At 75.1% G+C, this 56,150-nt stretch carries 49 protein-coding genes, 3 tRNA genes, 1 pseudogene and 1 riboswitch (1 of these 54 only partly in view); of the genes and pseudogenes, 33 read left to right on the top strand and 20 right to left on the bottom strand.

The features are described from left to right. Positions 1-321 precede the first annotated feature (321 nt). The 3 genes from K1Y72_RS29010 to K1Y72_RS29000 form a co-directional block, all read right to left on the bottom strand. Positions 322-720, bottom strand: coding sequence for a hypothetical protein (locus tag K1Y72_RS29010; RefSeq protein ID WP_220169675.1), 399 nt, complete (start codon positions 718-720; stop codon positions 322-324). Between the two features lie 122 nt (positions 721-842). Beyond that, on the bottom strand, positions 843-1,385 hold the full coding sequence (locus K1Y72_RS29005; protein WP_220169674.1) for a hypothetical protein: 543 nt from the start codon (positions 1,383-1,385) through the stop codon (positions 843-845). Continuing rightward, entirely contained in the window at positions 1,382-1,873 is a 492-nt protein-coding gene (locus K1Y72_RS29000; protein ID WP_220169673.1) for an RNA polymerase sigma factor, read from the bottom strand. Before K1Y72_RS29000 ends, K1Y72_RS29005 begins: the two co-directional genes overlap by 4 nt. Positions 1,874-2,089: 216 nt before the next feature. Between K1Y72_RS29000 and K1Y72_RS28995 the strand changes: the two genes are divergently transcribed. From K1Y72_RS28995 to K1Y72_RS28985, 3 genes are all read left to right on the top strand, one after another. Further along, positions 2,090-2,491, top strand: a complete 402-nt coding sequence (locus K1Y72_RS28995; protein ID WP_220169672.1) for a four-helix bundle copper-binding protein — start codon at positions 2,090-2,092, stop codon at positions 2,489-2,491. 232 nt (positions 2,492-2,723) lie between these two features. Next, positions 2,724-3,857, top strand: a complete 1,134-nt coding sequence (locus K1Y72_RS28990) for an FKBP-type peptidyl-prolyl cis-trans isomerase (RefSeq protein WP_220169671.1) — start codon at positions 2,724-2,726, stop codon at positions 3,855-3,857. A 200-nt stretch (positions 3,858-4,057) separates the two neighbouring features. Continuing rightward, the gene (locus tag K1Y72_RS28985; RefSeq protein ID WP_220169670.1) at positions 4,058-7,219 is read left to right on the top strand and encodes a transglycosylase domain-containing protein; all 3,162 of its coding nucleotides are present in this window, start codon (positions 4,058-4,060) and stop codon (positions 7,217-7,219) included. A 100-nt stretch (positions 7,220-7,319) separates the two neighbouring features. Here the strand turns inward: K1Y72_RS28985 and K1Y72_RS28980 are convergent, their stop codons facing one another. After that, positions 7,320-7,733, bottom strand: coding sequence for a hypothetical protein (locus K1Y72_RS28980; RefSeq protein ID WP_220169669.1), 414 nt, complete (start codon positions 7,731-7,733; stop codon positions 7,320-7,322). A gap of 22 nt (positions 7,734-7,755) precedes the next feature. Further along, positions 7,756-7,872, top strand: a riboswitch (SAM riboswitch). A gap of 48 nt (positions 7,873-7,920) precedes the next feature. On the opposite strand from K1Y72_RS28980, the gene K1Y72_RS28975 reads away from it, so the two are divergent. From K1Y72_RS28975 to K1Y72_RS28965, 4 genes and pseudogenes are all read left to right on the top strand, one after another. Next, entirely contained in the window at positions 7,921-9,219 is a 1,299-nt protein-coding gene (locus tag K1Y72_RS28975; protein ID WP_220169668.1) for an aminotransferase class V-fold PLP-dependent enzyme, read from the top strand. A gap of 126 nt (positions 9,220-9,345) precedes the next feature. Then, a pseudogene (locus K1Y72_RS37745) lies at positions 9,346-9,681 on the top strand (SseB family protein); the annotation flags it as partial. Positions 9,682-11,364: 1,683 nt separating this feature from the next. After that, positions 11,365-13,779, top strand: a complete 2,415-nt coding sequence (locus K1Y72_RS28970; protein WP_220169667.1) for an SseB family protein — start codon at positions 11,365-11,367, stop codon at positions 13,777-13,779. Continuing rightward, the gene (locus K1Y72_RS28965; RefSeq protein WP_220169666.1) at positions 13,776-14,144 is read left to right on the top strand and encodes a UCP033725 family protein; all 369 of its coding nucleotides are present in this window, start codon (positions 13,776-13,778) and stop codon (positions 14,142-14,144) included. Before K1Y72_RS28970 ends, K1Y72_RS28965 begins: the two co-directional genes overlap by 4 nt. Positions 14,145-14,269: 125 nt before the next feature. On the opposite strand, the gene K1Y72_RS28960 is transcribed toward K1Y72_RS28965, so the two are convergent. Beyond that, the gene (locus K1Y72_RS28960; protein WP_220169665.1) at positions 14,270-14,608 is read right to left on the bottom strand and encodes a hypothetical protein; all 339 of its coding nucleotides are present in this window, start codon (positions 14,606-14,608) and stop codon (positions 14,270-14,272) included. Between K1Y72_RS28960 and K1Y72_RS28955 the strand changes: the two genes are divergently transcribed. Next, a complete protein-coding gene (locus K1Y72_RS28955; RefSeq protein ID WP_220169664.1) occupies positions 14,574-15,329 on the top strand; it encodes a hypothetical protein in 756 nt (251 codons plus the stop codon). The two genes, K1Y72_RS28960 and K1Y72_RS28955, sit on opposite strands and share 35 nt — an antisense overlap. Positions 15,330-15,428: 99 nt before the next feature. Here K1Y72_RS28955 and K1Y72_RS28950 read toward each other — a convergent pair whose 3' ends face one another. Beyond that, positions 15,429-16,244, bottom strand: coding sequence for a TrmH family RNA methyltransferase (locus tag K1Y72_RS28950; protein WP_220169663.1), 816 nt, complete (start codon positions 16,242-16,244; stop codon positions 15,429-15,431). Between the two features lie 55 nt (positions 16,245-16,299). Then, positions 16,300-17,301, bottom strand: a complete 1,002-nt coding sequence (locus K1Y72_RS28945; RefSeq protein ID WP_220169662.1) for an endonuclease/exonuclease/phosphatase family protein — start codon at positions 17,299-17,301, stop codon at positions 16,300-16,302. A gap of 322 nt (positions 17,302-17,623) precedes the next feature. Here K1Y72_RS28945 and K1Y72_RS28940 point away from each other — a divergent pair, with 322 nt between their 5' ends. The 3 genes from K1Y72_RS28940 to K1Y72_RS28930 all read left to right on the top strand — a co-directional run bounded on the left by K1Y72_RS28940 (position 17,624) and on the right by K1Y72_RS28930 (position 23,539). Then, a complete protein-coding gene (locus tag K1Y72_RS28940) occupies positions 17,624-20,170 on the top strand; it encodes a VWA domain-containing protein (RefSeq protein WP_220169661.1) in 2,547 nt (848 codons plus the stop codon). A gap of 277 nt (positions 20,171-20,447) precedes the next feature. Beyond that, positions 20,448-21,971, top strand: a complete 1,524-nt coding sequence (locus K1Y72_RS28935) for an RNA polymerase sigma factor (protein ID WP_220169660.1) — start codon at positions 20,448-20,450, stop codon at positions 21,969-21,971. A gap of 92 nt (positions 21,972-22,063) precedes the next feature. Then, a complete protein-coding gene (locus tag K1Y72_RS28930; protein ID WP_220169659.1) occupies positions 22,064-23,539 on the top strand; it encodes an RNA polymerase sigma factor in 1,476 nt (491 codons plus the stop codon). 15 nt (positions 23,540-23,554) lie between these two features. On the opposite strand, the gene K1Y72_RS28925 is transcribed toward K1Y72_RS28930, so the two are convergent. Beyond that, complete coding sequence (locus K1Y72_RS28925) at positions 23,555-24,646, bottom strand: phosphotransferase family protein (protein WP_220169658.1); 1,092 nt, start codon at positions 24,644-24,646, stop codon at positions 23,555-23,557. A 419-nt stretch (positions 24,647-25,065) separates the two neighbouring features. Here K1Y72_RS28925 and K1Y72_RS28920 point away from each other — a divergent pair, with 419 nt between their 5' ends. Continuing rightward, positions 25,066-25,776, top strand: a complete 711-nt coding sequence (locus K1Y72_RS28920) for a hypothetical protein (RefSeq protein WP_220169657.1) — start codon at positions 25,066-25,068, stop codon at positions 25,774-25,776. Here the strand turns inward: K1Y72_RS28920 and pdxR are convergent. Beyond that, complete coding sequence (pdxR, locus tag K1Y72_RS28915; protein WP_220169656.1) at positions 25,679-27,100, bottom strand: MocR-like pyridoxine biosynthesis transcription factor PdxR; 1,422 nt, start codon at positions 27,098-27,100, stop codon at positions 25,679-25,681. The genes K1Y72_RS28920 and pdxR overlap by 98 nt on opposite strands. Positions 27,101-27,201: 101 nt before the next feature. On the opposite strand from pdxR, the gene K1Y72_RS28910 reads away from it, so the two are divergent. The 10 genes from K1Y72_RS28910 (at position 27,202) to K1Y72_RS28865 (ending at position 33,250) form a co-directional block, all read left to right on the top strand. After that, positions 27,202-27,849, top strand: coding sequence for a pyridoxamine 5'-phosphate oxidase family protein (locus tag K1Y72_RS28910; protein WP_220169655.1), 648 nt, complete (start codon positions 27,202-27,204; stop codon positions 27,847-27,849). A 145-nt stretch (positions 27,850-27,994) separates the two neighbouring features. Then, the gene (gene orn / locus K1Y72_RS28905; protein ID WP_220169654.1) at positions 27,995-28,594 is read left to right on the top strand and encodes an oligoribonuclease; all 600 of its coding nucleotides are present in this window, start codon (positions 27,995-27,997) and stop codon (positions 28,592-28,594) included. Positions 28,595-28,664: 70 nt separating this feature from the next. Then, positions 28,665-28,740: transfer RNA gene (locus K1Y72_RS28900), tRNA-His, on the top strand. Positions 28,741-28,892: 152 nt separating this feature from the next. Further along, the gene (locus K1Y72_RS28895) at positions 28,893-29,417 is read left to right on the top strand and encodes a hypothetical protein (RefSeq protein WP_220169653.1); all 525 of its coding nucleotides are present in this window, start codon (positions 28,893-28,895) and stop codon (positions 29,415-29,417) included. Between the two features lie 42 nt (positions 29,418-29,459). Further along, the gene (locus K1Y72_RS28890) at positions 29,460-30,422 is read left to right on the top strand and encodes a TIGR03557 family F420-dependent LLM class oxidoreductase (protein WP_220169652.1); all 963 of its coding nucleotides are present in this window, start codon (positions 29,460-29,462) and stop codon (positions 30,420-30,422) included. An 85-nt stretch (positions 30,423-30,507) separates the two neighbouring features. Continuing rightward, complete coding sequence (locus K1Y72_RS28885; protein WP_220169651.1) at positions 30,508-31,110, top strand: response regulator transcription factor; 603 nt, start codon at positions 30,508-30,510, stop codon at positions 31,108-31,110. A 52-nt stretch (positions 31,111-31,162) separates the two neighbouring features. After that, a tRNA-Lys gene (locus K1Y72_RS28880) sits at positions 31,163-31,235 on the top strand. A 137-nt stretch (positions 31,236-31,372) separates the two neighbouring features. Further along, entirely contained in the window at positions 31,373-31,510 is a 138-nt protein-coding gene (locus K1Y72_RS28875; RefSeq protein WP_220169650.1) for a hypothetical protein, read from the top strand. Between the two features lie 189 nt (positions 31,511-31,699). Next, positions 31,700-32,305, top strand: coding sequence for a TetR/AcrR family transcriptional regulator (locus tag K1Y72_RS28870; protein ID WP_220169649.1), 606 nt, complete (start codon positions 31,700-31,702; stop codon positions 32,303-32,305). Between the two features lie 9 nt (positions 32,306-32,314). Then, entirely contained in the window at positions 32,315-33,250 is a 936-nt protein-coding gene (locus tag K1Y72_RS28865; RefSeq protein WP_220169648.1) for an NADP-dependent oxidoreductase, read from the top strand. Between the two features lie 10 nt (positions 33,251-33,260). Here the strand turns inward: K1Y72_RS28865 and K1Y72_RS28860 are convergent, their stop codons facing one another. Both K1Y72_RS28860 and K1Y72_RS28855 read right to left on the bottom strand, forming a co-directional pair. Next, positions 33,261-34,658: a tetratricopeptide repeat protein gene (locus K1Y72_RS28860; protein WP_220169647.1), complete on the bottom strand. Its 1,398-nt coding sequence runs from the start codon at positions 34,656-34,658 to the stop codon at positions 33,261-33,263. A 53-nt stretch (positions 34,659-34,711) separates the two neighbouring features. Further along, positions 34,712-36,226, bottom strand: coding sequence for an MFS transporter (locus tag K1Y72_RS28855; protein ID WP_220169646.1), 1,515 nt, complete (start codon positions 36,224-36,226; stop codon positions 34,712-34,714). 74 nt (positions 36,227-36,300) lie between these two features. Here K1Y72_RS28855 and K1Y72_RS28850 point away from each other — a divergent pair, with 74 nt between their 5' ends. Beyond that, a complete protein-coding gene (locus K1Y72_RS28850) occupies positions 36,301-36,954 on the top strand; it encodes a TetR/AcrR family transcriptional regulator (RefSeq protein ID WP_258574068.1) in 654 nt (217 codons plus the stop codon). Here K1Y72_RS28850 and K1Y72_RS28845 read toward each other — a convergent pair. The 4 genes from K1Y72_RS28845 to K1Y72_RS28830 all read right to left on the bottom strand — a co-directional run bounded on the left by K1Y72_RS28845 (position 36,920) and on the right by K1Y72_RS28830 (position 40,184). Then, positions 36,920-38,080, bottom strand: a complete 1,161-nt coding sequence (locus K1Y72_RS28845) for a cytochrome P450 (protein WP_220169645.1) — start codon at positions 38,078-38,080, stop codon at positions 36,920-36,922. The genes K1Y72_RS28850 and K1Y72_RS28845 overlap by 35 nt on opposite strands. Further along, positions 38,077-38,367, bottom strand: a complete 291-nt coding sequence (locus tag K1Y72_RS28840) for an SAM-dependent methyltransferase (RefSeq protein ID WP_220169693.1) — start codon at positions 38,365-38,367, stop codon at positions 38,077-38,079. The genes K1Y72_RS28845 and K1Y72_RS28840 overlap by 4 nt, the downstream gene beginning before the upstream one ends. Before the next feature lie 157 nt (positions 38,368-38,524). Next, positions 38,525-39,679: a hypothetical protein gene (locus K1Y72_RS28835; protein ID WP_220169644.1), complete on the bottom strand. Its 1,155-nt coding sequence runs from the start codon at positions 39,677-39,679 to the stop codon at positions 38,525-38,527. Between the two features lie 91 nt (positions 39,680-39,770). After that, on the bottom strand, positions 39,771-40,184 hold the full coding sequence (locus K1Y72_RS28830) for a roadblock/LC7 domain-containing protein (protein WP_220169643.1): 414 nt from the start codon (positions 40,182-40,184) through the stop codon (positions 39,771-39,773). A 238-nt stretch (positions 40,185-40,422) separates the two neighbouring features. Between K1Y72_RS28830 and K1Y72_RS28825 the strand changes: the two genes are divergently transcribed. From K1Y72_RS28825 to K1Y72_RS28805, 5 genes are all read left to right on the top strand, one after another. After that, positions 40,423-42,927: a sensor histidine kinase gene (locus tag K1Y72_RS28825; protein WP_220169642.1), complete on the top strand. Its 2,505-nt coding sequence runs from the start codon at positions 40,423-40,425 to the stop codon at positions 42,925-42,927. After that, positions 42,920-43,336: a roadblock/LC7 domain-containing protein gene (locus K1Y72_RS28820; protein WP_220169641.1), complete on the top strand. Its 417-nt coding sequence runs from the start codon at positions 42,920-42,922 to the stop codon at positions 43,334-43,336. Before K1Y72_RS28825 ends, K1Y72_RS28820 begins: the two co-directional genes overlap by 8 nt. 7 nt (positions 43,337-43,343) lie before the next feature. Further along, positions 43,344-43,715, top strand: coding sequence for a DUF742 domain-containing protein (locus K1Y72_RS28815; RefSeq protein WP_220169640.1), 372 nt, complete (start codon positions 43,344-43,346; stop codon positions 43,713-43,715). Continuing rightward, positions 43,696-44,301, top strand: a complete 606-nt coding sequence (locus K1Y72_RS28810) for a GTP-binding protein (protein ID WP_220169639.1) — start codon at positions 43,696-43,698, stop codon at positions 44,299-44,301. The genes K1Y72_RS28815 and K1Y72_RS28810 overlap by 20 nt, the downstream gene beginning before the upstream one ends. 127 nt (positions 44,302-44,428) lie before the next feature. Beyond that, positions 44,429-45,721 (top strand): alkaline phosphatase family protein, encoded by a 1,293-nt coding sequence (locus tag K1Y72_RS28805; RefSeq protein WP_220169638.1) that lies wholly within the window; start codon positions 44,429-44,431, stop codon positions 45,719-45,721. A 129-nt stretch (positions 45,722-45,850) separates the two neighbouring features. Here K1Y72_RS28805 and K1Y72_RS28800 read toward each other — a convergent pair whose 3' ends face one another. Both K1Y72_RS28800 and K1Y72_RS28795 read right to left on the bottom strand, forming a co-directional pair. Then, positions 45,851-46,885 (bottom strand): polysaccharide deacetylase family protein, encoded by a 1,035-nt coding sequence (locus K1Y72_RS28800; protein ID WP_308287271.1) that lies wholly within the window; start codon positions 46,883-46,885, stop codon positions 45,851-45,853. A 2-nt stretch (positions 46,886-46,887) separates the two neighbouring features. After that, the gene (locus K1Y72_RS28795) at positions 46,888-48,483 is read right to left on the bottom strand and encodes a putative glycoside hydrolase (protein ID WP_220169637.1); all 1,596 of its coding nucleotides are present in this window, start codon (positions 48,481-48,483) and stop codon (positions 46,888-46,890) included. Between the two features lie 584 nt (positions 48,484-49,067). Between K1Y72_RS28795 and K1Y72_RS28790 the strand changes: the two genes are divergently transcribed. Beyond that, complete coding sequence (locus tag K1Y72_RS28790) at positions 49,068-50,030, top strand: alpha/beta hydrolase (protein ID WP_220169636.1); 963 nt, start codon at positions 49,068-49,070, stop codon at positions 50,028-50,030. Between the two features lie 31 nt (positions 50,031-50,061). Here K1Y72_RS28790 and K1Y72_RS28785 read toward each other — a convergent pair whose 3' ends face one another. After that, entirely contained in the window at positions 50,062-50,844 is a 783-nt protein-coding gene (locus tag K1Y72_RS28785) for a DUF427 domain-containing protein (RefSeq protein ID WP_220169635.1), read from the bottom strand. A 10-nt stretch (positions 50,845-50,854) separates the two neighbouring features. Then, positions 50,855-52,204, bottom strand: a complete 1,350-nt coding sequence (locus tag K1Y72_RS28780) for an MFS transporter (protein WP_220169634.1) — start codon at positions 52,202-52,204, stop codon at positions 50,855-50,857. Positions 52,205-52,342: 138 nt separating this feature from the next. Here K1Y72_RS28780 and K1Y72_RS28775 point away from each other — a divergent pair. Beyond that, positions 52,343-52,415 (top strand) — tRNA-Lys (locus K1Y72_RS28775). Positions 52,416-52,543: 128 nt separating this feature from the next. Here K1Y72_RS28775 and K1Y72_RS28770 read toward each other — a convergent pair. Continuing rightward, entirely contained in the window at positions 52,544-53,158 is a 615-nt protein-coding gene (locus tag K1Y72_RS28770) for a TetR/AcrR family transcriptional regulator (protein WP_258574067.1), read from the bottom strand. Between the two features lie 374 nt (positions 53,159-53,532). Between K1Y72_RS28770 and K1Y72_RS28765 the strand changes: the two genes are divergently transcribed. The 3 genes in view from K1Y72_RS28765 to K1Y72_RS28755 are tightly spaced (at most 58 nt apart) and all read left to right on the top strand, a layout consistent with a single transcriptional unit that may run on beyond the window. Beyond that, positions 53,533-54,522 carry a phosphotriesterase family protein gene (locus K1Y72_RS28765; RefSeq protein WP_220169633.1) on the top strand — a complete coding sequence of 330 codons (990 nt, stop codon included), beginning with the start codon at positions 53,533-53,535 and terminating at the stop codon, positions 54,520-54,522. Between the two features lie 49 nt (positions 54,523-54,571). Continuing rightward, positions 54,572-55,516, top strand: coding sequence for a phosphotriesterase family protein (locus tag K1Y72_RS28760; protein ID WP_220169632.1), 945 nt, complete (start codon positions 54,572-54,574; stop codon positions 55,514-55,516). A 58-nt stretch (positions 55,517-55,574) separates the two neighbouring features. Next, a protein-coding gene (locus K1Y72_RS28755) for an FAD-dependent oxidoreductase (RefSeq protein WP_220169631.1) crosses the window boundary here: on the top strand, positions 55,575-56,150 show its 5' portion. Its footprint extends 552 nt past the window's final position; only the first 576 of its 1,128 coding nucleotides appear in the window; its start codon is at positions 55,575-55,577; its stop codon lies off the right edge, out of view.

Below are 56,150 nucleotides of genomic sequence, written 5' to 3'. Positions count from 1 at the left end.
GTGGGGGCGTGCGTCCCGGCGGTCGTGGAGCCGGCGTTCGCGCGGGCCGAGGTCTCGACCTCCGTGGGAAGCGGCTTCCGTGGGAGACAGCGGGGGTGAGCGGTCCGGTGGCTCGGAGGAGCGCGGGGTTTGCGCGGTGGGAGAGGTCGGGGGCGGGGGTGCACCCGCCGGCCGGTGGTGTGGGAGGTGGGGGCCGGCGGGTGCGGTGGGGGGTGAGGCTCAAGGGGGTCGGGGCGCGCCTAATGGACAGGGTGGGCGCCGTTGGTGGGGTGCGCGTTACGCATGGCTCGCGTGACGGGCGTGGTGCGCGCGCGGGCGGGGTCAGTCGCCGTAGATGCCGAAGTCGGTGAGGGTGCCGTAGCCGTAGCAGTTGCCCCCGAACTTCCAGTACCCCGGGCCGACGCGCGGGCCGTAGTGGACGCTGCCGTCCGAGCACTCCGTCCACGCGCCGTTCGAGCCCGAGTCGATGCGGACGTTCGCCGTCCACTCGTAGGCGTTGTGCCAGACGCTGTCGACGCCCGAGACGTGCTTGGAGCTGACGCCGCCGGACTTCAGCGACTGCCTGCCCGGCAGGTCGGCGCCGTTCTTCGCGACCTTGACGTCGCCCGGCGCCGGCTTCGGCGGCTTCGGTGCGGCCGCGGCTTCGGCGGCGGACGCGGCCCCCGCCGCGATCCCGCCGAGGGCGACGAGCAGAGCCGTCGTCGCGATGGTCTTCCTCATCCTTGCTCCCCGTTCGGTCGGTGTTTCCTGCTGTCCGCGCGTTGGGCGGACGTGAGGCATACGACCGGGACGGGGCGTCCGTATGACACGTCGCAATGTGACCTGCGTCACACCACTTCGGATCAGGGCAGCGGGCAGGCGGGCAGGTCGGCGACGGTGCGGGTGCGGGCGGCGGGCAGCCAGCCCGTGACGCCCCGGGCCGTGACGCGGTACCAGCGGGTGGAGGCGACGCCGGACTCGTCGGCGGCGAGGTCGCCGAGCGCCGCGCACACGCCCTGCACGTCGTCGCCGTGCCAGACGCGCGCGAGCACGGCGCCGTCGCGGGTGTGCGGCACGTCCTTGATCGAGACGGCGCAGCCGGCGGGGCGGGCCTTCCAGCAGGCCGGGTCGGCGTTGTAGACGGTCAGCACGTGCGGCGCGGGAGCGGCGGGGGCGAGGGCGGGCGGCCGCTCGGCGGCGCGGTGCCCGGCGAGGTAGCCGGCGAGGAAGATCCCGCCCGCGACCGTCGCCGCGGCCATGCCCGCGACCAGCGTCCGCCAGGCCGCCCGCCGGCGCCGCTCGGCGGCGTCCACCGCGCGGACCCGGTCGGCGAGCCCCGGCGGGACCCGCACGGACGCGTCCGCGGCGCGCAGCAGCGCCCGCAGCTCGGCCTCCCCGTCGCTCATGCCCGTCCTCCCCGCAGCGTCCGGCGCAGCGCGGCGAGCGCCCGCTCGCGCGAGCGCGACACCGTTCCCCGGTGCACGCCGAGCAGGTCCGCCGCCTCGTCGATGGTGTACCCGTCGAGGTCGACCAGCAGCACCGCGGCGCGCTGGCGGACCGTCAGCCCCGACAGCAGCCGCGCCACCTCCAGCTCGGCGTCGCGGTCGGCGATGCCGCCGTCCCACCCGGTGGTGGGCGCCTCGATCAGCACCTGCCGCCGTCCGCGCTTCCAGGTGTCGCGGACGACGCTGGTGAGCGCGCTGAAGGCGTAGGCGTACGGTTCGGGGTGGCCGACGAGGGCGTGCGGGCGGCGGCGCAGTTTCAGGTACGCCTCGTGCACCGCGTCCTCCGCCTGGGCCTGGCCGGTGAGCAGCACGGCGCGCCGGTAGAGGCGGGGCAGCAGCGCGCAGAACACGTGGTCGAAATCGTCCTCGGCGTGCCCCTCGCTACCCATCCGCCCCATTGGACAACGGGACGGGGCCGGTCGCCGGGGCGGTCAGCCCGATGTCACCTCGCCTCCACAGGGAGCTATACGGTCCGCGCACGTCGCTTTGGCACTCCGTTCGCCCTATGCGGGGTAGGGGCCGTTTCGGGACCGGCCGCCGCGGCCGGACCCGCCGCGCACCGGAGCGCCGGACACGGGCCGCGAGGGAAGCGACAGGAGGCGACCATGCCGATCCGCCAGATGATCGAGTCCCATCCGGGCACCCCGTCCCTGGACCGCGACGCGCTGCCCGACGTCGTCCTCGCCCTGCTGGAGTGCGCGCAGGCGTGCACCGCCTGCGCCGACGCCTGCCTCGCCGAGGACGCCGTCCAGCACATGGCGAAGTGCATCCGGCTGGACCTGGACTGCGCCGACATCTGCACGGTGACCGGGCGGTCGCTGTCCCGCCAGACCGCGTTCGACCCCGAGGTCGCCAAGGCGCTCCTGCACGCCTGCGTCACGGCGTGCACGGCCTGCGCCGAAGAGTGCGACCGGCACGCCGGCGAGCACGTGCACTGCCGCATCTGCGCGGCGGCCTGCCACCGGTGCGCGGAGATCTGCCGCCGCCTCCTCGACACCATCGGCTGATCCGCGCCGGGCGGTCGGCAACGCGGGCGATCCATCGGCGCGAATCCGCCCGGACGGGTGCGGCGGCATGACAGGGTTGTGTCGGGTCCAGCAGCGGGCTTGTCGACGCCGTCCAGAAGACCGGTAGATTCATGTCCGGTCTTCTTTGCCCTGTTTTTCACAGCCTTCTTAGGCCCCAGGTGGCAGGGTGTGACCTTCGTGGAGTCGTCGAACCCGGAGCGAGTGAGGAAACATGTCCGAGGATGACAAGCCCCGGAGCGAGCCGGCGGTCAAGGCGAAGCTTCCGAGCGCCAAGAACATCCGCAGCCCGGAGTTCAAGCCCCACGGAATCAGCGGCGGCGGCCGCAGCAGCGGCGTCGTCGGCGGCGGGGGCTCGCGCCCGTCCGGCCTGACCGCCGCGCAGGCCAGGAAGCGGCGGCGGATCGGCATCGCCGCCGCGGTCGTCGTGGTGCTGGCGGTCGCCGGCGGGACCACCTGGTACTTCACCCGCCCCGGCCCCGAGGTCACGGTGTCCGGCGCGTTCGGCAAGGACGCCAAGGCCAAGATCCCCAAGGAGCTGAAGCCGGCCGCCAAGCTGAAGGTGAGCACGCCCATCAAGGGCACCGGCAACAAGATCGCCAGCGGTGACACCGTGTTCGCCAAGTACACCTTCTACCAGTGGGCCAAGAAGGGCGACCACGAGAGCACCAACAAGATGATCACCTCCTCGTACAAGGAGGCGGTCCGCCCGCTGGTGATCGGCAAGAGCGGCGTCAAGGGCGTCGACACCGGCCTGGTCGGCCAGACCGCGGGCAGCCGGGTCGTGCTGGAGATCCCGCCCGCCCAGGGCTTCGGCGAGCAGGCCGAGCAGGTCGGGCTGGGCGCCAAGGACTCGGTCGTGTTCATCCTGGACGTGCTGTCGTCCATCCCGAAGAACGCCGGGCCGACCGGCACCGAGCAGAAGCTCACCGACAAGAACCTGCCGTCGGTCGTCGCCGGCAAGCAGGGCGAGGCCCCGAAGATCACCATCCCCAAGGCCGACGCGCCGGACAAGCTGGTCGCCAAGACGCTCGTCGCCGGCACCGGCCAGGCGCTCGCCAAGGGCGACAGCGCGATCGTCCAGTACCAGGGCCAGATCTGGAAGACCGGCAAGGTCTTCGACTCCAGCTGGGCGAGCGGCAACGGCCCGACCCAGTTCCCGATCGGCACCGGCGAGACCGTCCCCGGCTTCGACAAGGGGCTGACCGGCCAGAAGGTCGGCAGCCGCGTGCTGCTCGTGCTGCCGCCCAAGGAGGGCTACGGCACCAAGGGCAACGAGCAGGCCGGCATCAAGGGCACCGACACCCTGGTCTTCGTCGTGGACATCCTGGGGATCACCCCGAAGTGATCCGGGCATGACGGCACACGCCGAACGGCGGGCACCTGGCAGCGGGTACCCGCCGTTCGGCGTTCCGGCGCGTACCGGGACAACCGCCGCGCCGCACTGATCGTCTCTGTAGTGGGAAGCCGTGGGAGTGCGCATGCGATCCGCCGAGAGCACCGAACCCCTCGGGTATCGTCTGGTAACGAAAACATCACGGGGGGCTTGTGAGCAGCACTGACAGGAGCCCGGCGGGCGACCGGCCGGCCGGGTCCGGCGACGTCGCACCGGACGGTCCGGACACCGGGCCGGGGGCGGCCGGGGCCGAGACCGCGAAGGCCGGGACGGGCGACGCGGCGGAACCTGCGCGCAACGGCTCCGAGGACGCCGAGGTTCAGAACGCCGACGCCGAGGTCGACGCCGAGGCGCTCCCGGACGAGCCCGTCGCGGACGAGGGCACCGAGGCCGGCGCCCGGTCCGAGGAGACCACGGGCGAAGACGCCACCGAAGACGCCGCCGAGGACGCCGCCGAGGACGCCGCGGACGCGCAGGACGCGGACGTCGAGGCGTCGGCCGCCGAGGAGACCCGGCTCGACCCGGTCGTCGCCGACGACGATGCCGACGATGCCGCAGCCGCCGACGCGACCCGAGCCGACCCCGTCGTGCCCGACGACGAGCCCCCGGCGTCCGGCCAGACCCGCCTCGACCCGATCGTCACGGACGACGGCACCGGGGCCGACGCGACCCGAGCCGACCCCGTGGTGCCCGACGACGAGCCCCCGGGATCCGGCGAGACCCGCCTCGACCCGATCGTGGCCGCGGCGCCCGTCGAGGGTCCGGGCGCGGGAACGTCCCCGGCGGATGCCCCGCCCGCCGAGGACGCCTCCGCCGACGAGACCCGGCTCGACCAGGCCGCCGTCGCCGCCGGCGACGAGACCCGCCTGGACGAGGCCGCCGCGACCCCGCCGAGCACCTCCACCGGCGCGGACGCCGACGCCGACGGGACGCCGACCGAGGCGGCTCCCGCCGCGGCGGCGCTCGCCGCTTCCGGCGCGGGCGCGGACGCGGGCACGACGAAGGTCGAGCCCGCCGCGAAGCCCACGATCGAGCCCGGCGAGAACCCGGACGCCGCCCAGGACGCCGCGTCGAAGGCCGCGCCCGCCGCGGCCGCTCCCCCCAAGACCCCGGACGGGGCCAAGGGCGGCAAGAAGAAGCAGCGCCGCCGCGTCCGCTACGCCAAGCGCGCCCTCATCGGCCTGCTCGCCCTCATCGGGTTCGTGGTGGCGGCGTTCGGCGTGGCCTACTTCCTCACGCCCGTCCCCACCCCGCAGGAGGCGGCGCTCGCGCAGGGCCCGACGTTCTACTACGCCGACGGCAAGTCCGAGATCGCCCGGACCGGCGTCAACCGCGAGGCCGTCAAGCTGGACGACATCCCGCCGAGCGTCCGCAACGCGGTGATCGCCGCCGAGAACCGCAGCTTCTACCAGGACCCGGGCGTGTCCGTGCAGGGCACCCTGCGCGCGTTCTGGTCGACCGCGACGGGCGAGCAGCTCCAGGGCGGCTCCACGATCACCCAGCAGATGGTCCGCAACTACTACGGCGGCATCGGCAAGGAGCGGTCGGTCTCCCGCAAGCTCAAGGAGATCATGGTCTCCTTGAAGGTGGGCCGGGAGAAGGACAAGGACTGGATCCTGGAGCAGTACCTCAACACCATCTACTTCGGCCGCGACGCCTACGGCGCGCAGGCCGCCGCGCGCGCCTACTACAACAAGGACGTCAAGGACCTGACGCCCGCCGAGGGCGCCTACCTGGCGGCGGCGATCCAGCAGCCCAGCAACTTCTCCGAGCCCGAGGGCGGCCAGCTCGCCTACGCCGAGCAGCGCTGGCGGGCCGTCGTGAACAACATGGTGCGCGACGGCGCGGTGACGCCGGCCGACGCGGCGGCGATGAAGTTCCCGACCCCGGTCAAGCTGAAGATCACCAACATCCTCAAGGGCCAGAAGGGCTACATGGTCAATGTGGCCAAGAAGGAGCTCATCGAGCGCCGCGGCTACACCGAGGACGAGATCAACCGCAGCGGGCTGAAGATCGTGACCACCTTCGACAAGAAGCTGATGGACACGATCAAGCAGTCGGTGACCTCCAACATCCCCGCCGGCACGAGCTCCAAGGTGCGGACGGCGGCGGTGTCGGTGAACCCGGCGAACGGGCAGGTGCTGGCCTTCTACGGCGGCCGCGACTACCTGAAGGAGGCCGGCAGCAGCGTCTTCTGGGACCACGCGCAGGCCGGATCGGGCTTCAAGCCGATCGCGCTCGCCGCGGCCCTCAAGGACGGCAAGTCGCTGAGCAGCGCCTACGACGGCTCGTCGCCGCAGTACTTCGCCGGCTCCCCCATCCACAACGACAGCAACGAGAACTTCGGCACGGTCAACCTGGTGACCATGACCGAGCACTCGATCAACACCGCCTACGTCAACCTCGGCCAGGACATCGGCAACGGCAAGATCGCCAAGATGGCGGAGAAGCTGGGCATCGCGGGCAGCGAGATGACGGCCGCGCAGCGCGCGGCCGCGGTGTTCCCGCTCGGCATCGTGTCGGTGCACCCGATCGAGCAGGCCGGCGTGTACTCCACGTTCGCCGCCGAGGGCAAGCACCGCACCCCGTACGTGGTGAAGGCCGTCACCGAGGGCAAGAGCGGCGAGACCCGCACCTTCTCGGAGAAGGGCGAGCAGGTCATGAGCGCGCAGAACGCGCGCGACGCCACGTACGCGATGGAGCAGGTGGTGCAGAGCGGCACCGGCACCGGCGCGCAGCTGCCGGACGGCCGGGACGTCGCCGGCAAGACCGGCACGACCGACGCGGGCGCGGCGCTGTGGTTCAACGGCTACATCCCGCAGATGGCGACCACCGTCGCGATCTTCCGTAGTGACGGCAAGCCGGTCGTCATCCCCGGCTACAGCTCCTACGGCGGCGTGCTGCCCGCGAAGATCTGGAGCGACTACATGTCGCAGGCGGTCGACATCCAGGGCTACTCGCCGAAGAGCTTCGGCGACCCGTCGAGCTACGCGAGCGGGAGCGACGGCTCGTCCGGCGGCGGCGTCCGCACCGGCCCGCCGCAGTACAACAACACGCCGAACACCCCGCGCACCCCGCGGAACCCCGGCGGCGGTACCCGCGTGCCCACCAGCAAGCCGAGCACCCCGTCCGACCCGGGCGGCGGGAACGGCGGCACCGGCGGTGGCGACGGCGGCGGGAACGGCGATGGCGGCGGCACCGGTGGCGGTGACGGCGGCGGGAACGGCGACGGCGGAGGCACCGGCGACGGAGGCGGCACGGGAGGCGGCGGGACCGGCAACACGACCGGTCTCCGCACCGACCGCCAGGACTGACGGCCGCCGCGAGCCCGCCACCGCGCCCGGCGGCCGCTCGTGAACCGGACGGGCCCGGTCTCCCCCTCGGGAGGCCGGGCCCTTCGCCGTCCGGTAGCGGTCAGTCGCAGGCGGCGCCGATGCGCTTCGGTGTGTCGCTCATCACCTTGTCGAGCTGTGCGGCGTCGCCCTTGCCGATGGTCGCGGACGCCGCCTGGAGCCGCGCCGCCTCGTCCTTCAGCGCGCTCTTCAGCTTCGCGTCCTCGGCCTTCGCCGCGAGCGCGCCGACGCGTCCGGCGAGCTGCTGCGTGGGCGCCGTCCACTCGGCCGGCCGGGCCGCCGAGACCGCCCTGACCTGCGTCATGTACTGCTGGAACGCCGCCTTGGTGTCGGCGCACACCGCCCCGGAGTTGTCGCTCCCGAGGAGCCCGCAACCGGACGCCAGGCCGGCGGCGCCGAGCAGCAGCACCCCTCCGGCGAACGCCCGGAACGTCCCGAACCGCATCGCACCCTCCCCCTTGATCTCCGCACGCATCCGTCGTATATAGTCCGATCCAGGTCATGAGCGCCAGCGCCAAGCCCCGGCTCGCTGGCCGGCAACCCTTCGTCCGCGATGGGGTGCCCCGGGTGAGGACCAGGCCGGACGCAGCACCGCGTTCCGGCAAGCGCGGGCCCCGCCTTCCGAAATCCGGGGTCCTTGACTCCTTGTGGAGGGCCTTGCCATGTCCGTCGCCACCCTTTCCGCTCGCGCCGCCGCGTCGCCCGCCGAGACGTCCGGGCACCTCGAACCGGTTCTCGCCCGTGCGCTCCCCCGGGTCGTCGGCGCGGACGCGCCGGTCCCGCTGCGCGACGGCCGCACCGTCGGCTACGCGAACTTCGACTACGCGGCCAGCGCGCCCTGTCTGGAGGCGGTGCAGGACGCCGTGGCGCGCGCGCTGCCCTACTACAGCAGCGTGCACCGCGGCGCCGGCTACGCCTCCCAGGTGACCACCGCCGCCTACGAGGCCGCCCGCGAGACCGTCCGGACGTTCCTCGGCGCCGGGGAGCGCGATTCGGTCGTGTTCACCCGCAACACCACCGACGCGATGAACCTGCTGGCGCGGTCGGTGCCGCAGGGGACGACCGTCGTCGTCTTCGAGACCGAGCACCACGCGACGCTGCTGCCGTGGCGGCGGGCCGTCCGGCTCACCGCCCCGGCCACGCCCGCCGAGGCCGTCGCGGCCGCCGAGCGCGCGCTCGCGGACGCGCCCGCCGGGCCGCGGCTGCTGGTCGTCACCGCCGCGTCCAACGTGACGGGCGAGCTCTGGCCGATCGCCGAGCTCGCGGGCGCCGCGCGCCGGCACGGGGCGCGGATCGCGGTGGACGCCGCGCAGCTCGTCCCGCACCGGCCGCTCGACATGGCGCGGCTCGGCCTGGACTACGTCGCCTTCTCCGGGCACAAGCTGTACGCGCCGTTCGGGGCGGGCGTCCTCGCGGGCCGCGCGGACTGGCTGCGCGCCGCCGACCCCTACCTGAAGGGCGGCGGAGCGAGCGCCGCCGTCACCGCGGACGGCACCCGCTGGCAGGTCGACCCGCAGGCGCGGCACGAGGCCGGGACGCCCAACGTCCTCGGCGCGATCGCGCTCGCCGCCGCCTGCGAGGCGCTCGCCGCCGCCGGGTGGGACGCCCTCGCCGCGCACGAGGAGCGGCTCCTCACCCGGCTCCGCGCCGGGATCGCCCGGATCCCCGGCGTGCGCGAGCTCACACTGTGGGGCGGGCGCGGCCCGCGGGTGGGCATCGTGTCCTTCGTCGTGGACGGGTGGAACGCGCGGGACGTGGCGCTTACCCTGTCTGAGGAGCACGGCATCGGCGTCCGGGACGGCAAGTTCTGCGCCCACCCGTTCGTCCGCCACCTGCTGGCGGAGGGCGGCGCGGGGTGCGCGGACGCGCAGGGCTCGGCGGTCCGGGCCAGCCTGGGACTCGGGTCGACGGAAGAGCACGTGGACCGGCTGCTGGCGGCGCTGGCGCGACTGGCCGCCTGACCCCGACCCTGTTCGATACGACGCTTTGGCCCTGTTCGCCCATGTAGCGTAAGTCAAGTCCGTAGTCCGACCGCCGGGGTCAAGGCCCTCCCGGCGGCCGGGTGGGAAGACGGCGCTGGAAGAAAAATGGGGGTGGCGACCGTGGCCGACAGCACGTGGCGACCCGCTTCGGAGCTCGAACGGCGATTGCAGGAAGCGGTCCGCACCGGGGACTCCGAGGGGTACTTCCGCCTGCTGGCGGGGAGCGAGCTGGTGATCCCCGTCCCGCCGGACCTGATCGACGACGTGCTCGCCAACGAGGCGCAGCCGACCTGGCCGACGCGGGACGAGGACGGCCGCACCTACGTGCTGGCCTACACCTCCGCCCTCGCGATGCGCGCCTGCCTCGGCCCCGCCTACCGGCACCACATGCGGCTGCGGTTCGGCGACCTCGCCGAGGCGTGGCCGGACCCGCAGTGGTGGCTGGCCGTCGACGCCCGCCTCGGCGGCGCCGACGGCGACGGGCCGGCGCCGCTGCCCATCGAGGGCCGGCTGCCGACGTGGTTCCTCAAGCAGCTCGCCGCGGGCGACGCCCAGCCCCCCATGGCCGGCCGCCGCACCGCCCTGCCCGCAGCCCCGCCCAACCCCCCACCGGCCGCCCCCGGCTCCGCCGCCATCCCCGCCACCGCACAACCAGGCGCCCCCGCCGAAACACCTCCCCTCCCGACAGACACGCCCCTGGCTCCCACCGCCTCCGCCTCCCACACAGACCGCCCCGCCGACTATCCGGCGCCCGGCGCATCTCCCCTGAGCAACACGCCCGGTACCCCCGGCCCCGCTCTGACTCCCGACGCGCCCTCAACGCTGAGCGCCTCCACCGCCCCCAGCAGCACGGACCGGTCCAACGATGCGGCCGCAGCGCTGGACGCGGCATCCCCGCTCCCCGTCTCCTCCCAGCCCGGCACCCAGGGAGCAACGGACGCGCCCGGCACGCCCGAAGCACCCGACACGAACCTGACTCCCGGCGCGACGCGGGCACTCGACACGCCCTCCCAGCCCAGCGTCCGCGAAGCAACCAGCGCATCAGCACTACCCGGCACGCCCCTGACTCCCGGCGCGGTCCCCCCGCCCAACGCATCCGCTACGCCTGGCACGTACGCAGTCGGTGACACGACGAAGGCTCCCGGTGCCCCAGAAACCACCGGCGCGCCCTTGCCACCCGACGCGTTCCAAACGCCCGGCATGAACGCAGGCGGCGACACGGCGCGGACTCCCGGCGTCCCGGAAACCACCGGCGCGCCCTCACTACCCGATGCGTTCCAGACGCCTGGCGCGGACGTGACTCCCGGCACGACCCCAACGCCCAACGCGTCCGCCGCGCCCGGCACAAACCCAGGCGGCGACGCGGCGCGAACGCCCGGCGTCCCAGAAGCAACCGGCGCGCCCTCACTACCCGATGCGTTCCAGACGCCTGGCGCGGACGTGACTCCCGGCACGACCCCAACGCCCAACGCGTCCGCCGCGCCCGGCACAAACCCAGGCGGCGACGCGACACGGGCTCCTGGCGTCCCGGAAACCACCGGCGCGCCCTCACTGCCCGACGCGTTCCAGACGCCTGGCGCGGACGTGACTCCCGGCACGACCCCAACGCCCAACGCGTCCGCCGCGCCCGGCATGAACCCAGGCGGCGACGCGACACGGGCTCCTGGCGTCCCGGAAACCACCGGCGCGCCCTCACTGCCCGACGCGTTCCAGACGCCTGGCGCGGACGTGAGTCCCGGAGCGGTCCCGCCGTCGAACGCATCTGCCGACCCGGGTGGTGATGTGGCTGGGGCGCCTGGCGCGTTGGAGCGTGCGCTCGGAGCGTCCGCGCCGCAAGGGCCTGATGCGCTCGGTGAGACGCTTGATGCGCCTTCGCCGCCCGGCTCGGCGCCGGGGGCGGACGCGTCCGGCGCGGCTCCGCAGCCCGACTCGCCTCACACGGCCGGCGCCGCTCCGCTGGGTGACACACCCGGGACGGCTCAGCCGGGCAACGTCGGCGCGGGTGTTCCGGGGGCCGCTTCCAACGGTTCCGGGCCGGTTTCGCCCGGGAACACCGTCCATGACCTCGCCTCGCACCTCCCCGACGGTCTCCCGACCTCGGACGGCGAGCGTTCCGCCGCCGACGTGCCCGGCCCGGACGGCACGTCCCCGGCCGGCGGTCAGGGCGTCGGTCCGCTGGCCGACGGCCTGTCCTCCCTGGGCAGCGGGCGGGCTTCTGAAGGTGTGGACGGCCTCGGCACCTCTGGTGCGGGCACCGGGCCGCTGCCGAGCGGTACCGGTCCGGAGCCCGGCGCCCCCGCCGCCGATGAGCGCGATGTCCCCGGCCACACGCCGGGCCTGCCCGGCCAGGACTCTGCCGGGGACGTGTCCGGTACGTCCGCCGCCGGTCCCCTGCCCGGCGGTCCTCCCGTCGCGGACGATGAGTGGTCGCCCGTCGAGGGTGCGTCCGCCGCGCAGGACGCGTCGCCCGCCGTTCTCGGCGCGGCCGCCGAGGTGGCGCGGAAGCCGGAGTTCCAGCCGGCCAACGAGGTCGAGAGCGGGCTGCTGCGGGCCGCCTCCACCGACGATCACGACCTTTTCTTGCAGACGCTCGCGGGCGCCGAGGTGCTGCTGCCGGTCCCCGAGGAGATGGACTACACGCTGCGCCCCGGCCGTCCCGGGTTCCCGTGGCGGACGCGGGAGGTGGACGGCCGCACGACCGTGCCGGTCTTCACCTCGCCCGAGCGCCTCATCGAGGCCGCGCGGGCCGCCGGGACGGGCGCCGAGTTCATCAACCTGCCCTTCACCTCGCTGCTGCGCTACTGGCCCGACCCGTCCTGGATGCTGGCGGTCAACTCCGGTTCCCCGGCGGGCGGGACGATCCTCGCCGAGCAGCTGCCCGGGCTCGCCGCGTGGGCCGACCAGCGCGCCGCGCGCCGGATGGCCGACGGCTTCGAGCCGCAGAACGAGGTCGAGCAGCGGCTCTTCGACGCGGCGCGCCGCCGCGACACCGACGCGTTCTTCAAGGTGCTGCTCGGCGCGCAGGTGCTGGTCCCGGCCGAGCCGGACACGCCGTGGGGCATCGAGCCCGCCGATCCGGAGTTCCCGTGGCGGCCGGTCACCGTGCACGGCCGGCCCGCCGTCCAGGTGTTCACCTCGCTGAAGTGGATGAACGACGCGATCGGCTCGTCCCGCTTCGTGATGCCGAGCTTCCTGGAGATCGCCGCCGCCTGGCCCGACGCCCGGTGGACGCTGATGGTCAACCCCGGGACGCCGATCGACGCGGCCGTCCCGCCCGAGCAGGTCCAGGCGCTGAGCGGCCCGCCCGCCGCGCCGGCGCCCGCGCCCGCCGCGCCGGACCCGGCCGCGAACGGTGCCGCCCTCGCCGAGGCCCCGCCCGCGCCGCGCGAGCGCGAGCACGAGTCCGAGGCGGCCACCGCGCCCGTCCCGGTCGAGGACGGCCCCTTCGAGCCCGGCAACCGCATCGACCAGGAGCTGTACGAGGCGGCCCTCGCCGGCGACTCCGACGCGTTCCTGCGCGTGCTGCTCGCCGCGAACGTGCTGGTGCCGATCCCGCAGGACGCGCCGCTGGAGGTGACGCCCGTCCAGCGCGAGTTCCGCTGGGACGCCGCCCTGCGCGACGCGTCGTCGGTGCGGGTGTTCACCTCGCTGGTCCGGCTGCGCGAGGTGCTGCCCGAGTCGCGGTTCGTCTACGCCGACTTCCGCGAGCTGATCGGGTCCTGGCCGCGCGAGGAGTGGACGATGCTCCTCAACCCCGGCACGAAGATCGGCGCCTCGCTGGACGGCGACCAGGTGGGCGCGCTCAGCGAGTGGGCCGTCCGGGTCGGGCTGGTGCAGCCGCGCCAGGACGTCCCGGTCCCGCCGCTGCCGCCCCGCCCGCCCGCGCCCGCCGCCGACGACGTCCCGCCGGCCGCCGCCGCCCTGGACGCGCCGGCGGCCGGCCAGGACGGCGACGGCGCCGCGCCCGACCCCTACGCGGGCCTGCCCGAGCCGGAGGGCGAGCCCGTCGCCCAGCCGACGATCATGCAGAAGGTCGTGCCGCACGGACACGTCGGCTGGTACCTGGAGCAGGGCTACGACCGGGTCGGCGGGTTCGTGCACCCGACCGACGACGTCGCCGAGCTGCAGACGCCCGGCCAGCTCTACGAGACGCTCGGCCTCCTCTACGAGGACTCCCCGTTCGCCAAGGACGACGACGGCGTGCACGTGATCCGCTGGCCTGCCTACTGCCCCGGCCTGTACCGGGTGCCGTTCGGCGGCCCGTCCGAGGAGGACCTCGCGGTGTGGGGCGAGGCGGGCTGGGTGGTGGAGCGGCCGCCGTTCACCGGCACCGGGTTCGCGTCCGGCAGCGCCGGGTCGATCCGCGAGTACAAGGTCGACAGCGTCCGGCTGCCCTACGGGGCGGAGATGTACCACCTCGGCGCGGACCGCTCCGAGCGGTTCGTGGCGATGTACGATCCCGACCGCCTCGCCTGGCTGCGGCCCGAGGAGCCGGCCGGCCGCGCCGAGGGCGGCCGCGGGACGGAGGCGGCGCAGTGATCCGCGACGGTTACCTCGCCCGCTGGCTCGGCCGCGAGTTCGAGGCGGCGCCCGGCGCCGACGGGGAGATCCGGCTGTACGCCGACCGGCCGGTCGACGGCTTCGAGGAGCTGCGGCCGGGCCGGTTCCGGCGCGTCGTGCCGGCGTTCGAGGTGGAGGAGCTGCGGTACGTGCGGACGACCTGCACGTGGCGCGGCGAGCGGTTCGTCATCGTCGGCGAGCACGAGGGCTGGCTGCGGGTGGAGTACGCCGGCGGCCGGTCCCCGGTCGCCGAGCGGCTCGGCCTGGACCGCATCGACCAGGGCGTCTGGCAGAGCTGGGCGCCGCAGCAGGAGATCGAGGACGTTCGCGAGGAGTTCAGCTGACCGGCCCGCCCCGTCCACCGGGCGGGGTTGATTCGACCCGCGTTTCCGTGTTCGCATGATTTCTTGGGCCGCGCTTGGGGTAGGGCGTGGCGCAGGCGATCCGACGGAGGTGCCAGGGGCATGGGCTACCGACCGACGACAGGGAGGCCGGTCTTCGCGGGGCTCGGGACGGCGGCCGTGCTGGCGGTGAGCGTGGCGCCGGCGTCGGCGGCCCCCTCGGCGGACCCGGAGGCGAGCGCCTCCGCCTCGCCGACCGCCTCGACCTCGTCCTCGGCCTCGGCCTCGGCGAGCCCGAGCTCCACCCCCACCGCGACGAAGAGCGCGACCCCGACGCCCGCGCCGACGGTGTCCGCGGCGCCGAAGCCGGTCCTGAAGGTCAGCGTGACGGCCGGGGCGGCGAGCGCCGCGCCCGGCGCGTCGGTGGCGTTCGTGACGCGGGTGCTGGCGGCGGACGCCGGCGCCACCGGCGTCCGCATCTCCTCGATCAAGGCGAGCAGCGGGTCCGCGAAGGTCGGCGGGGAGTGCCCGGCGCCCGCGTTCAGCGCGGGCGGCTGCACGATCGGCACGCTGGACGCCGGCAAGCGCGACTCGGTCAACTCCAGCGTGACGCTCCCGAAGACGCTGAAGAGGACGACGGCGGTGACGCTCACCGTCACCGTGTCGTCCACTAACGCGGCGGCGCGGTCGGCGAGCACGAAGGTGTCGTTCGTGGTGCCGAAGAAGACCGCGACGAAGAAGCCGGCCGCGACGAAGAGCCCGGCCGCGGGCTCCGGCGCCGGCTCCGGTTCCGGTGGCGCGCCGAGTTCCAGCGCCCCCGCCCCCTACTCGCCGCCCGCCCCCAACGGAACGTTCTCCGCGGCCGCGAACACAGCGAAGAACCCGCAGGTCGCGCTGCCGCCGATGGCGGCGGCGCCGAGCCCGTCGGTGGCGCCGAGCACCGGAGCGCTCCAGGCGGCGCAGGAGAGCCGGCTGCGCGGCAACCCCGCCCCGATCGCCCAGGAGATCACCTTCGACCGGGTGGCGGTGACGCAGGGCGCCTGGCTGGCGGCGCTGCTCGTCGGGTTCGGGCTGCTGCTCACCCAGCTCCGCCTCGGCCGCCGCACCCTGTCGCCGGAGGCGCTGGAGGCGGCGCGCCGTGCGCGCGGCGTGCACCGCCGCACCCGCCGCGGCACCTTCGGCCGCTGACCGCCCGGTCACCCATGGTCGAGATGCGGCGTGTTGGCCTATGGGAGCGCTCCCAGGAGCCAACACGCCGCATCTCGACGACGGGTGACCGGGTGGTCGTCAGGAGCGGGTGAGGGCGTGGCAGGCGATGGCGGCGGCGGCGACCACGTTCAGCGAGTCGACGCCGTTCGCCAGGGCGTCCGCGCTCATCGGGATGCAGACGGGCTCGTCGGCCTCGGCGAGCCAGCGCGAGGTCAGGCCGTCGCCCTCGGAGCCGAGCAGCAGCGCGACCCGGTCGCCCATCGGGGCCTTGTCGAGCGGCACCGCCGCCTGGTCGGGGGTGAGCGCGAGCAGCGTGAAGCCGGCGGCGCGCAGCCCGGCGAGGCCGTCGGTCCAGCGCGGCATGCGGGCGTGCGGGACGGCGAACACCGCGCCCATCGACACCTTGATCGCCCGCCGGTAGAGCGGGTCGGCGCAGCGCGGCGCGAGGACCACCGCGTCGACGCCGAGCGCCGCCGCGCACCGGAAGATCGCGCCGACGTTGGCGTGGTCGACCAGGTCCTCCAGGACGAGCAGCCGCCGGGCGCCCGCGATCACGTCGGCGACCGGCGGCAGCGGCAGCCGGTGCAGCGAGGCGAGCGCGCCGCGGTGCACGGGGAAGCCCGCGACGGCCTCGACGGTGGCGTCCGGCGCCACGTACACCGGCGCGTCCACGCCCGCCAGCAGGTCGGCGAGCGGCGCGGCCCAGCGCTCGGCCATGAGGAGCGAGCGCGGCGGGTACCCGGCGCCGACGGCGCGGCGGATCACCTTCTCGCCCTCGGCGATGAACAGCCCGTGCTCGGCCTCCAGGCTCTTGCGCAGGTTCACGTCGCGCAGCGAGGTGTAGTCGGCGAGCCGCGGGTCGGCGGGGTCGGACACGGGGACGAGGCGGGCCATGCCTCCATTGTGGGCCCGCCCGCCCCGTGCTCGGGCGGGCCGCGTCCCGGTCGCGTCAGGGCAGCGTGACCTCCGCCGACACCGCCCGGTGGTCGCTGCCCGGCAGGTCGTGGACGGCGACGCGGCCGACCGCGCAGCGCCGGTCGACCAGCACGTGGTCGATGGTGATCGGCGGCGCGCCCGGCCGGGTCAGGCCCCAGGTGGGGCGCAGCCCGGCGCCCGCGCGGTCGGCGGCGTCGGCGTAGCCGCGGCCGAGGACGCCGCGCAGCGTCGCGTGGTCGAGGGTGGCGTTGAAGTCGCCAGCGAGGATCCGCACCACCCCGTCCCCGGAAGCGGACGGCAGCTCGCCGATATCGCGCCGCCAGTCGCGCGCGGACTCCGCCGATATCGGCGGCACCGGATGGACGGCGGTGACCTGCACCTTCCGGCCGCCGGGCAGCGTGAGCTCGGCCGACGGCATCGCCATCTGGGTGCGCGGCAGGGACGGCAGCGCCCGCAGCGGGTAGCGCGAGTACAGGCCCGATCCGGCGGCGCCCCACCGGGCGTCCACGGCCTTGTGCGGCAGCAGCCGGGCGAGCCCGGCCCGCTCGTAGCGGCCGACGGCCTCGGGCGGCAGCTCCTGGAGGGAGAGGACGTCCGCGCGGGTCTCCTGGACGAGGCGGATCAGCCGCGCCGGGTCGCCCTCGCCGAACTGCAGGTTCGCGGTGAGGACGTGCAGGACGGGCCCGCGCGCGGCGGGCTGCCCCTGCCCGGCGGCGCGCGGCAGGACGGCGGCGGCAAGCGCGGCGGCCGCCAGCCCGGCCGCCACGGCCGCCTTCCAGCGCCGCAGCAGCAGCGCGAGGACGACCGGCAGCGGCGCCGCGGCGGCGGCGTAGGGGGTGAGGGCGAGCGCGGGCGCGGTCAGCTCCCCGACGCCGGGCCAGCGGTCCCCGCCCGCGTACCGGACGAGCGCCCAGGCTCCCCACGCCCCGGCGCCCGTCCAGGCCACAGCGGTGCGCCACCGCCCGCGGCGCCGGAGCGGCGCGGCCTTCCTGTCCTCGACGTCCACGCCGGTCACGGCATCGCCCCCTCGCCCGGCCCCCCGGGCGCTCGACGGGCCGGGCCGTGCGCGGCCCGGCGGTCCCCAGGAGTACTGACGTCCGGCGGCGTCCGCGAGTTGCCGGACCGGGCCGCCGGAGGGCCGCGGGCGGCTGATCTGCGGGTGTCGGCGGCGCGTCCGCGGACGATCGCGTAGGGTCAGTGGGCACCCCAACGCCCGCTTTGTCGGGACATAACGCAATGACCTGCGTGATCATCATTTTGAGTTCTTTGTAACCTCCCGTTCGTACTACTACAGTGCCGGGGAACATGGACGGGTTTCTGGTGAATCGAGGACAGCCGTGAGCGGACGTCATCGCAATGACTTCCCCGAGGGGACGCCGGGCGACGGCGAGCACGATCCGTCCGGTCCGCTCTTCGGGCCGGCGAACGACGGATCGTCCGACTGGTTCGGCCCTCGCGAGAGCCAGAGCCCGCCGGTGGTCCCGCCGGGCGCGCGTCCCGGTCCCGGCGCCCCGCCGCCGGCGGGCGCACCCGGGCAGACCGGCGGCCACCTCGCCGGCCCCCTCGGCGGTCCCCCGCCGGCGCGCGCCCCGCAGGGACCGGCCGGATCGGCGGAGACGCCCGGCTGGCCCGACCCGCGCGGCTCTGCCGAGGAGCGGCCCTACGGGCAGGGCATCCCCCAGGGCGGTTTCAGCGGCGCCTCCGACGCAGGCGGCTACGGCCTCGGCCGCCCCGCGGGCCAAGCCGGACCGGCCTCGTCCGCCGGTTACGGCGATCAGGGCGGTTACGCCGCGCAGCCGCGTTACGGCGACCAGGGCGGTTACGGCGAATCGGGCGCGTACCGGGAGTCAGGCGCGTACGGCGAATCCGGCGCGTACGGCGAGCAGGGCGGTTACGGCGACCGCGACTACGAGCGGCCCGGACGGCGCCGCGACGCCGAGGCGGCCGCGTTCGGCGCCGGGGCGGGCGCCTCGGCGAGCGCGTACGGCGACGGCTACGACACCGTCTCCCGCTCGGACGAGCGGCCGAGCGGGTTCTTCGGCGGCCGCGCCGGCGGTTCGGGCGAGTCCGGCGGGTACGGCGGCGGCTCCGGTGGCTCGGGCGGTTCCGGTGGTTCCGGTGGTTCGGGCGGCTACGACGACTACGGGCGGCGCCGCAAGAAGCGCAGCGCGGCCGCGCTGATCGGGCCGATGGCGGGCGCGGTCGGCCTCGCCCTGCTGCTCGGCGTCGGCGTCTACGCCTTCGCCGAGAGCAGCGGCGGCTGCGACGGCGACAACGCGATCACGCTGAACGTGGCGGCGGCCCCCGACGTCCAGCCGGCGGTGACCAAGGCCGCCGGACGGTTCAACGACGCCAAGAACAAGGTCTCGGGCAAGTGCGTCAAGGCCGTGGTGGCCAAGGCGCAGCCGTCGGCGACGGCGACGCTGCTGTCCGGCCAGGGCGTGGCGAGCGACACCAACCGCAAGCCCGACGTGTGGATCCCCGACACGTCCATGTGGGCGTCCATCGTGGCGGCGTCCGAGCAGGGCAAGAACACCGTCCACACGACCAAGACGTCCGTCGCGGCGAGCCCGCTCGTCGTCGCGCTGCCGCGTACCCTCACCGTCGCGCTGAAGAAGCAGGGCGTGACCGCCAACCCCTCCTGGGACAACCTGCTGAAGGCGGCGGGCGGCGTCGCGGGCGGCGCGGTGACCAAGAACCAGATGATCCAGGCCGACCAGGTGCGGCTGCTGGTGCCCGACCCGGCCAACAACGCGGCCGGGATGGAGGCGCTGCTCGTCACCAGCGCGCTGCTCACCAACGACCCGAACCGCGACTCGATCTTCACCGGCATCGTCCGCACCGTCCGCGAGTCGACGGTGCCGACGGTGAACGACCAGTTCAAGCAGTTCCGCAAAGGCCGCGCCGGCCGGCAGCCGATCGCGCTCTCCTCCGAGCAGGCCCTCTACGCCTACAACCGCACCGATCCGGCCGAGCCGGGCGTCGCCCTCTACCCGGTCGAGGGCACGATGATGAACGACTACCCGTTCACCGTCACCACCGACGACGGCGACAAGACCAAGGCGGCGCGCCTGCTGGAGCAGGCGATGAGCACCGAGGCCACCCGCAACGACGTGCGGGCGCTCGGGTTCCGCACCCCCGACGGGACGGCGCCGGGCACCTTCGGCGCCAAGACGGGCGTGAGCAAGGCCCGGCCGCGCCAGCTCGCCGCGCCGAAGTCCGCCGAGGTCGCGTCGGTCATGCAGGCGTGGTCGAAGCTGAACCTCGGCATGCGGATGCTGACGCTGATCGACGTGTCGGGCTCGATGGCCGAGAAGGTCGCGCCGAACACCACCCGGCTCCAGGCGATCGCCCAGGTGTCGCAGGGCGGCCTCAGCATGATGTCCAACGACACCGAGCTCGGCCAGTGGCTCTTCTCCACCAAGATGAAGGGCCAGCAGGACTACGTGCAGACGATCTCGGTCGGCCCGCTCAGCGAGCGGATCGGCTCGACCACCCGCCGCAACCTGTTCCTGTCGCAGCTCGCGCAGATGAAGCCGAAGCCGAACGGCGACACCGGCCTCTACGACACGATGCTCGCCGCCTACAAGATGATGAGCGACAGCTTCAAGCCCGAGTTCGGCAACTCGATCCTGCTGCTCACCGACGGCAAGAACGACGACCCGGGCGGCCCGACGCTGAACCAGACGCTCGCCAGGCTGAAGGCGATGCAGGACCCGAACAAGCCGATCCAGGTCAACATGATCGGGTTCGGCAAGGGCGTGGACCGCAACGAGCTGGAGAAGATCGCCGAGGCGACCGGCGGCAACGTGCAGACCGCGATGACGCCGCAGGACATCTCCAAGATCTTCCTGAAGATGCTGTCCCGCCGCATCACGTCCTGATCCCAGGGGCGGTCCGCGCGCGGGCCGTCGCCTGAAAGGTCCGAAAAAACCCGCCGTCCGGTGTCAACCGGGCGGCGGGGCGGGCCGTCAATCTAGTGGAGGCCCGACGGGGAGCGGGGCCGTCGGGCCTCCATCCTTCTCTCCCCTGACCCGCGACAGGGGCCGGCCCGTTCCCGAGGGCCGCGTGGCGAAGGCGCGAAGCAGCTCGCTTCCCCCCTTTTCCCTCTTCTCTGAGGCGTGCCCGTCCGCACGGCGCGCCCGATCGCGGGAGGACCGTGTGTCCGCTTGGCCCAGCCTCGACCGCCTGGACGACGAGCGACTGGCTCGGGACCTGGCCGCCGGTGACCCCGGCGCGCTCGGCGCCCTCGCCGACCGCTACGCGGCCCGGCTCTACGACTACTGCCACGCGCTGCTGCGCGACCAGGAGACGGCCGCGCTCGCGCTGCACGACGCGCTGCTCGCCGCCTACGCGCACGCGCCGCGCCTGCGGTACCCCGACCGGTTCCGGTCGTGGCTGTACGCCCTCGTCCGCAACGAGTGCGTGCGGTGGCTGCGCGATCCGGCCCGGCCGGCCGAGCGGCACGAGGCGCCCGAGGTCGAGGACGTGTTCCTGGACGCGGGCGAGCGCGCGCACCGGCTCGCCACCCGCCGCGTCGTGCACGGCGCGCTCGGCGAGCTGCGCGGCCGCGAGCGCGAGGCGCTGGACCTGCTGATGCGGCACGGCCTGGACCCGGCCGAGATCTCCGACGTGCTCGCGCTGCCCGTCCAGGAGGCCACCGAGCTGGTCGGCGCGGCCCGCGCCCGGCTGGACGACGCGCTCGCCGCCGCGCTCATCGCGCGCACCGGCCGGGACGCCTGCCCGAGCGTCGCCGCGCTCGCCGGGGACGTCGACAGCCCGCTGCCGCCGGCCACCACCCGCAAGCTCGTCCGGCACATCGACACCTGCCCGGTGTGCGGCGAGCGCCGCGACCGGACGGTGTCGACCTCGCGCCTGCTCCAGGTGCTGCCGGTCGCGATGCTGCCCGGCGAGGTCCGCGGGCACGTGCTGACGACCGCCACCGACCCCGAGTACGCCGGGGACTTCCACGACGCGGTCCGGCGGGCCGAGCCGTTCGACGCGAACGGCTGGCCGCTGCCGGTGGACCGGCCGGAGGCGCCCGAGCCGCGGGGCCGCCGGCTCCCGCCGCGGCTGCTGCCCGCGCTCGCCGCCGCGGCGGTCGTGGTGCTGCTCGTCGCGGGCGCCTTCCTGCTGATGCCGGGGTCGGGCGACCGCAACGCGGGCGCGCAGTCGCCGCGGAGCTCGGCGACGCCGGGCGACCCGTCGGAGAGCGCCCCGGCGGACGACCCCACCACCGACGACCCGAGCGCGCCGCCGTCGCCGTCGCCCTCCGACGACCCGACCACCGAGCCCCCGACGCCCGGCGTGACGCCGACCCCGACGCCGAGCGCCCGGCGCACCACCCCGGCGCCGAAGACCCCGAGGGCGAACCCCACCCGGACGCGGCGGCGGACGGCCGCGCCGAAGCCGCCCGCGTCCGGCTCGCTGGCGGTCTCGGGCTGCACGGCGGCCGCCGGGGACGGCGGCTGCACGGTGACGGTGTCCGCGCGCGGCGGCCCCGTCACCTGGTCGGTGACCGGCACCACCGGCGGCGTCAGCGCGTCGGGCGGCGGCACGCTGGCGGCCGGGCAGAGCGCTTCGGTCACCGCGACCGTCGACTGCTCCGGCGGGTCCGGATCGGGCAGCGTGACGTTCTCCCCGAACGGCAGCGCGCCGGTGAGCTGGACCTGCGCGACCACCTGACACGCCGCCAAAAGTCACCAAAAGCAACATTCACCGCGAACTGGTGGCAAGATCGGGCAGCCGGAGCGTCCCCGAGCGTCTGGAGGATCCTGGTGGCCGGTGGCCCCGACGGCCCGCGCCTCGCCGCGGCCCTGCGCGGCGGCGACGTCATCGCCCTGAGCGAGGTCTACGACGCGTACGCGCCTCGCCTCTACGACTACTGCCACGGCCTCATGGGCGACCGCGTGGAGGCCAACGGGGCGCTGCGCAACACCCTGCTGGCCGCCCGCGAGCACGTCGGCGGGCTCGCCGACGTGTCCCGGCTCCGCGGCTGGCTGTACGCGCTGGCCCGCAAGGAGTGCCTGCGCCGCCGCGACAGCCCCGTCCGGCACACCGGGCAGGAGGCGCCCGAGGCGGGCGGGGCGGACCTCGGCGAGGAGCGGCGGGCCGACCTGGACGAGCGCCGCGTCCTCGCCCACAGCGCGCTCGCCGCGCTGAGCGGCCGCGAGCGCGAGGCGCTCGACCTGGCGGTCCGGCACGGCCTGGACGCGGCGGACGTCGCGGGCGTGCTCGGCACCTCCCCGCACGAGGCGGCCGCGCTGCTGGACGGCGCGGTCCGCGCCCTCGGCGAGGCGGCCGCCGCCGTCGCCGTCGCCCGCGCGCACGCGGACGGCTGCGCGAGCCTCGCCGCCCTGTCCGGCACCTGGCCGGTCCCGCCCGCGAGCGCCCGGCGGCTGCCCGGCCACGTGGACGGCTGCCCGGCCTGCCGGGAGCACCGGGCGCCCGCGCCCGCCCCGGCGCGGCTGCTCGCCGCCCTGCCGGTCGCGGCGATCCCCGCCGACCTCCGCCTGGACGTGCTGAGCGCCGCGACCGCCGGCGACCGCGCCGACCAGCGCCGCGCCGTCGCCGACCTCGCCGGGCCGCTCGACGCCGCCGGCTGGCCGCTGCCCTACGCGGCGGGCCCGGCGGCGGCGCGCCCGGGCGGGCGGCGGCGCGGGCGGCTGCTCGCCGCGGCGGGCGGCGGGGCCGCCGCGGTCGCGATCATCGGCGCGTCCCTCACCGTCCTGCACGGCGGGGCGTCCACCAGGACCGCCGCGTCGTCCCCGAGCGCGCCGCGCACGCCGGACGGCGCCGTGCCCGTGATCGCCGCGCCGTCCGCCGCCCCGTCCGCGCCGCGCAGGAAGCGCGAGCCCTCGGCGTCGCCCACGCCGACGCCGACCCCGACGCCGACCAGCGCGTCCCCGAGCCCCACCCGCACGGCGGAGCCCACGCGCAAGGCGTCGACGGCGCCCGTCACCCCGTCCGCGCCGGCCACCACGAGCGCGCCGCCGGCCGGCCGGATCGCCGTCACCGGCTGCGCGATGGAGTTCGCCTCCAGCTGCGCGGTCACCGTCCGCGCCGTCGGCGGGACGGTGACGTGGCGGGTCGCCGCGACCAGCAGCGGGCTGGTCGCCGGCGGCGCGGGCACGCTGGCCGCCGGGCAGAGCGCGCGGGTCACCGTCCAGCGCACGAGCACCTACTGCCGCGGCGGCAGGAGCGGGCAGGTCGTGTTCACGCCCGGCGCCGCCGCCCTGGTCTCCTGGTGCTGACGCGCCGGGCGGCCCCTACCAGGCCGAGCGGGTGTCGAGGATCTGGTGCGCGCGCCCGACCAGCAGCGGGACCGCCGCGCCGAGCTCCCCGAAGCCCTCGCCGACGGTGGCGTTCTGCAGGAAGCGGGCGTGGATGCCCTCCACGATCACCGCGAGCTTGAAGCAGGCGAACGCGACGTAGAAGTCGACGTCGGCGAGGTCGAAGCCGGTCAGCTCGGCGTACCGCTCGGCGAAACGGCGGCGGCTGTGGAAGCCGGGCTCGGCGGTGATGGTCGCGCCGACCGGCAAATGCTGCTCGTCCCCCGCCTCGGCCCAGTACACGAGGGTGAGGCCGAGGTCGGACAGCGGGTCGCCGAGGGTGGACATCTCCCAGTCCACCACCGCGGCGATCTCCGGGCGCGGCTCCAGCCGGGCGAGGGCGTTGTCCAGCCGGAAGTCGCCGTGCACGAGCCCGACCGGGCCGCCGGCGGGCAGCCGCTCGCCGAGGCGCTCGACGAGCCGCCCGTACTCGGGGACGTCGTGGGTGTTGCCGGTGGCGCGGATCGCCTCCTGGGACGCGTCCCACTGCTTGCCCCAGCGCTTCAGCTGGCGCGCCATGTAGCCCTCGGGGCGGCCGAAGTCGGCGAGGCCCGCCGCCTTCACGTCGACGGTGTGGATCGCCGCGAGGGCCTCGGCGAGGCGCTCGCTGAGGCCCGCGGCCTGCTCCGGGGTGAGGTCGGCGGCGTCCTCGCGGGTCCGCAGCACGCGCCCCTCGACGAAGTCCATGAGGTAGAAGCGGGCGCCGATGACCGCCTCGTCGTCGCAGAACGCGAGCGTCGCGGGGACCGGCACGCCGCCGGCCCGGCCGAGCGCCGACAGGACGCGGTACTCGCGGCCCATGTCGTGCGCGGTCGGCAGCACGTGCCCGAGCGGCGGGCGGCGCAGCACGATCCGCGCGCGGTCGCCGCCCGCCAGGGTGATCCCGTAGGTGAGGTTCGAGCGGCCGCCGGCGATCAGGTCGATCGCCGCGATCCGCCCGGACCCGGGCAGCGCGCGGGCCAGCCAGTCCGCGAGGCGGGGCACGTCGATGCCGGGCACCCCGGCCGGAAGTTCAGCGTCAACGGTCATGAGGCCCTATTAGAACGCGGCTCGGTCCGGGCTGTGAACCCCACCCCCGGCGTTCGGTTTACCGGACGCGGCGGCGATCCTCGGCCGGTTCCGGCCGCGCGCCGCGGGCAACCCGGCACGCCCCGCCACCGCGCCGTCACCGCGCCGCCACCTGCGCGGACGCCGCCGCCGCCGGACCGTGCCAGTGCCCGGCGGCACGGCGGGCGCCGGGGGTAGCGGATTAGCACGGCCAGAGGTCTACGCATCGCGGGTGGAGTCACGCAAAGGTAGGAGTCAACGACGGAAAGGCCCCAAAGGTGCCCACTGGATTTTCCGGGCACGCTGGGCTACGAACTAGGGACAGGACCAATTCGGGGGCGCGAGCACCCGATTGGGGGGGACGTACCGTGGCCGATGCCTGGCTGCCCTCGGCAGCGCGCATGCCTGCACGCACCGACGGCGGAGCGCTGCGCGGCGGCGCCCCGCGCGCCGTCTGGCTGACCAGCGAGACCGATCCGCAGGCGGTCTCGGCCCGGTCGGTCGCCGCCGACCTGGTCCGCGCGGGCCGCCCCGCCCACCTGGTGTGGAACCCCGCGACCGGCGAGACGGTCCAGCTGCTGCCCGCCACCCGCGCGGGCCTCGCCCTGGACGGGCCGGCCGGCACCGAGGGCCGCGTCCAGGTGCAGATCGTGGTGGTCGGCTACGCGCGCGCCCCGTTCACCGCCGTCCCCTTCGCCGGCCTGGAGCCGATCACCCGCTGGCTGGACAGCTGGGACGTCGCCCGCCGCTGGCCCGCCGGGCCGCCGCTGCCCTCGCCGCAGTCCTACCACGCCGCCCGCGACCGCCGGAGCTGGGCGCGCGGCGGCCACTTCGGCGCCTCCCAGGTGCCCGGGACCGGCCGCCCCGACCCCGGCGCCGTCGACGCCCGCCGCATCACCGGCCCCGACACCCCCGTCGCGCCGATCCCGCTGCCGCGGCCGCTGCCCGGCCGGGAGGCGCCCGGCCGCGACACGCCGGGCCGGGAGGCCGCGGGGCTGCGGCTCGCCCGGCCCGTCACGGCCGTGCACGCGGCGGTCGGGCAGCCGGGCGGGCCGCCGGTGGGGCCGCCGCTTCCCGGGCCAGTTCCCGAACCAGCGAGCAGCCGGTCCTGAGATCGCCGAGCCCGGCCGCCGCGCCGTACCCGACGACCAGCCCCGACACCGCCACCGGGCCCGCGTACAGCCGGTCGAGGGTGTCCACGAGGACGCCCCGCGCGGCCGCCCGCTCGGCGACCCGGGCGGCGTGCCCGGCGGGCAGCTCCACGACCAGGTGCAGCCCGGCGGTGTCGCCGCGCAGCGGTAGCCCGTCCAGGGCGGCGGCGACGGCCGCGCGGCGGCGCGCGTAGACGCCGCGCATCCGCCGCACGTGCCGGTCCAGGTCGCCGCGCTCGATCAGCAGCCGCATCGCCTCCTGCGGGACGAGCGGCGTCCGGTCGCCGATCAGGTCGCGGTGGCGGGCGACGGCGGCGACCACGCCGGGGCGGGCGACCAGCCAGCCGACGCCGACGTCGGAGCTCAGCGTCTTGGACGCGGTGCCGAGGTAGGCGACCCGGTCGGGGTCCAGCCCGTACAGGGCGGGCAGCGGCGCCACGTCGAAGCGGAACTCCCCGTCGTAGTCGTCCTCGGCGACCAGCGCCCCGGTGCGGCGCGCCCACGCCAGCAGCGCCTGCCGGCGCGGCACCGGCAGCACGCCGCCGAGCGGGTACTGGTGCGAGGGCGTCGTGTAGACGAGCCGGAGATCGCCGGGGAGGCCGTCCACGACCAGGCCGTGCTCGTCCACCGGGCACGGCACCGCCTCCAGCCCGCGCGCCCGCATGATCTGCGTGGCCTTGGCGTAGCCGGGCTCCTCGACGCCGACCCGGTCGCCGGGGCGCAGCAGCGCGGCGGCGAGCATGTCCAGGCCGTTGGTGGTGCCGCGCGTCACCAGCACCCGCTCGACCGGGCAGGCGACGCCGCGCGCCCGCCGGACCAGGTCGGCGAGCGCGGCCCGCAGGCCGGGCAGGCCGCGCGGATCGCCGCGCGGGCCGAGCGGGACGTCCGCCGCCTGCCGCCACGCCCGCCGCCACGCCGGGGTGCGCAGGCTGCCCGTCCAGGCGACGCCGGGCCGCAGGTCGATCGCGCCGGGCGGCGCGGCGCGGCCGAACGGCGCGGGGTCCGGCCCCGCCGCGTCCGGCGCCGCCAGGGGCGCGGCGATGTCGGTGACGAAGGTGCCCGAGCCGTGCCGCCCCTCCAGCCAGCCCTCGGCGTACAGCTGCTCGTACGCCTCGCTGACGACCGTCCGGCTCACCGCGAGCGCGGCGGCGAGGCCCCGGCTCGACGGCAGCCGCTCCCCCGCCGCGAGGCGCCCGTCGCGCATCGCGTCCCGCAGCTGCCCGGCGAGCTGGTCGCGCAGCGGCACCCCGCTGGAACGCTCCACCACCACCGGCAGATCGAACACGCCGCCCCCCTTCTCCGCCTTCAGGTTAGGGGAAGTGGTCTTCCGGAATCGGCGCCGAGTGGCCCTGTGGGCCGGTCCACCCGGCTCCTAGCGTTGGGGGCATGAGCACCGTTCCGCTGTCCTCGACCGAACGCACCCGCCTCGGCCGCTCCCGCGAGCGCGGCCGGACCGACCGCGCCGAGCTGTACCGCGTCCTGGACGACGGCCGCATCTGCCACCTCGGCGTCGTCGTCGGCGGCGCGCCCCGCGTCATCCCGACCGGCTACGGCCGCATCGGCGACACCCTCTACCTGCACGGCTCGACCGGCGCGCGCAGCCTGATGAGCGGCCCGTCCGGCGAGGTCTGCGTCACCGTCACCCACCTGGACGGCATCGTGGTGGCCCGCTCGGCGTTCCACCACTCGGTCAACTACCGCAGCGCCATGGTGTTCGGCGTCCCGCGCCCCGTCACCGACCCCGGCGAGAAGCTCGCCGCCCTGGAGGCGATCACCGAGCGGCTCGCGCCGGGCAGCTGGTCGCGCGCCCGCCTGCCGAACCGCAAGGAGCTCGCCGCGACGGCCGTCCTCGCGCTGTCGCTGGAGGAGGCGTCGGTCAAGGTCCGCCAGGGGCCGCCGGTGGACGACGAGGAGGACCACGCGCTGGACGTGTGGGCGGGCGTCGTCCCCGTCCGCACCGCCTTCGGCGCGCCCGTCCCCGACCCGCTGCTGCGCCCGGGCATCCCCGCGCCGGCGTCCCTGACTTCTTGGTGAAGCGGAGGTATTCCCACGCCTGCAAGTGGGTACTGACAAGGTAGGAAGGTCCGCGCCCCCGTGCACTCCCCCCGGCTCGGGGGCGCGGACGTCCGCCCGCCGCCGCGGTTACCGGGCGATCGTCCGCCGTCGTAGGGTTGAGGGCATGAACGAGCGGCTGGTGTGGATCGACTGCGAGATGACGGGGCTCGACCTCGGGGCGGACGCCCTGATCGAGATAGCCGCGGTGGTGACCGACAGCGAGCTCACCGTCCTCGACGAGGGCATCGACGTGATCGTCAAGCCGCCGCAGGAGGCGCTCGCGCAGATGTCGGACGTGGTGCGCACCATGCACACCACCTCGCGGCTGCTGGACGAGCTGCCCGGCGGCGTCAGCCTCGCCGAGGCCGAGGAACTCGTCCTCGACTACGTCAAGAAGCACGTCAAGGACGCCGGCAAGGCCCCGCTCTGCGGCAACTCCATCGCCACCGACCGCTCCTTCATCGCCCGCGACATGCCCGGCCTCGACGGCTTCCTGCACTACCGGATGGTCGACGTCTCCAGCATCAAGGAGCTGTCCCGCCGCTGGTACCCGCGCGCCTACTTCGCGAGCCCGGCCAAGAAGGGCGGCCACCGCGCCCTCGCCGACATCCTGGAGAGCATCCGGGAGCTCCGCTACTACCGCGCCGCCGTCTTCGTCCCCCAGCCGGGCCCCGACAGCGACACCGCCCGCGCCATCGCCGCCGACGTCACCGCCGGGCCGTGAACCGGTAGTGGCCAACCACCCTCGCGGAACCGCTACACTTGCTTGAGCCGGGAGCGATCCGGGCGACATGGTGGGTGTAGCTCAGCTGGCAGAGCACTTGGTTGTGGTCCAAGATGTCGGGGGTTCAAGTCCCCTCACTCACCCCATGCGTTGACGGAGGGCCCCGGCGGTCGAGAGACCGCCGGGGCCCTCCGCGTTGCGCGGGGAGCGGGGACATAGTTCACGAAAGGTCTCTTCACCCGCCGCCGGGGCGCGGGCGTTCTAGGGTGCTGGCAGCCGATCGTCACCGGAGGTGGTCATGCCGTCACGACTGGGTCCCGAGCATGCGCCGGCCGGGGACGTGGGCACGGCGCTGGCGATGGTCGAGGCGCGGCTGCGGCGGTTCCGGGGCGGGGCGCCGCACGAGGACGGGGACTTCGAGCCCGTGGACGGGGCGGCGGCCGAGGACGTGCTGGACGGGGCCTGCACGCTGGTCCACCTCTACATGCGGTGGCTGCGGCAGGCGCACGAGCGGCACGGGCAGGACGTCCTCGCGACGGTCGTCCCCTACGTCGTCGGGACGCTGGCGATGATGCCGCGCAGCATCGGCCCCGCGGCCGTGCCGACGATGGCGGCGATGCTCACCGCGGCCGCCTGCGACCTCAGCCCCACCCTGTGGCGGGCCCAGTACGGGCCGTGGATGCGGGAGGAGACGGCGGCGCTGGAGGTCACCGTGTTCCTGCTGGCCGAGCACATCGACCGGCTGACCGGCGACCCGGCGGCCGCGACGCGCCTGGTCGGGGAGCTGCTCGACGGCATCGCCGCCGAGCGGGAGCGCGGCTGACCTGGGATGTTCTCCGGGCCCGTGGTGGGTAGGGGCACCGGTATGAGAATCGGATACAAGCTGTTCGCCGAGGCCTACGACCCCAAGGAGATCGTCCGGCAGGCGGTGGAGGCCGAGCGGGCCGGGTTCGACTTCGTCGAGATCAGCGACCACTACCACCCCTGGCTGGAGAGCCACGGGCACTCGGGGTTCGCCTGGTCGATCCTCGCCGCGATCGCCGCCCGCACCGAGAAGCTGGAGATCATGACGGGCGTGACCTGCCCGTTCGTCCGCTACCACCCGGCGATCATCGCGCAGGCGGCGGCGACCACCCAGATCCTGTCCGACGGCCGGTTCACCCTCGGCGTCGGGTCCGGCGAGCGGCTGAACGAGCACGTCGTCGGCGGCGGCTGGCCCTCGGCGAGCGTCCGGCACGAGATGTTCGTCGAGGCCCTGGAGATCATCCGGCTGCTGTGGGGCGGCGGCTACCAGTCCTACGAGGGGCAGCACCTGGAGCTGGAGGACGCCCGGGTGTTCGACCTGCCGGACGCGCTGCCGCCGATCGTGGTCGCGGCGGGCGGCAAGCGGGCCGCGGGCATCGCCGCCGAGCTCGGCGACGGCATGTTCAACACCGTGGCCGACGCCGAGGTGGTCCAGGCGTACACGGGCGAGGGCGGCAAGGGGCCGAAGTACTGCGAGGTGCCCGTCTCCTGGGCGCCGGACGAGAAGGACGCCGTCGCGTCCGCGCACCGGCTCATGCGCTTCGGCCTGTCGGGCTGGAAGGTGCAGGCCGAGCTGCCGAACGTGGTGAACTTCGAGGCCGCGAGCACCTTCGTCACCGAGGACGACATCCGGGAGAACGTCGGCTGCGGCCCCGACCCCGAGACCCACCTCGCCGCCGCCCGCAAGTTCGTCGACGCCGGCTTCGACACGCTCACCCTGATGAACTCCGGCCCCGACCCCGACGGGTTCCTGCGGTTCTACGCCGACGAGCTCGCCGGCCCGATCAAGGCCCTGCGCGCCTGATCGGTCGGTCGCTACATTGGCTGAAGGTGATCGGACGGTTATGCTCCGATCCTGATCCAGGCCAAGGGCGACCGCCGGAGGCGCGATGAACGTTGACGCAACGGCCCCGCTGCGCGTGCTCGTGGTGGACGGCGACGCGGGCGCGCGCGCCGACGTCGTCGCGCTGCTCGCCGGCAGCGACGAGCTGGAGGTGGTGGCCGAGTCGGCGGACGGCCCCGGCGCCGTCGAGCTCGCCGAGCGGCTGCGCCCCGACATCGTGCTGCTGGACGCCCGCGCCGCCCGCGACGGGCACGCCGGCCCGCTCAGCCGGGCGGCGCGGGTGTTCGTGCTCGCCGCCCCCCACGAGGAGGGCGCCGTGGCGGGCGCCCTGCGGGCCGGGGCGTGCGGGCACCTGGTGCCCGGCGCGTTCACCGTCCGCGACCTCATCCGGCGGGTGCGGGAGGCGGCGCGGCTCGGCCTCGGGCTGTCGGCGCGGGAGGCCGAGGTGATGGACCTGATCGCCAGCGGGCGGTCCAACGGGGAGATCGCCCGGCAGCTGTTCCTCAGCGAGAAGACGGTGAAGAACCACGTCAACCGCATCTACGCCAAGCTCGGCGTGAGCTCGCGGGCCACCGCGATCGGGCACTGGCGCGGCCTGATGGGCGTCCTGCCGGCCCGGGAGGGCCCCGAGTCAATCGATTCGCACTGACCCGGCGCCGCCTGCTAATGTTCTTCTTGTCGCCGGGACGGCCCGGTGGCAGGCGCCGTTAGCTCAATTGGCAGAGCAGCGGACTCTTAATCCGCGGGTTCGGGGTTCAAGTCCCTGACGGCGCACCGCACCAGAGCAGGGCAAACGCAGAGCACTCCGCGTTTGCCCTTTCGTGTTCTCCAGGCCCTTTCGCCGCCCCTGCCGCGCCCCTCGCGGCTCACTCTCATCCCTCGTCCGGCCCGCCTCCCGGGCCAGGTTCTACGTGCACTTCACCGGCAAGTCCGACGTCCTGGCGCGGCTCACCGACGAGCTGCCGGCCTCGCTGCCGGCGCTGGCCCGCGAGCTGGGCCGGATCTGGTGGTACGGCGCCTACCGCCGCCCCTCCGGCCCCCCGGGCTGACACGCTCCCTCCGCCACTCGCCCTGGACGCCGGGCGGGCGGCACGGCTCCGCACGGGTATCAGGTGACAAGTTTTGACATCTGTAACCAACCCCTCTAGCGTTCCCCGCATGGAACAGAGGACGCCCGGCGCCGCAGGCCGGATCGGAGCGCCGCCCGCCCGCTGCGAGCGCATGGGCGGGCGGCGCTGATGCCCGCCCGGTCCCGGCTGGACGAGAACACCATCCTGGCCGCCACCGAGGAGATCCTGCGCCGCCATGGGCCGGACAAGGCGACCGTCGTCGACACCGCCCGGGCCCTCGGGGTCAGCCACGCCGCCGTCTACAAGCACTTCGCCAGCAAGCGGGCGCTGCGCGAGGCCGTGACCCGGCGCTGGCTCGACCGCGACCGCGACGTCCTCGCCGCCATCGCGGCCGACCGCGCGATCCCGCCCGCCCGGCGGCTGCGCACCTGGCTGCACGCCGTCCTGGCCGGGAAGCAGGCCAAGATCCGCCAGGATCCGGAGCTGTTCGCCGCCTACGGGGCCCTCGCGGCCGCGCACAGCAGCGTCGCCACCGACCACGTCGCCGACCTCCTGCGCCAGCTCACGGCCATCATCGCCGACGGCGCCGCGGGCGGCGGCTTCCGCACCGGCGACCCGGCGGCCACCGCCCGCGCGGTCTTCGCCGCCACCGCCAAGTTCCACCACCTGGCCCATGCCGACGAGTGGCAGGACCCCGGAATCAGCGCCGAGCTCGACGAGGTGTGCGGCCTGCTGCTCGACGGCCTGCACTCCCCCGCGACGAACGAGGAATGAGGAGAGACCATGGTCCAAGCGATCGCAGTGACCGGTCCGGGCGGACCGGACGCCCTTGAGGAGCTGGACCTGGCGGCCGAACCGCTCGGTCCCGGGCAGGTCCGGATCCGGGTCGCCGCCGCCGCGGTGAACCCGACCGACGCGATGATCCGGTCGCGTCCGCGGCAGGGCGAGGCGGACCGGGTGCGGGTGCCGGGCATGGAGGTCGCCGGCGTGGTCGCCGAGATCGGTCCCGGCGTCGAGCGGCCGTTCGCGGCCGGCGACGCCGTCATGGCCGTCGTCGTGCCCTCGGGCGAGCACGGCGGTTACCGGGCGGACCTGGTCGTGCCGGCGGAGTCGGCCGCCAGGATCCCGGCCGGGCTCTCCGACGTCGAGGCCGCCACCGTCCCGATGAACGGGCTCACCGCCCGGCTGGCGCTCGACACGCTGGCGCTCCCGGCCGGCGCGACGGTCGCCGTCACCGGCGCCGCCGGCACCGTCGGCGGGTACTTCGTCCAGCTCGCCGCGCAAGCCGGGCTGGTCGTCGTGGCGGGCGCCGCCCCGGAGGACGAGACCTTCGTCCGCGACTGCGGGGCCGCCGAGGTCGTGCCGCGCGGGGACGGCTTCGCCGCGGCGGTCCGCCGCCTGCACCCCGGCGGCGTCGACGGGCTCCTCGACGCCGCCGTGCTGGAGGCCGCCGCGCTCCCCGCCGTCCGGGACGGCGGCACCGCCGTCACCGTCCGCGGCTACCGGGGCGACGGCACCGGCCGGGTCCGCGTCGCTCCGATCTTCGTCCGCGACTACGCCACGGCCGCGGCCGAACTCGACCGCCTCGCCGAACTCGCCGGCGAGGGACGGCTCACCCTCCGGGTGGCCGGCCGGCTGCCCGCCGCCGCGGCCGCCGACGCGCACCGCTCGCTCGAACGGCGCGGCGTGCGCGGGCGCTTCGTCCTGCGGTTCGACTGACCGCCGCCCCTCAGGCCCGGCGGAGGGCGGTGGCGCGGGTGCGGGCGGTGGCGGCGGTGGCGCGGTCGCCGACGGCCTCGGCGACGGCGGCGTGCTTGAGCCAGTTGTACGGGCTGGACGGCCGCACGCCGATCCGTTCGCTGACCAGGGTGCGGGCCAGGTTCGTCCGGCCCGAGCGCAGCGCCGATTCCAGCAGCGTCCTCTGCACGGCGTCGCGCTGGGCGTGGCTGCCGCCGAACTCGTGGACGCGGTGCCGGATCGGGGCCAGCAGGTCCACGACGTTGCCGTGCTCGCCCCGCCCGAACGCGGCGAGCGCGCGGCAGACGGGCAGGCCGACGCGCGCCGTCATCGCCCGGTTGGACGCCTCGGGGTGCGCCCGGTCGAGGTAGGCGGCGCGGTCGTCGATCAGCCGGTCGGCCTCGGCGACCCGGCCCGCGCCGACGAACGCCATCACCGCGTGCATGTCGTTGAAGGCCGAGAACGCCTCCCGCGCGACCGGTTCCCACGCGTCGGCCAGCGCCTTCCAGCGGGCGGCCTGGCCGTCGCCCTCCAGCAGCAGGCGCCAGAGGAGCGCGGCGGCGTCCAGCAGCTGCAGGGCCGTGCCGCTCGCGTCCGGGCCGTTCAGGACGTCGTCGTAGATCTCCAGGGCGCGGGCGGTGTCGCCGGCCTCCAGGGCGTAGAGCGCGTAGTGCCACCAGGTGTGGACGTTGAAGAAGGTGCCCGCCGACCAGTCGGCCGTGCGGGCGTCCAGGTAGGCGGTGCCGCGCCGGAACCGGCCCTGCATCTCGTAGGTGTGGACGACGGCGTGGATGCCCCACACGTCCTCGGGGTCCAGCTCGACGGCGCGCAGGCCGACGTCCTCGGCGCGGTCGTAGTGGCCGGCCTCCTCCAGGCCGAAGGCGTGCATGCCGAGCAGGACGGGCAGGTGCCGGTCGTCGTCGTGCCAGGCGGTGAGGGCGCCGCCGACGCGGTCGCGCAGGGCGCGGGCGTCGCCGGTGAAGTAGTCGATCTGGTGGCCGGCCAGGAGCGCGAGGACGTCCCGCGGGTGCTCCTCGGTGATCTCGGCGAGCAGCGCGCCGCACCCCTGGTAGTCGCCGACGAGCAGCCGCTCGGCCGCCGCGACGTGCGCCCGCTCGCGCGGCGTCAGGGCCGCGGCGTCCAGGCCGGCGCGGAAGGGGGCGAAGCCCTGGGCGGCGGCCCGCGCCCCGGCGGCCTCGGTGGACAGCACGCCGAGGTAGGCGGTGAGGACGTGGGCCAGCGCGAAGCCGGGGTCCTCGGCGAGCGCCGCCTCGGTCTCGGCGACGACGCCGATGCGGAAGTGCAGCAGCTCGTGCAGCGCGGCGTCGAGGCGGCGGACGGCGGCGTCCCCGGCGGCGGTGACGGTCAGGCCGTGCTCGTCGGTCGGCATGGGCATCCCTCCCGGGCCCAGGGTAGAGGGCCGGGAGGGACGCGGGGGCGGGCTCAGCGGCCCGCGCCCACCGGGGCGGGCTCGGCGGCGGGCTCCCCGGCGCGGTGCAGGAGCGCCGCGACCGCGACGGCGGTCACCGCGACGGCCGCCGCCGCGATCAGCAGGGCCGTCTGCAGGCCCGACGCGAACGCCTCGTGCGCCTGCCCGGCGATCTGCGGGCCGAGCCGCGAGGCGACCGCCACCGAGGACTCGGCCTGCGCGGCCACCGGGGCGGGCAGGCCGCGCGGCTCGAAGGCGCTCCGGTAGGACGACTGGAGGACGCTGCCGAGCACCGCGATCCCGAGCGCGCCGCCGAGCTCGCGCGCCAGGTCGTTCACCGCCGACCCGACGCCCTGCTTGGCGGCGGGCAGCGCGTCGGTGATCGCCGTCGTCGCGGGCGTCATCGCGAGGCCCATGCCGGCGCCGAGCGGCAGCAGGCCGCCGAGCAGGAGCCAGTAGCCGCTGCCGGCGTCCAGCCGCGACAGGACGAGCAGGCCGGCGGCCACCAGGACCAGCCCGGCGACGTTGACGGGCCGCTGCCCGGCCCGCGCGACGAGGCGCGGCGCGAGGCCCCGCGCGGCCGGCATCATCGCCGCCGCCATCGGCAGCAGGCTGACGGCGGCGACGATCGGCCGGTCGCCGCGCACGAGCTGCAGGTACTGCAGGATGAGGAACACGAAGCCGAAGAAGGCGAAGAACTGCACGGTGACCGACAGCGCGCCCGCCGAGAACGCCCGGACGCGGAACAGCCGGGGGTCGATCAGCGGGTTCGGGCGGGACAGCTCCCAGCGGACGAACCCGGCGAGGATCGCGAGGGCGAGCGCGAGGCCGCCGAGGGTGCGGGCGCTCGCCCAGCCGGCCGCCGGCGCCTCGATGATCGAGTAGACGCCGGTGCCGAGGCCGGCGACGGTGAACAGCGCGCCGGTGAGGTCCAGCCGCGGCGCCGCCGGGTCGGCCGACTCGGGGACGACCGCGGCGGTCGCCGCCATCGCGACGAGCGCGAGCGCGATGTTGAGCACGAACACCGACCGCCACGACCACGCCTCCAGCAGGCTGCCGGAGACCAGCAGGCCGAGGATGGCGCTCGCCCCGGCGACGCCGGCCCAGGCGCCCACCGCCCGCGCCCGCCGCTCCGGCGGGAACGTCGAGGTGATCGTGGACAGCGTCGCCGGCATGACGAGCGCCGCGCCGGCGCCGAGGACGCCGCGGATCGCGATGAGCCAGGCGGGGTCGGTGGCGGCCATCGCCGCGGCCGACGCGGCGCCGAAGACCGCGAGGCCGCCGAGCAGGGCGCGGCGGCGGCCGTAGCGGTCGCCGATCGCGCCGCCGAGGAGGAGCAGCGCCGCGAACACCAGCGCGTACGCGTCGATGATCCACGACAGCTCGGTCTGGGACGCGCGGGTGTCGCGGGCGATCGAGGGGATCGCCACGTTCAGCGAGACGACCGCCGAGACGACGGTGGCGAGGGACAGCATGACGACGGGGAGCACCGCGCGGTGCGCGGTTGGCGGCGGGGTCGCGGCGGCCATGGGATGCCTCCAGGGGTGCGGCCGGTTCTGGCGTGCACCGTGATCTTCACGTCCGGCGGCGCTACATTTCAACCATGATGAATAAATCCCGGGGGCGCCGGCCGGGCGCGCCCGACACCCGGGCCGCGATCCTGGACGTGGCGCGCCGCCGGTTCCTCGCCGACGGGTACGCGGCCGTGACGCTGCGGTCGGTCGCCGCCGAGGCGGGCGTGGACGCCGCGCTCATCAGCTACTTCTTCGGCTCGAAGAAGGGCCTGTTCGGCGCGGCGCTCGGGCTGCTCGCCAACCCGCCCGAGGTGCTGGCCGCCGCGCTCCCCGGCGACCCCCGCCACCTGCCCGAACGCGTCCTCACCGCGCTCGTCGGCACCTGGGAGGATCCGGTGACGGCCGAGCCGCTCCACCTGATGGTGCAGGCCGCGTTCCAGGACCCTGAGCTGCTCGGGCTGCTCCGCGAGGTCGTCGGCAAGGAGCTGGTCGGCCGCATCGCCGACCACCTGGAGCCGCGGCTCGGCGCGGGCGAGGCCCGCCGCCGCGCCGGCACGGCCGGGACGCAGCTCGCCGGCGTCATCTTCGCCCGCTACATCCTGCGCGTGGCGGGCATCGCGGAGATGCCCGCCGATGAATTCGTCGCCCACCTCGCGCCCGGCCTCCGCGCCGTCCTGTTCGCGCCGGTGCCGCCGGTGGCGCGGCGCGTCACCAGCGGACGGGCAGGGCGTGCGGGCCGGTGACGAGGGTGTTCGACCGCCAGGAGACCTCCCCGGCCGGGACCGCCAGGGCGAGGCCGGGGAACCTGGTGAGCAGGACGGTGAGGGCCGTCCGCACCTCCAGGCGGGCGAGGCCGGCGCCGAGGCAGAAGTGGGCGCCGTGCCCGAAGGTGAGGTGCGGGGCGGTCTCGCGGTGCGGGTCGAAGCGGTCGGGGTCGGCGTAGACGGCGGCGTCCCGGTTGGCGCGGGCCAGCAGCGGCAGCACCGTCTCGCCCCGGCGGACGGGCCCCGAGGGCAGCTCGACGTCCTCCAGCGCGACGCGCGGCATGCCGTACTGGGCGGGCGTGTCGTGGCGGAGGAGCTCCTCGAACAGCCGCTCGGGGGCGAGGAAGGCGTCCCCGGCGGCCGTGGCGCCGGCGGCGAGCCCGGCGTACAGGTCCTCGGTCAGCAGGGTGAAGACGCCGGTGGCGATGAGGTTGGCGGTCGTCTCGTGCCCGGCGGTGATGAGGTTGCCGAGGAGGCTGACGAGCTCCTTCTCGGTGAGCGCGTCGGCGCCGTCGCGGGCGCTCAGCAGGTCGTCGACGAGGGCGGTGCCGGGGGCGCGGCGGCGCGCGTCCAGCAGGCCGGCGAGGTAGGCGCGGAACTCGGTGCGCGCCCGGACGCGCCGGTCGGCGTCGGCGTCGGCCATGGTGAGCGCGGCCTCGGCCCAGCCGCGGAAGCGCTCCCGGTCGTCCTCGGGGACGCCGAGCAGCTCGCAGATCACCCGGACCGGCAGCAGGAACGCGAACGCGGCGACGAGGTCGGCGGGCGCGCCGGCGGCGGCCATCTCGGCGGCGAGCTCGCCGGTGATCTCGGTGACGCGCGGCCGCCACGCCTCGATCCGGCGCGGCGCGAACGCCCCGGCGACGATGCGGCGCAGCTTGGTGTGGCGGGGCGCGTCCATGTTCAGCAGCGAGTCGGCGTCGTCGCTGACGTCCTCGCCGCTCACCATGCGGGTGCCGGACGCGCGGCGCAGGTCGCGGCTGAACCGCGGGTCGGTGAGGATCTGCCGGACGTCGGCCTGGCGGCTCGCCGTGCGCATCCGCGCGCCGCTCGGCAGCGCGATCTCCGGGAGTTCCCCGGCGCCGGTCCGTTCCGTCTGCTCGGTCATCGCAGGCCCTCCGCGGCCGTGGGGTCCTTGCGGCCGACGCCGCACAGGTAGTGGCCGCCGCCCGCGCCGATCGGCGCCCGCCCGTGCGCGACGACGGCGGGGTCGTTGTCGAGGTGGAGGCCCGCGCGCCCGGGATCGCGGCCTGCGCGACCCGGTGGACGTTGTCGCGGCCGCGCGGCCCGCCGGTCGACCTCGAAGTCGTCCTTGCCGCCGAGGTAGTAGTCGTACATCCGCGCGACGTTGGGCGCGGCGAGATCGATGTCCCGCGGCGTCCGCACCTCTTCCATCGCCACCAGGTCGCCCGTCCTCGTCCGGAGCCGTGCCCCCGGCGCGGCACGGCGAGCCAGAGTATCCCTCGCACCACGGGGCGCGACGGACGAATACCCATTGACCAACGATCGCGGTCCGTCCCGCGCGGGACAACCCCCGGCGCGGGAGGCGCGTCTACCAGGGCGTGCGCAGGACGCCGACGTGGGCGGCGGCCGGGTCGTAGTACGACATCAGCAGGTCGTCGCGGGTGCTGAGTTCGGGGTGGCCGATGTAGGCGCGGCAGAGGTCGAGGCCGTGCTGCCCGCCGCAGGGCGCCGTCCCGGTGCGCGCGACGCGCCAGCCGCCGGTGAGCGCGTCCGAGCGCCAGACGCGGTAGCCGCCGGTGATGTCGGTCTGCTCGACGACGGCGAACCCGCGCCCGAGCGCGCCGTAGTCCGCCGCGTGCACGGCCGCCATCGGGCGCGCGCCGGGCAGGATCGAGGCGGCGGCGCCGTGGTCGGCGGTCCAGCCCGCGCCGTCCCACCACCGGTAGGCGGCGGCGTCCCGCCACTCGCGCGGGGTCGCGCCGACCCGGGCGAGGACGACGCGCCCGGCCGCGCACGCCCCGGGGCCGCCGGTGTCGCAGACCGCGCCGACGAGGTAGAGGTGGCCGCCGGCGAAGACCGGCGAGCCGAGGGCGCGCTGGAAGGGCAGCTCGGCCGGGTCGGTGAACACCTGCGCCTGGCCGCTCAGCGCGTTGGCGGCCGGGTCGTACTCCACCACGCCGAACCGCTGCGTGGAGATCGTGGCGGAGGTCGTGCACACGTCGGTGTAGGTCAGCAGCACCTTGCCGCCGCCGTCCGGGCCGGGCTCGGGCGCGGCGCCGGAGATCCAGGACGCCTGGTAGGAGAAGCCGGGGACCGTGCAGCTCTGCCCGGACGGCAGCCGCACGCCCGTCGGCACCGGCAGGAACGGCGCGGGCGCGCGGGCGGCGGGCGTCGCGACGGGGACGGCGGGCGCGCCGGGCGTCGGGATCTCGGCGAGGGCGTCGGGCACGCGGCCGGGCGTGTAGGGGCCGGTCGCGGCGGTGTCGCCGAGCCAGAAGCCGGTGGCCGAGCCCTTCCAGGTGGAGTCGCAGAACAGCCAGAGGCCCCGCCGGACGGCGCCCGGCACCGGGACGCTGTAGCCGCAGTCACGGCTGATGGCGTTGCCCGGGACGGCGGTCTCCCAGAGCGAGCGCACCTGCGCCGGGGGCGGCGCGTCCGCTCCGGCGGCCCCGGCTCCGGAGAGCGTCAGGAGGCAGGCCGCGGCCACGGCCGCCGGCCGCCACGCGCGCCTTCGCAGCACCACCGGTCGCCCCTCCCCCGCTCGCGGCCCTGGCGGACGTCCTCCAGTCGACCACAGCCGTCACCCCGGGGAGGAGCCCCCGCGCCGCACGGGGTCAGCGCTTGCCGCGCGGCACCGAGGACAGGTGCTCGCCGACCCGCTTCACCAGCACCGCCATCTCGTAACTGATCGTGCCGGGGTCGACGTCGGAGCGGCTCAGCACCGTCAGCGAGGCGCCCTGCCCGGCGCTCGTGACGAACAGGAACAGGTCGCGCATCTCGATGATGGTCTGGTGCACCTCGCCCGCGCCGAACTGGTCGCGGGCGCCGCTCGCGAGGCTCTGCAGCCCGGCCGCGAGCGCCGACAGGTACTCGGCGTCGGTGCCGCCGAGGCCGGTCGAGGCGCCCATCACGATCCCGTCGGCCGACTGCACGACCGCCATCGTGACCTCGGGGACCCGCTCGACGAGCCCGTCCAGCAGCCAGTCGAGCTGGCCCGCCGATCCGCCGCGCCGCGCCGTCGTCTGCATGGGACCTCCCCGTCGTACGCCACCGGCCGGGCGGTCTTCCGGCCGCGCCGTCCGAGGCATGATGCCACCCGAGCGAAGAAGATGGACGAAATAGGGACAAAACAAATCGCTGCCCGCTACCGTGACGCGACGAGCACGCGCTGCCCGATCGGCCCACCCGGCTTCCCCCCTCGAGGTGAGAGCGACCGATGAACGTCCCCGCCGTCCGCCCGCCCGCCCCGCCGTCCCGGCGGCGCGCGTGGTAGCCCCGCGCCCGCGCGGCGAGCGCACCCGCTCCATCCGCGTCACCATCTTCGGCCTGCTGGTCGTCCCCATCGTCTCGCTCGTCGCGCTCTGGGGGTTCGCGGCGCAGAGCACGGCGGGCGACGCGTTCGAGAAGCGCAACCTGGACGCCATCAACAAGCGCTACGGCGCGGCGATCACGCCGCTGCTCCAGCAGGTCGGGCTCGAACGGCAGCAGACCGTCGTCTACGTGGCCGGAAACGGACGCGTGCCGCGCTCGGCGATGGACGCGCAGCGGCCCCGCACCGACGCCGCGATCGCCGCGTTCGTCAAGGCGACCCGCACCTCCTCGTTCCGCGACATCCTGAACGCGCCGATGCGCGCGCGGCTCGCCGTCCTCGTCGACAAGTCGCAGCGGCTCGCCACGATCCGCCGCTCGGTCGACGTCAACAGCATCAGCAAGCTGTCGGCGTTCGACGCCTACAACGAGGTGATGGACGCGCACTTCCACCTCGTCGACCAGATGAGCATCGTCAAGGACGCCGCCGTCACCCGGCAGGCGCAGTGCCTGACCGGCCTCTCGCACGCCCAGGAGCTGGTGGGCCGCGAGGCCGTCCTCGTCGCGGGCGCGCTCACCGCGGGCGGCCGGATGACCGTCGAGGAGCACTCCGCCTTCACCCGCCTGGTCATGCAGCAGCGCCTCCTCATCGACGACGCGCTGGACGACTTCGACGCCGCGCCCGCCGCCGCCTTCCGGCGGTTGCAGGAGTCCTCGGCGCACGCCGCGTTCGCCTCGCTGGAGGACCGCGTCGTCCAGGCCCGCCCGACCGCCCAGCTGCGCGTCTCCCCCACCATGTGGGGCTCGGCCGTCCAGCAGTACTCCGCCGGCCTCGACCGCGCGGTCACCCAGGCCCGCCCGATGCTGGCCGGCCACTCCAAGCAGCTCGGCACCGACCTGCTGGTACGCCTCGCCGTCGTCGGCGGCCTCGGCCTCATCGCGGTGCTGCTGTCGTCGTTCCTGCTGATCCGCTTCGGCAACCGCATCGTGCGCGAGCTGCGCGGGCTCCGCACCGCCGCGCACGAGGTCGCCGACCGGCGGCTGCCCGCCGTCGTGTCCCAGCTCCGCCGCGGCGACGAGGTCGACGTCGACTCCGCCGCGCCGCCGATCTGCATGGGCCGCAGCACCGCCGAGGTGGCGGGCGTGGCGTCGGCGTTCTCCTCGGTGCAGCGCACCGCCGTCGAGGCCGCCGTCGGGCAGGCCGAGCTGCGCGCCGCCGTCGGCCGCGTCTTCCGCAACCTGGCCCGCCGCAACCAGTCGCTGCTGCACCGCCAGCTCGCCATGCTCGACGTCCTGGAGCGCAAGGCGTCGAGCCCCGAGGAGCTCGACGACCTGTTCCGCCTCGACCACCTGACCACCCGCATGCGGCGGCACGCCGAGGGCCTCATCATCCTGTCCGGCGCGACGCCGGGCCGCGGCTGGCGGCAGCCCGTCGCCGTGCTGGACGTGCTGCGCGGCGCGATCGGCGAGATCGAGGACTACGCCCGCGTCGAGGTCGTCGGCACCGCCCGCGAGGCGATCGTCGGCGGCGCGGTCGCCGACATGATCCACCTGATCGCCGAGCTGGTGGAGAACGCCGTCAACTTCTCCCCGCCGAACACCCCCGTCGAGGTCGACGCCGGCCCGGTCGGCAACGGCTTCGTGGTGGAGATCTCCGACCGCGGCCTCGGGATGAGCGCCGAGAAGCTGGAGCAGGTCAACCGGCAGCTCGCCGAGCCGCCGGACTTCGGCCTCGCCGACGGCGACCAGCTCGGCCTGTTCGTCGTCGCGACGCTCGCCCACAAGCACGGCATCAAGGTCTCGCTCGTCCCGAACGCCTACGGCGGCCTGAAGACGATCGTGCTGCTGCCGCACACGATGATCGCCTCGCCGGAGTGCCCGAACGGCGAGAAGCTCGGCGAGATCTCCGGCGAGCTGCCCGTCGTCCGCGCCGCGCAGGCGGCCGCCGCCGCGACGCCCGCCGCCGAACGGCCCGCGGCCGAGCGGCCCGCCGCCGACTGGGGCGCGCCGGAGTGGCCGCCCCCGGCCCCCTCCAACGGGAACGGGAACGGGAACGGCAACGGGACGGCCCCGGCGGCGGCGCCCCCGCCCTGGCCCGCCGGCCGCCCGTCGACGCCGCCCGGCGGCATCCCGCAGGTCCCCGCGACGGCCGACCGCCCCGCCACGGCCGACGCCCCCGGGCAGCGCGCGCCCGAGCAGCACGAACCGCAGCCCGCCACGCACGCCGGGATGCCGCGCCGCGTCCGCCGGGCGAGCATGGCGCCGCAGCTGCGCGACTCGGCTCCCGCCACGATCTCCGCCACCACGACGACCGCGACCGGCGAGCGCCCCGTCCTCGGGGGCCGCTCCCCCGAGCAGGCCCGCTCGGTCATGGCGTCCATGCAGAGCGGCTGGCGGCGCGGTCGCGCCGCCGAGCCGGACGAGGGAACGGGAACCGGGATGAGCGCGGAGAACGATGACTGATCGCGAACAGGCGTTCCGGGACGGCGACGCGGCCCGGCAGGTCGACGAGATGATGGCCCGGCTGCCCGGGGTGGACCGGGCGGTGGTGCTGTCGCGCGCCGGCCTCGTCATCGCCGCGTCCGCCGGGCTCGGCCAGGAGCGCGCCGAGCACCTGTCGGCGCTGGTGTCGGGCACCCAGGGCCTCGCCCGCGGCGCCTGCCAGCGGTTCGGCGGCGGCGAGCTGCTGCAGACGGTGATCGAGATGGACAAGGCGCTGCTGTTCATCGTCTCGGCGGGCGAGGCGGTCAGCGTCGCCGCCCTCGGGGCGGCCGACGCCGACGCCGGCGCCATCGTGTACGAGCTGACCGCGCTCGCCGAGCGGCTCGCCCGCCCGGCCGCGCAGCTGCCGCCCGCGTCCGGCGCCCGGTGAACCCGCCGTGAGCCCCGAGGACAGGTGGCTGGACCAGGACGCCGGGCCGGTCGTGCGGCCCTACACCGTCACCCGCGGCCGCACCCGCACCCGCGGCGACGCCCTCGACCTCATCGCCGTGCTGGAGGCGACCGGGGTGCCGCCCCGCGCCCGGCTGCGGCTGGACCCCGAGCACCGCATGCTGCTGACGCTCTGCCGGCGGCCGGTCGCGTTCGCCGACATCGCCTCGGAGGTGGACCTGCCGGTCGGCGTCGTGCGGGTGCTGGTCGACGACCTGCGCGACGAGAACCTCATCAGGGTGCTGAAGCCCACCCCGACCGGGGACGCTCCCGACGAGCTCGTACTAAGGAAGCTGCTGCATGGACTACGCGCACTCTGACACCGCCGTCGGCGGCGGGCCGCGCGCCGGCGGCCGCCCGATCACCGCCAAGATCCTCATCGCGGGCGGGTTCGGCGTCGGCAAGACCACCATGGTCGGCGCGATCAGCGAGATCCGGCCGCTCCGCACCGAGGAGGTGCTGACCGACCGCAGCATCGGCGTCGACGACGTCGCGGGCGTGGACGGCAAGACGACCACGACCGTGGCGATGGACTTCGGCCGCATCACCCTGGACGACGAGCTCGTCCTCTACCTGTTCGGCACGCCCGGCCAGCAGCGCTTCTGGTTCATGTGGGACGAGCTCGCGCACGGCGCCGTCGGCGCGGTCGTCCTCGCCGACGTGCGCCGCCTCGCCGACTGCTTCCCCGCGGTGGACTACTTCGAGGACCGCGGCACCCCGTTCGTCGTCGCGGTGAACTGCTTCCAGGGCGCCGAGCGCAAGCGCGCCGAGGACGTGCGGATCGCCCTGGACCTGGAGGAGGGCGTGCCGCTGGTGATGTGCGACGTGCGGCAGCGCTCGTCGGCCCGCCAGGTGCTCATCACCATGGTCGAGCACGTCCTGTCGAGCGTGTCCCCGGCGGGCTGAGCGGGCTCCGGGCCGGCGCCCGCGAACGGATTCCACCTTCCGCCCGTCCGGCGTCGGCCACCGTTCTTCCTCCCGTGCCCCGCGCGTGGTGATACTGCGCAGCGGCCACGACCCGAGGAGGCTCCCCATGGGCATCGACGAACTCACCCGGCGCGGATTCCTGGCGGGAACGGCGGGCGCGGCGGCGCTGCTCGCCGCGGGCGGCGCGGAGGCCGCCGCGAGCGCCGAGCGCGCCCCCGTCGCCGACCTGCCCGACCCCGCCGACTCCGGCATCGACCACATCGTGGTCGTCATGATGGAGAACCGGTCCTTCGACCACTACCTGGGCTGGCTGCCGGGCGCCGACGGCCGCCAGGCGGGCCTCACCTACACCGACGCCGCGGGCGCCGAGCACGCCACCCACCACCTGACCGTCCCCTACGGGTGCGGGTTCAGCGATCCCGACCACTCCTACGCGGGCGGCCGCGTGGAGTACAACGGGGGCGCCTGCGACGGTTGGCTGCGCGCCGGCGACAACGACGTGTTCTCCATCGGCTACTTCGAGGGCGACGACCTGCCCTTCCACGGCCGCGCGGCCCGCGAGTGGACGGTCTGCGACCGGTACTTCCCGGCCGTCATGTCCTCCACCTTCCCCAACCGGATCTTCCAGCACGCCGGGCAGACCGACCGGATCTCCAACACCTTCGCGCTCACCGACATCGCCACCATCTGGGACCGGCTCAAGGCGAAGAGGCTGGCCGCCCGCTACTACTTCAGCGACGTGCCGTTCACCGCCCTGTGGGGCCTGAAGCACCTCGACATCACCCGGCAGATCGGCGAGTTCTACAACGACGCCCGCGCCGGGCGGCTGCCCGCCGTCAGCTTCGTCGAGCCGGGCTTCCTCGGCGAGGCCCTGCCGGGCCTGTCGGAGGACGAGCACCCGCTCGCCGACATCCGCTTCGGGCAGTCGTTCCTCAGCCGCGTCTACACCGCCGTCACCACGTCGCCGAACTGGGCGCGGACGCTGCTGGTCGTCAACTACGACGAGTGGGGCGGCTTCTTCGACCACGTCCCGCCGCCCGCCGGCCCCGACCCGCGCCCCGACCTGGACACCGCCCTCCGCGGCTTCCGCGTCCCCTGCCTGCTCATCTCCCCGCGCGCCCGGCGCGGCGCGATCGCCCACGAGGTCTACGACCACACCTCGATCCTGAAGGCGATCGAGTGGCGCTTCGGCCTGGACCCCCTCACCGTCCGCGACGCCGCCGCCCGCAACATCGCCGAGGTGCTCGACTTCGAGAGCGCCCCGAACCTGGCCGCGTCCCGCATCAGGGTCCCCCGTCCCCTCACCCTCGGCTGCCTGGACTCCGCCCACGTCCACACCGGCGACGACTGGTACGAGCTCCGCGACTACGCCCTCGAGCACGGCTTTCCCAAGGGCTGACCGGGATCCCCATGATCACCCGGTCATCGAACGTTGAGATGCGGCGTGTTGCCCACTTTCGATCTCCGAAGTGGGCAACACGCCGCATCTCAACATTGGGTGACCGGGTGGTCATGGACGGCGCGGCTGTCAGTAGGGGCGGGCGCGGGCGCGCCAGGACGGGGCGATGCGGGTCGTGGTGGTGCGCGGGTAGGAGATGACGGCGGGGTCGCCGTCGGAGGTGTAGCGACCGCCGCCCTTGGCGGCGAGGCGGTCCAGCCAGCGCGCCGAGGTCAGGTTCGCGTCCTGCCCGTGCCGGCCCTGGGAGCGGATGCGCGGGATGCGCAGCGGGTCGAAGGACGCGGCGTACGGGGACGGCGCGGGGTTCGCGCCGACCAGGAAGACGCCCTTGTTGTCGTAGACCGTCCCCTTGTACTCGCCGCGCGCCGCGAGCGCCGCCTGCTTCGGGGCGATGCCGAAGGGCAGCGCGAGCGTCCGCACGGCGAGGCCCGGGACGGCGGCCTGGACGGCCCGCTGGTTGCCGCCGATCTCCTGCCGGACCTGGGCGGCGGTGGCGCTCCCGAGGTCGCGGTGGGTCGTCGTGTGGTTGCCGACCTCGAAGCCGTGCGCGTGCAGCCAGCCGAGCGAGCGCCGCCCGCCCCGCTCCCCGAACGGGTCGGCGTTGACGTACATGGTGGCGACCGGCCGGAACCCCGGGTGGCGGCGGGCGGCGGCCAGCAGGATCCCGACGGCGGTGTCGGGCGCGGGCGCGCCGTCCGCGCCGAACCGCAGCTGGCTCGGCACGCTGTCGTCGAAGGTCAGCACCACCGGGTGCCGGCCGGCCGGCACGTCGATGCGGCCGGTCGCGAAGTCGGCGGCGGTGACCGGGACGTAGCCGCCGGCCGCCAGCCGGTCGAACTCGGCGCGCAGGTCCGCCGGCGTCCGGTCGTAGACGGTCTGCGGGCGGGCGATGATCCGGTGGTACATCAGGACGGGCACGAGGCCGAGCTCGTTCGCGCCGATCTCGGCGGGGTCGGCGGGCCGCGCGGTGGCCCGCGCGGGCGCGGGCTCCCGGTGCGCCGCGCGGGCGGCGTTGGAGGCGGTGTCGCCCGCCCCGCCGCAGGCGGCCAGGGACGCGGCCGACGACGCGGCGGCGAGGACGCGGAGCGTCTTGCTGGTGCGCACGGTCAGGCCCTCTCGTCGAGCGCGTCGGCGTGGTAGCGGACGGCGGGGTCCCACATCAGGTAGGAGTCGCCGCCGACCGCGTGCAGCGCCTTGATCTGCTCGCGGACCTCGGCGGACCCGTAGCGGTGGCGCATCGAGAAGTCCTGGAGCCAGGGGACGACCTGCGTCGGCGTCCCGGCGAGGACCTTCTGGAAGGTGCGCAGCGAGTCGCGGACCGTCCGGTAGGGGTGGGCGTCGGGGTCGGCCATCCCGAACTCGCCGGGCCCCCAGTGCGACGGGTAGACCATCGGCGCCACGTAGTCGACGTGCGCGCCCATCTTGGCGATGTCCTGCCCGATCTCGTGCGGGCGGGTCGCGGCGATCCCGTAGACCGAGGCGCCGAGCGTCCCGCCGAGCGGGCGGATCGCGCGGTGGGTGTCGGCGAGGAAGCCGGCGATGGCGTCCTCCACCGTCCCCCGCATCCCCGGGAAGCGCATCGCGGCGAGCGGGCCGTCGGGGCGGCGGACGTAGTCGTAGAGGACGTCGTCGAACCCGAGCGCGGTCGCCTCGCGCGCCAGGTCGATGTTGTACTGCCGCACCTGCGGGTTCCCGACGTTGGTGAACGACATGCTGCCGTACTGCGACCCGTAGGGCGCACCGCCGGGCGTGCGCACCAGCCGGTCGCGGGCGCCCTGCTTCCAGGACGCCCGGCCGAGCCTCGGGTCGCGGAAGGCGACGATGCGCCCGACGACCCGGACGCCGGCGCGGTGCAGCTCGGCGAGCGCGGCGGGCGCGTCGTAGTAGCCGCCGACGGCCTTGACGGCCTGCGCCATCGGCACCCTCGTGCGGTAGCCGACGATGCCGTCCTCGTCCTTGATGTCGAGCTGCACGGCGTTGATGCGGCCCTCGCGCACCATCCGCATCACCCGGTCGTGCAGCGGCTTGGACGCCCAGGCGAGCGCGGTGACGTGCACCGCCCGCATCGGCCGGTGCGGCACGAGCACCGGGACGCGCAGGTCGGCGCGGTTGCCGGCGGCGTCCACCGCCGACAGCCGGACGGCGTCGGGCGGGTAGGGGAAGTCGAGCGCGAAGCGGCCGTCCCGCAGCCGCGCGGGCGCGCCGTTGGCGGTCAGCGCGACGCCGTCCGCCACCCGTCCCGTCATCCGGTACGGCCCGCGGGCGCTGCGCGCGGTGACCTGGACGCCCTGCCCGGCGGGCGCGGCGCCGTCCACGGTGACGGCGGGCGGCGTCGCGTCCACCCGGAACCGGCTGCGCCGCACCCCGCCGGGCAGGCCCATCCGGCCGGGCACCGCGACGGTCAGCTCGTAGTCGCCCTCGCGCAGCGGGCCGGTGCGGACGACCATCCGGCCGTTCTCGACGCGGGTCGCGACCGGCCGGCCGTTCAGCCGGACGCGGGCGCGGGCCAGGTCGGCGCCGCTGACGCCGACGGCGCGGCCGGCCGCCTGCGCCCCGTTCAGCACGACGTTGTCGGCGACCCCCGTGATCCGCACGTCCGGCCCGAGGGCGTAGGCGGCGGCGACGGCCGTGCCGCCGGCCGCGGCCGCCGTTCCCGCGGTGACCCCCGCCACCCACTTCCAGGCGATTCTTCTGTTCCTCATCGGACTTCCCCCCGGCTCCCGCTCGCGCATCGGCATCACCACTAATGATCAAACGATGGCCCGGGTTCCGGGTCCGGCAACATCCAAGGTCGTTACAGGAATGGCCAACCCTTGATCAAGTCCGGTGAACGCGGCGCCCAAGCCGGGTGATCCATTCCGCAAAGGTTCGGAATCTCGGGAAATGTGGCATCGGCGATGAAAATCACCGCCGCCGGCGACCGGTCCGGCACTCCCTCACGGGGCGGCAACGGCGGCCGGACCACGCCTTTTTCCTGCCGTGCCACTGATTAGTGGCACGGATGCCGGGGAACGAACAACTCATCGACCGATAAAAAGGAGGAAGTGCGCTCGCAGCGGCCGGACGCCCGGCCACCGCCTTTCCGGCGGCCCCGCCGAAGGGTTCCCGCCGCCCTTTCCCCGTCCCGCTCCCGCCGTTCCCGACCGCCCGCCCCGCGACCGCTCGCACCGCCCGGCGCGCCCGCGCGCCCGGCCCGTCACCTCCCCGGCGCGACCCGCCCCGCCGGACGCTCCGCGCGTTTCCACGGCCGGCCCTCCAGCGCCCGCCGTTCCCGAAAGGACCCGCCTTGGGTCGCAGCTCCGCCCTGGCCTGCGCGCTGGGGATCCTCAGCCTGCTCCTGTCCGCCCTCTGCGGCGCGGTGCCCGCGTCCGCCGCCGGGGCCGAGGTGGTCGCCGAGACCGCCGTCGCCCCGCGCACCCTCGACCTCACCATCGCCTCGCCCGCCATGGGCGGGGACCAGAAGGTGCGGCTCCTCCTCCCGGCCGGCTGGTCGCGCACCGCGGACCGCACCTGGCCGACCCTCTGGCTGCTGCACGGCGGCGTCGACGACTACCGGGCGTGGACGCGCGACACCGACGTCGCCGCCCTCACCGCGGACGCCGGCGTCATCGTCGTCATGCCGAACGGCGGCTCGTGCGGCAACTACTCCGACTGGTGGAACTACGGCAAGGGCGGGCCGCCCGCCTGGGAGACCTTCCACCTGACCGAACTGCGCAAGATCCTGGAACGGCGGTACCGGGCGGGCACCGAGCGCGTCATCGCCGGCAACTCCATGGGCGGCCTCGGCGCCATGGACTACGCCGCCCGCCACCCCGGCATGTTCCGCGCCGCCGCCGCGTTCAGCGGCTACCTCGACACCCTCTACGGGCACGAGCCCGGCGACAGCTCGACCGGCTGGGGCCCGTCGTTCTCCTGCCCCGGCACCGACTGGCGGCGCGTGTGGGGCGACCCGGACGCGCAGGCCGCCATCTGGCACGCCCACAACCCGACCGACCTCGCCGGCCGCCTCGCCGGCGTCCGGCTCTGGGTGTCGTCGGGCGACGGCGAGGCCGGACCGCTCGGCGGCCTGCCGTTCACCGACCCCGTCGAGGCGGGCGTGCACGACCACGCCGTGGCGTTCACCGCCCGCCTCGCCGAGCTCGGCATCCCGGTGACGACGCACCTCTACGAGGGCCAGCACTCCTGGCCGTACTGGCAGCGCGAGCTGCACGCCGCGTTCCCCATGCTGAGGGACGCGCTCGGCGCCTGATCGCGCCGGCGCCCGCGGGCCGTCCGGGCCGTCAGGTCCGGACGGTCAGCGCCTCGTGGTCGAAGCAGAGCATCCCGGCGATCTTCGCGGCGTCGGGCAGCGGGTCGGGGTAGGACCAGGCGGCGTCCTCGACGACCCGGCCGCCGGACCGCAGCGTCCAGTAGGTCGCCTCGCCCTTGTAGGGGCAGACGGTCCGCTTCCCGCTCGGCTCCAGCAGCTCGGCGCGGACGTCGGCGGCCGGGACGTACAGGCGGTTCGGCAGGCCCGTCTCCGACACCACGACGGCGCGGCCGGTCTTGGCGACCGGCTCGCCGTCCAGCGCGACCTCCACGGCGCGCGAGGACGCGCGGGCGTCCACCCGGTGGTAGGGGTCGCGCAGGTGCCCGAAGACCTCCTCGTCCTCGTCGTACCAGGCGTCCAGGGCCTTCCAGTAGAAGGCGAGGTGCCCGCGCAGCCAGGCGGCCTCCTCCTTCGGCTCGGGGTAGCCCCAGACGCCGTTCTCGGCGGTGCGGCCGCCGGCGCGGACCGTCCAGTAGGCGGCGTCGCCCTTGAACGGGCAGTGGGTGCTGTGGCCGGTGCGCTCCAGCAGGCCGGCGCGCACGTCGTCCTCGGGCACGTAGAGGACGGGCAGCAGGCCGGTCTCGTGGACGTACAGGCCGCGCTCGGTGTCGAGGACGGTCTCGCCCCCGAACTCGGCGCGCACCCGCCGCGGGAAGGGGTGCCCGTACAGGCGGTGCGCGGGCCCCTCGATGCGGTAGTTGACGTTCTCCCCGGGCTGCCCGGACAGCGGGCCCGGCGGCATGGTCAGCGACATCGGCGTCTCCTTAGGCTCGTTCCTCATTGTGCGCGGCGTCGCGCAGCCGCTCCAGGTCATCGGCGGTGAGCCGGTAGCGGAGCGCCAGGACGAGCGCGAGGATCATGAGCAGCGCGGGCACCAGCGTCCCGCCGATGAGGACGGCGTGCACGGCGCTGTCGGGCTGGACGACGGGCTCGTCCGGCTCGGACGGGACGAACCCCGCGCCGCTCAGGATCCACCCGTACAGCAGGCCGCCGAGCCCGCCGATGACGGCCTCGACGGCCGTCCAGAGGCCGGTCAGCATCCCGGCGCGGCGCCGGCCGGTGCGCAGCTCGTCGTAGTGCAGGGTGTCGGCGAGCATGGAGAACTGGAGCATCTGCAGCCCGGCGAACCCGACGCCCGTCACCACGACGCACAGGTGCGCCCACACCTGCCCGCCGGCCGGGATGCCGAGCGACAGCAGGCCGCCCGTGGCGAACAGCGCCCCGGCGATGAACATCGCGCCGCGCTTGTCGTAGCGGCGCGACACCCGCACCCAGGCGGGCATCGCGATCAGCATGGGGGCGATGAAGGCCAGGAACAGCGTGGTGATGCTGCCGGGGTCGCCGACGCTGTAGGCCGCCAGGTAGGGCGCGGCGGCCAGCAGCATCGACACCGCGGCGAGCTGCACCGAGCCGAAGACCGTCAGCCGCAGGTAGGGCTTGTTGGCGCGGGCCGCCCGCCACTGCTCGCGCAGCGTCGTGGTCCCCTCGTCGGCGCCCGCCCGGGGCGCCCGCGCCGTCCCGAAGTAGGTCGCCAGCATGGCGGCGAGCAGCACGCAGCCGATCACCAGGCCCATCAGCCGGTAGCCCTCGATCGTCGGGTCGCCGCCGTGCACGTTGACGAGCGCGGGCGCGAGGCCGCCCGCCAGCAGCGTCGCCAGGCCGAGGAACACCATCCGCCACGTCAGCAGCGACGACTGCTCGTGGTAGTCGGAGGTCATCTCGGCGGGCATCGCCTTGTAGGGCACCTCGAACAGCGCGAACACCGACGACGTCAGCAGGAAGCACACCCCGACGTAGACGGCGGCGGCCGTGCCGCGCAGCGGCGTCCCGGCGAACAGCAGCACGAACAGCCCCGGCAGCAGCACCGCCCCGGCGAGCAGCCAGGGCCGCCGCGACGCCGACCGGTCCGACAGCCGCCCGACCAGCGGACCGACCACCAGGTCCCAGGGCTTCGGCAGGAACACCGCGAGCCCGGCGGCCCACGCGGGCGTCCCGAGCGTGTTGGTCATGTAGTAGAGCAGCAGCAGGCCGGGCACGCTGTTGAAGGTCCCGGCGCAGAACGAGCCCGCCCCGTAACCGAGGCGCACCGAGCGCGGAAGGCTCGCGGTGATCATGCGCCCCATACGACCGGATCCGCCCCGCCCCTGAAAAGCACCGGATCATCACGAATCGACCGGCCCGCCCCGCCGACGGCGCCGCCACGCCCGCGACCTGGTAAAGTTCAGGTGCCGGACGGGCACCCCCGCCGGCACGCGCCGTTAGCTCAATTGGCAGAGCAGCGGACTCTTAATCCGCGGGTTCGGGGTTCAAGTCCCTGACGGCGCACCGCACAGCACAGCGACGGCCTTCCCCGGGAAGCCGTCGCTGTCGTCGTTTCCGGGGCCGGCGGTCCCCGGGCCGGCCTTGCCGACGTCCACGCCCGCGAGCGTGCCGATGCCGGCCGCGCGCCGGGGTCAGCGGTGGCCGATCGTGCCGTGCCAGCTCTCGGTGAGGACGTCCAGCATCGCCTCGCGCTCCACGCCCCAGTGGCCGGGCGTCCAGTGCCGGGCGACGTGGTCGAGCTCGGTCATCGCGATGACGCTGCGGAAGTGCCGGGTGCCGGCCGGGAACCGGTCCGCCCGGTCGAGGCCCTCGCGGATGTCGCCGATGGACTCGTCCAGCCAGGCGTCCAGCAGGACGCGGATCTCGGGGTCGACGGCCGCGGCCTCGAAGGCGGCCTTGGTGTAGGGGCCGATCACCGGCCAGCGCTCCGCGGTCGCGGCGAGCCAGGCGCGGATCCGGGCGGGCGAGCCGTCCTCGACGACGGCGACGAGCTCGCGCTCGGTCGAGCCGTGCTCGGCGGAGGGGACGCGGTCCAGCGCGTCGTTCAGCCGCTCGGAGATGAGCGCCTTCATCAGCTCGACCTTGGAGGGGAAGTAGGCGTAGAAGGTGACCCGCGTCGTCCCCGCCGCCGACGCGATGTCGTCGACCTTGGTCGACGCGTAGCCCTTCGAGACGAACAGGGCCAGGCCGGCGTCCAGCAGGAGCTTGCGCGTCATCTCCTTCTGTGCCTCACGGAGCGTCGCCATGCCGGCAAGCGTAGAGCACGGCGCCCGCCCGCCGGGCGCGGCGCGTACTCCGGACACAACGCGCACGGATATTTGACGTTCCGTAAATCCATGTGACGCCTTGCACATCCCGGAGGCGATCGCGGCCGTCGCGACCCACCCGCGCGACGATCACCGCACCCTCCCGAACCTCCTTCGGTATCGGGGCCGCCGCGTTCCGGCGGCCGGGCCGCCACCGGCCCTGAGCAGGCCATCGACCTACTTCGTATAGACAGGAAGCGAAATTTACGCGCACGTCATTTACTTGACATGCTGTAAGAATAAGTGACACGCTTCACGTGGGGCGGGTCACAGTCGCGTGCCGCCGCCCCCGCCGAGCTGGAAAGGAAGTGCCCATGACGGATGCGCCGGCCGCCGGAGGCGGCGTCGTCAACACGGTGCTGGGCCCCGTCGCGGCGGACGACCTCGGCGTCGTCGCCGTCCACGAGGCGCTGCTGTCGGTGCTGCCGGGCGCCGAGCACGGCCACGACGTCACGCTGGACCGCGCCGAGATCTTCGCGACGCTGGCGGGCAAGCTCGCCGCGTTCCGCGACCAGGGCGGGAAGACGATCGTCGACAGCACCGGCATGTTCCACGGCCGGGACCTGCGGCTGTACGAGGCGCTGTCGCGCTCCACCGGGGTGCACATCGTCGCCTCCACCGGCATGGGGCCCGAGGAGCTGCTCGGCGGCTACTTCCTGACGCCGCAGACCAACCCGCCGACGCCGTGGCCCGCCGACAAGTTCGCGGCCCTGTTCACCAAGGAGATCACCGAGGGCATGGTGATCCCCCGCCTGGAGCGGCGCGCCCCCGCCGGCCTCGTCGCCACCGCCGCCGCCACCGGCGGCATGACCGCGACCGAGGAGAGCCTGTTCCGCGGCGCGGCCCGCACCGCGCTCGCCACCGGCGTGCCGGTCTCGATCCGCTACGGCGCCGACGCCGCGCACGACCTGGACGTCGTCCTGGACGAGGGCCTCGCCGCCGACCGCGTCGTCGTCGGCGGCCTGGACCGCAAGGACGCCGTCGCCGCCGGCGCCCCCGCCGAGGTCGCCCGCCGCGGCGCCTACGTCGCGCTCGACCACGTCGGCCTGAACGACGACGGCGCCCACATCACCGACCGCGAGCGCGCCGCCCTCGTCCTCGACCTGGTGCGGGCCGGCCACGGTGACCGCGTCCTGCTGTCGGGCAACGCCATTGGCGTCGCCAAGGGCCACCCCGCCTACGACCTGCCCTTCGGGCACGTCCTCACGGCGTTCGTGCCGCTGCTGGAGTCCCTCGGCCTGGCCGGCCGCGACGTGCGGCGCATCCTCGCCGACAACCCGCGCGACCTGCTGACGCTGCGCTGACCTTCGCCGCGCTGACCTTCTCCGAAGGGGAGTACGAACCATGTCAAGGGTGAACACCGTGCTCGGGCCGGTCCCGGCGGAAGAGCTCGGGATCGTCGCCGTCCACGAGCACATCGGGTACGGGATGCCCGGCTCGGAGCTGGACGCCACCTGGTGGAAGACGCCCGAGGAGCGCTACGCCGAGACCGTCCCCAAGCTGCGCCGCTTCCACGAGCGGGGCGGCGGGACGTTCGTCGACGTCACCGGCATCTGCAACGGCCGCGACGTCGACTACTACCGGTCGCTGTCGGCCAAGACCGGCGTCCACATCGTCGCCTGCACCGGCTTCGTCGGCGGCGACACCGCGCTGCCGTTCTTCGAGCGGGCGGGCGTGGACTACCTGGCCCGCCAGTTCGTCCACGAGATCACCGTCGGGATCGGCGGGACCGGCGCGCGCGCCGGCGTCATCAAAGTCGGCGTCAGCCGCGGCGGCCGCATGACCGAGCTGGACAAGCGCATCTACCGGGCCGCCGCCCGCGCCGCCGTCACCACCGGCGTGCCGATCCTGACGCACCTGGCGATCGACCCCGAGCCCGCCGTCGCGATCTTCGCCGAGGAGGGCCTGCCGCTGCACCGGGTGCTGTTCGGGCACGCCGACGACGGCGTCAACGCCCCCAACACCCCCGACGTGTGGATCGCCGAGCAGGGCGGCCGCATCGGTTTCGACACCTTCGGCTACGAGACCGAGCTGGAGGACCCGCCGTTCTGGGCGCGGCCCCGCAAGGAGCGCCTCGACCACTTCCTGGGCTTCGTCGGCAAGGGCTTCCTCGACCAGGCGCTGGTGTCGGCCGACGCCAACTGCTCCCCGCTCGGCTGGCCCGGCGTCAAGGGCCACACCGTGAACTACATCTTCGACGACCTCATCCCGGACCTGCGCGCGGCCGGCCTGGACGAGGCGACCCTCACCCGCCTCCTCCACGACAACCCGGCCGGCTTCCTGACGATCCAGGACTGACCCCGCCCCCGCATCCCGCCGGCGCAGCCCTGCGCCCGTCCCGGAAGAACGAAGAACCATGAAGACCGCAGACCTCAAGAACCTGGACATCGCGATCATCGGCGCGGGGTACGGCGGCGCCGCCGCGACCAAGGCGCTCACGCTGCTCGGCGCGAACGTCCACGTCTACGAGCAGGCCACCCGGATCCGCTCGGTCGGCGCCGGCATCGGCCTGCGCCCGCAGACCCTGGAGCTGTTCCGCGACTGGGGGATCTTCGACGCCATGGCGGCGGTGAGCTCGCCGAGCGACAACTTCCAGATCCTCACCGCCACCGGCGAGCCCATCATGACCGAGGAGTGGCCGGGCGTCCACGACTACGCCCGGCCGAACCACACCCGGTTCATCCACCGCGGCGACTTCATCGACACCTTCCTGAAGGTGCTGCCCGCCGGCAGCGTCCACCTCGGCCACCGGCTGGAGTCGATCACCGACGGGGGCGACCGGTCCACCGTCACCTTCGCGGACGGGACGCAGGTCACCGCCGACCTGGTGATCGGCGCCGACGGCATCCGCTCGCTGGTGCGGCAGCGGCTCTTCACCGACAAGGAGCCGGTGTTCTCCGGCGAGCACGCCTACCGCGCCGTGATCTCCATG

The organism is Actinomadura parmotrematis (genome assembly GCF_019458805.1).
Classification (GTDB): Bacteria; Actinomycetota; Actinomycetes; order Streptosporangiales; family Streptosporangiaceae; genus Spirillospora; species Spirillospora parmotrematis.
The sequence above is the reverse complement of the archived record's forward strand: the minus strand, read 5'-3'. Positions and strand labels throughout refer to the sequence as shown.

Coding starts and splice junctions, on each gene's coding strand:
- K1Y72_RS28850 (WP_258574068.1), top strand. CDS start 36,301: ATGATGAATAAATCCCGGGGGCGCCGGCCGGGCGCGCCCGACACCCGG.
- K1Y72_RS28780 (WP_220169634.1), bottom strand. CDS start 52,204: ATGATCACCGCGAGCCTTCCGCGCTCGGTGCGCCTCGGTTACGGGGCG.
- K1Y72_RS28770 (WP_258574067.1), bottom strand. CDS start 53,158: ATGGCGACGCTCCGTGAGGCACAGAAGGAGATGACGCGCAAGCTCCTG.
- K1Y72_RS28895 (WP_220169653.1), top strand. CDS start 28,893: ATGCCGTCACGACTGGGTCCCGAGCATGCGCCGGCCGGGGACGTGGGC.
- K1Y72_RS28975 (WP_220169668.1), top strand. CDS start 7,921: ATGTCCGTCGCCACCCTTTCCGCTCGCGCCGCCGCGTCGCCCGCCGAG.
- K1Y72_RS28885 (WP_220169651.1), top strand. CDS start 30,508: ATGAACGTTGACGCAACGGCCCCGCTGCGCGTGCTCGTGGTGGACGGC.
- K1Y72_RS28870 (WP_220169649.1), top strand. CDS start 31,700: ATGCCCGCCCGGTCCCGGCTGGACGAGAACACCATCCTGGCCGCCACC.
- K1Y72_RS29010 (WP_220169675.1), bottom strand. CDS start 720: ATGAGGAAGACCATCGCGACGACGGCTCTGCTCGTCGCCCTCGGCGGG.
- K1Y72_RS28820 (WP_220169641.1), top strand. CDS start 42,920: ATGACTGATCGCGAACAGGCGTTCCGGGACGGCGACGCGGCCCGGCAG.
- K1Y72_RS28860 (WP_220169647.1), bottom strand. CDS start 34,658: ATGCCGACCGACGAGCACGGCCTGACCGTCACCGCCGCCGGGGACGCC.
- K1Y72_RS28980 (WP_220169669.1), bottom strand. CDS start 7,733: ATGCGTGCGGAGATCAAGGGGGAGGGTGCGATGCGGTTCGGGACGTTC.
- K1Y72_RS28840 (WP_220169693.1), bottom strand. CDS start 38,367: ATGGAAGAGGTGCGGACGCCGCGGGACATCGATCTCGCCGCGCCCAAC.
- K1Y72_RS28990 (WP_220169671.1), top strand. CDS start 2,724: ATGTCCGAGGATGACAAGCCCCGGAGCGAGCCGGCGGTCAAGGCGAAG.
- K1Y72_RS28950 (WP_220169663.1), bottom strand. CDS start 16,244: ATGGCCCGCCTCGTCCCCGTGTCCGACCCCGCCGACCCGCGGCTCGCC.
- K1Y72_RS28920 (WP_220169657.1), top strand. CDS start 25,066: ATGCCTGCACGCACCGACGGCGGAGCGCTGCGCGGCGGCGCCCCGCGC.
- K1Y72_RS28805 (WP_220169638.1), top strand. CDS start 44,429: ATGGGCATCGACGAACTCACCCGGCGCGGATTCCTGGCGGGAACGGCG.
- K1Y72_RS29000 (WP_220169673.1), bottom strand. CDS start 1,873: ATGGGTAGCGAGGGGCACGCCGAGGACGATTTCGACCACGTGTTCTGC.
- K1Y72_RS28810 (WP_220169639.1), top strand. CDS start 43,696: ATGGACTACGCGCACTCTGACACCGCCGTCGGCGGCGGGCCGCGCGCC.
- K1Y72_RS28925 (WP_220169658.1), bottom strand. CDS start 24,646: ATGACCGTTGACGCTGAACTTCCGGCCGGGGTGCCCGGCATCGACGTG.
- K1Y72_RS28765 (WP_220169633.1), top strand. CDS start 53,533: ATGACGGATGCGCCGGCCGCCGGAGGCGGCGTCGTCAACACGGTGCTG.
- K1Y72_RS28795 (WP_220169637.1), bottom strand. CDS start 48,483: ATGAGGAACAGAAGAATCGCCTGGAAGTGGGTGGCGGGGGTCACCGCG.
- orn (WP_220169654.1), top strand. CDS start 27,995: ATGAACGAGCGGCTGGTGTGGATCGACTGCGAGATGACGGGGCTCGAC.
- K1Y72_RS28910 (WP_220169655.1), top strand. CDS start 27,202: ATGAGCACCGTTCCGCTGTCCTCGACCGAACGCACCCGCCTCGGCCGC.
- K1Y72_RS29005 (WP_220169674.1), bottom strand. CDS start 1,385: ATGAGCGACGGGGAGGCCGAGCTGCGGGCGCTGCTGCGCGCCGCGGAC.
- K1Y72_RS28785 (WP_220169635.1), bottom strand. CDS start 50,844: ATGTCGCTGACCATGCCGCCGGGCCCGCTGTCCGGGCAGCCCGGGGAG.
- K1Y72_RS28855 (WP_220169646.1), bottom strand. CDS start 36,226: ATGGCCGCCGCGACCCCGCCGCCAACCGCGCACCGCGCGGTGCTCCCC.
- K1Y72_RS28995 (WP_220169672.1), top strand. CDS start 2,090: ATGCCGATCCGCCAGATGATCGAGTCCCATCCGGGCACCCCGTCCCTG.
- K1Y72_RS28865 (WP_220169648.1), top strand. CDS start 32,315: ATGGTCCAAGCGATCGCAGTGACCGGTCCGGGCGGACCGGACGCCCTT.
- K1Y72_RS28830 (WP_220169643.1), bottom strand. CDS start 40,184: ATGCAGACGACGGCGCGGCGCGGCGGATCGGCGGGCCAGCTCGACTGG.
- K1Y72_RS28890 (WP_220169652.1), top strand. CDS start 29,460: ATGAGAATCGGATACAAGCTGTTCGCCGAGGCCTACGACCCCAAGGAG.
- K1Y72_RS28845 (WP_220169645.1), bottom strand. CDS start 38,080: ATGACCGAGCAGACGGAACGGACCGGCGCCGGGGAACTCCCGGAGATC.